At 60.8% G+C, this 55,022-nt stretch carries 57 protein-coding genes and 1 pseudogene (3 of these 58 cut by a window edge); 22 read left to right on the top strand and 36 right to left on the bottom strand.

What is annotated here, in order from left to right; translation table 11 throughout:
• Positions 1–6: the start of a GTPase/DUF3482 domain-containing protein gene (locus tag KGB24_RS16620; RefSeq protein WP_223416525.1), read on the bottom strand. The gene continues 1,371 nt to the left of window position 1, outside the view; only the first 6 of its 1,377 coding nucleotides appear in the window; the start codon lies at positions 4–6; the stop codon falls past the left edge of the window.
• Positions 1–1,369, bottom strand: the 5' portion of a protein-coding gene (locus tag KGB24_RS16625) for a DUF2868 domain-containing protein (RefSeq protein ID WP_223416526.1). It extends 2 nt beyond the left edge of the window; 1,369 of the gene's 1,371 nt are visible here — the first part of the coding sequence; the start codon lies at positions 1,367–1,369; only part of the stop codon is in view: it crosses the left edge, with 1 base visible at position 1. The genes KGB24_RS16620 and KGB24_RS16625 overlap by 8 nt, the downstream gene beginning before the upstream one ends.
• A 99-nt stretch (positions 1,370–1,468) precedes the next feature.
• Between KGB24_RS16625 and KGB24_RS16630 the strand changes: the two genes are divergently transcribed.
• Positions 1,469–1,981, top strand: coding sequence for a dihydrofolate reductase (locus KGB24_RS16630; protein ID WP_223416527.1), 513 nt, complete (start codon positions 1,469–1,471; stop codon positions 1,979–1,981).
• Between the two features lie 122 nt (positions 1,982–2,103).
• On the opposite strand, the gene KGB24_RS16635 is transcribed toward KGB24_RS16630, so the two are convergent.
• A complete protein-coding gene (locus tag KGB24_RS16635) occupies positions 2,104–3,495 on the bottom strand; it encodes an L-cystine transporter (RefSeq protein WP_008026103.1) in 1,392 nt (463 codons plus the stop codon).
• A gap of 240 nt (positions 3,496–3,735) precedes the next feature.
• Between KGB24_RS16635 and KGB24_RS16640 the strand changes: the two genes are divergently transcribed.
• Positions 3,736–4,791: a hypothetical protein gene (locus KGB24_RS16640; RefSeq protein ID WP_008026105.1), complete on the top strand. Its 1,056-nt coding sequence runs from the start codon at positions 3,736–3,738 to the stop codon at positions 4,789–4,791.
• 191 nt (positions 4,792–4,982) lie between these two features.
• Here KGB24_RS16640 and ilvD read toward each other — a convergent pair whose 3' ends face one another.
• The 4 genes and pseudogenes from ilvD to KGB24_RS16665 all read right to left on the bottom strand — a co-directional run bounded on the left by ilvD (position 4,983) and on the right by KGB24_RS16665 (position 10,408).
• Positions 4,983–6,824 carry a dihydroxy-acid dehydratase gene (gene ilvD, locus KGB24_RS16645; RefSeq protein ID WP_008040782.1) on the bottom strand — a complete coding sequence of 614 codons (1,842 nt, stop codon included), beginning with the start codon at positions 6,822–6,824 and terminating at the stop codon, positions 4,983–4,985.
• Between the two features lie 355 nt (positions 6,825–7,179).
• Positions 7,180–7,633: pseudogene (locus tag KGB24_RS16650) on the bottom strand (REP-associated tyrosine transposase).
• Positions 7,634–7,785: 152 nt separating this feature from the next.
• Positions 7,786–9,006 carry an MFS transporter gene (locus KGB24_RS16660; RefSeq protein ID WP_223416529.1) on the bottom strand — a complete coding sequence of 407 codons (1,221 nt, stop codon included), beginning with the start codon at positions 9,004–9,006 and terminating at the stop codon, positions 7,786–7,788.
• Between the two features lie 205 nt (positions 9,007–9,211).
• Positions 9,212–10,408 carry a class I SAM-dependent rRNA methyltransferase gene (locus tag KGB24_RS16665; protein WP_008026111.1) on the bottom strand — a complete coding sequence of 399 codons (1,197 nt, stop codon included), beginning with the start codon at positions 10,406–10,408 and terminating at the stop codon, positions 9,212–9,214.
• Positions 10,409–10,724: 316 nt separating this feature from the next.
• Between KGB24_RS16665 and KGB24_RS16670 the strand changes: the two genes are divergently transcribed.
• The 3 genes from KGB24_RS16670 to KGB24_RS16680 are packed head-to-tail and all read left to right on the top strand — an operon-like array spanning position 10,725 to position 12,759.
• On the top strand, positions 10,725–11,540 hold the full coding sequence (locus KGB24_RS16670; protein WP_223416530.1) for an HDOD domain-containing protein: 816 nt from the start codon (positions 10,725–10,727) through the stop codon (positions 11,538–11,540).
• Between the two features lie 29 nt (positions 11,541–11,569).
• The gene (mutM, locus tag KGB24_RS16675; protein ID WP_008026119.1) at positions 11,570–12,382 is read left to right on the top strand and encodes a bifunctional DNA-formamidopyrimidine glycosylase/DNA-(apurinic or apyrimidinic site) lyase; all 813 of its coding nucleotides are present in this window, start codon (positions 11,570–11,572) and stop codon (positions 12,380–12,382) included.
• Positions 12,383–12,435: 53 nt separating this feature from the next.
• Complete coding sequence (locus tag KGB24_RS16680; RefSeq protein ID WP_008026125.1) at positions 12,436–12,759, top strand: hypothetical protein; 324 nt, start codon at positions 12,436–12,438, stop codon at positions 12,757–12,759.
• 102 nt (positions 12,760–12,861) lie between these two features.
• On the opposite strand, the gene KGB24_RS16685 is transcribed toward KGB24_RS16680, so the two are convergent.
• From KGB24_RS16685 to KGB24_RS16705, 5 genes are all read right to left on the bottom strand, one after another.
• Positions 12,862–13,113: a YfhL family 4Fe-4S dicluster ferredoxin gene (locus KGB24_RS16685; RefSeq protein ID WP_003195146.1), complete on the bottom strand. Its 252-nt coding sequence runs from the start codon at positions 13,111–13,113 to the stop codon at positions 12,862–12,864.
• A gap of 175 nt (positions 13,114–13,288) precedes the next feature.
• Positions 13,289–13,768, bottom strand: coding sequence for a pantetheine-phosphate adenylyltransferase (gene coaD, locus KGB24_RS16690; protein ID WP_003177462.1), 480 nt, complete (start codon positions 13,766–13,768; stop codon positions 13,289–13,291).
• 115 nt (positions 13,769–13,883) lie between these two features.
• Positions 13,884–15,479 carry a GMC family oxidoreductase gene (locus KGB24_RS16695; protein WP_223416528.1) on the bottom strand — a complete coding sequence of 532 codons (1,596 nt, stop codon included), beginning with the start codon at positions 15,477–15,479 and terminating at the stop codon, positions 13,884–13,886.
• 131 nt (positions 15,480–15,610) lie between these two features.
• Positions 15,611–16,156: a twin-arginine translocation pathway signal protein gene (locus KGB24_RS16700; RefSeq protein ID WP_192227538.1), complete on the bottom strand. Its 546-nt coding sequence runs from the start codon at positions 16,154–16,156 to the stop codon at positions 15,611–15,613.
• A gap of 28 nt (positions 16,157–16,184) precedes the next feature.
• Positions 16,185–17,615, bottom strand: coding sequence for a coniferyl aldehyde dehydrogenase (locus tag KGB24_RS16705; RefSeq protein ID WP_008040788.1), 1,431 nt, complete (start codon positions 17,613–17,615; stop codon positions 16,185–16,187).
• Between the two features lie 146 nt (positions 17,616–17,761).
• Here KGB24_RS16705 and KGB24_RS16710 point away from each other — a divergent pair, with 146 nt between their 5' ends.
• Both KGB24_RS16710 and KGB24_RS16715 read left to right on the top strand, forming a co-directional pair.
• The gene (locus KGB24_RS16710) at positions 17,762–18,433 is read left to right on the top strand and encodes a TetR/AcrR family transcriptional regulator (RefSeq protein WP_008026133.1); all 672 of its coding nucleotides are present in this window, start codon (positions 17,762–17,764) and stop codon (positions 18,431–18,433) included.
• 33 nt (positions 18,434–18,466) lie between these two features.
• The gene (locus KGB24_RS16715) at positions 18,467–19,321 is read left to right on the top strand and encodes a sulfurtransferase (RefSeq protein WP_008026135.1); all 855 of its coding nucleotides are present in this window, start codon (positions 18,467–18,469) and stop codon (positions 19,319–19,321) included.
• 94 nt (positions 19,322–19,415) lie between these two features.
• Here the strand turns inward: KGB24_RS16715 and KGB24_RS16720 are convergent, their stop codons facing one another.
• The 5 genes from KGB24_RS16720 to KGB24_RS16740 are packed head-to-tail and all read right to left on the bottom strand — an operon-like array spanning position 19,416 to position 24,754.
• A complete protein-coding gene (locus KGB24_RS16720) occupies positions 19,416–20,243 on the bottom strand; it encodes an AraC family transcriptional regulator (RefSeq protein ID WP_192416707.1) in 828 nt (275 codons plus the stop codon).
• 4 nt (positions 20,244–20,247) lie between these two features.
• Entirely contained in the window at positions 20,248–21,246 is a 999-nt protein-coding gene (locus KGB24_RS16725) for a hydrolase (RefSeq protein WP_008026140.1), read from the bottom strand.
• Positions 21,247–21,301: 55 nt separating this feature from the next.
• The gene (rsmD, locus tag KGB24_RS16730; RefSeq protein ID WP_008026142.1) at positions 21,302–21,916 is read right to left on the bottom strand and encodes a 16S rRNA (guanine(966)-N(2))-methyltransferase RsmD; all 615 of its coding nucleotides are present in this window, start codon (positions 21,914–21,916) and stop codon (positions 21,302–21,304) included.
• Complete coding sequence (locus KGB24_RS16735) at positions 21,916–23,406, bottom strand: M16 family metallopeptidase (protein ID WP_192416709.1); 1,491 nt, start codon at positions 23,404–23,406, stop codon at positions 21,916–21,918. The genes rsmD and KGB24_RS16735 overlap by 1 nt, the downstream gene beginning before the upstream one ends.
• A complete protein-coding gene (locus KGB24_RS16740) occupies positions 23,399–24,754 on the bottom strand; it encodes a M16 family metallopeptidase (protein WP_008026145.1) in 1,356 nt (451 codons plus the stop codon). The genes KGB24_RS16735 and KGB24_RS16740 overlap by 8 nt, the downstream gene beginning before the upstream one ends.
• Positions 24,755–25,097: 343 nt before the next feature.
• Between KGB24_RS16740 and ftsY the strand changes: the two genes are divergently transcribed.
• The 4 genes from ftsY to rpoH all read left to right on the top strand — a co-directional run bounded on the left by ftsY (position 25,098) and on the right by rpoH (position 29,245).
• Positions 25,098–26,591, top strand: a complete 1,494-nt coding sequence (gene ftsY, locus KGB24_RS16745; RefSeq protein ID WP_223414013.1) for a signal recognition particle-docking protein FtsY — start codon at positions 25,098–25,100, stop codon at positions 26,589–26,591.
• Positions 26,588–27,259, top strand: coding sequence for a cell division ATP-binding protein FtsE (gene ftsE, locus KGB24_RS16750; RefSeq protein ID WP_008026149.1), 672 nt, complete (start codon positions 26,588–26,590; stop codon positions 27,257–27,259). The genes ftsY and ftsE overlap by 4 nt, the downstream gene beginning before the upstream one ends.
• Positions 27,256–28,278, top strand: coding sequence for a permease-like cell division protein FtsX (ftsX, locus tag KGB24_RS16755; protein WP_008026150.1), 1,023 nt, complete (start codon positions 27,256–27,258; stop codon positions 28,276–28,278). The genes ftsE and ftsX overlap by 4 nt, the downstream gene beginning before the upstream one ends.
• A 112-nt stretch (positions 28,279–28,390) precedes the next feature.
• Positions 28,391–29,245: an RNA polymerase sigma factor RpoH gene (gene rpoH, locus KGB24_RS16760; protein ID WP_007897890.1), complete on the top strand. Its 855-nt coding sequence runs from the start codon at positions 28,391–28,393 to the stop codon at positions 29,243–29,245.
• A gap of 200 nt (positions 29,246–29,445) precedes the next feature.
• On the opposite strand, the gene mtgA is transcribed toward rpoH, so the two are convergent.
• The gene (mtgA, locus tag KGB24_RS16765) at positions 29,446–30,168 is read right to left on the bottom strand and encodes a monofunctional biosynthetic peptidoglycan transglycosylase (RefSeq protein WP_223414014.1); all 723 of its coding nucleotides are present in this window, start codon (positions 30,166–30,168) and stop codon (positions 29,446–29,448) included.
• A gap of 74 nt (positions 30,169–30,242) precedes the next feature.
• Here mtgA and KGB24_RS16770 point away from each other — a divergent pair, with 74 nt between their 5' ends.
• The 4 genes from KGB24_RS16770 to trmB all read left to right on the top strand — a co-directional run bounded on the left by KGB24_RS16770 (position 30,243) and on the right by trmB (position 32,495).
• A complete protein-coding gene (locus KGB24_RS16770; RefSeq protein WP_223414015.1) occupies positions 30,243–30,614 on the top strand; it encodes a DUF423 domain-containing protein in 372 nt (123 codons plus the stop codon).
• 90 nt (positions 30,615–30,704) lie between these two features.
• The gene (thiS, locus tag KGB24_RS16775; RefSeq protein ID WP_008026157.1) at positions 30,705–30,905 is read left to right on the top strand and encodes a sulfur carrier protein ThiS; all 201 of its coding nucleotides are present in this window, start codon (positions 30,705–30,707) and stop codon (positions 30,903–30,905) included.
• A 60-nt stretch (positions 30,906–30,965) separates the two neighbouring features.
• Positions 30,966–31,760, top strand: coding sequence for a thiazole synthase (locus KGB24_RS16780; protein WP_008036703.1), 795 nt, complete (start codon positions 30,966–30,968; stop codon positions 31,758–31,760).
• Positions 31,761–31,769: 9 nt separating this feature from the next.
• Entirely contained in the window at positions 31,770–32,495 is a 726-nt protein-coding gene (gene trmB, locus KGB24_RS16785) for a tRNA (guanosine(46)-N7)-methyltransferase TrmB (protein ID WP_223414016.1), read from the top strand.
• A 120-nt stretch (positions 32,496–32,615) separates the two neighbouring features.
• On the opposite strand, the gene KGB24_RS16790 is transcribed toward trmB, so the two are convergent.
• The 9 genes from KGB24_RS16790 to KGB24_RS16830 form a co-directional block, all read right to left on the bottom strand.
• Complete coding sequence (locus KGB24_RS16790) at positions 32,616–32,939, bottom strand: DUF3392 domain-containing protein (protein WP_008026163.1); 324 nt, start codon at positions 32,937–32,939, stop codon at positions 32,616–32,618.
• Between the two features lie 22 nt (positions 32,940–32,961).
• On the bottom strand, positions 32,962–34,167 hold the full coding sequence (gene hemW, locus KGB24_RS16795; RefSeq protein ID WP_223414017.1) for a radical SAM family heme chaperone HemW: 1,206 nt from the start codon (positions 34,165–34,167) through the stop codon (positions 32,962–32,964).
• The gene (gene rdgB, locus KGB24_RS16800; RefSeq protein ID WP_008026166.1) at positions 34,164–34,760 is read right to left on the bottom strand and encodes an RdgB/HAM1 family non-canonical purine NTP pyrophosphatase; all 597 of its coding nucleotides are present in this window, start codon (positions 34,758–34,760) and stop codon (positions 34,164–34,166) included. Before rdgB ends, hemW begins: the two co-directional genes overlap by 4 nt.
• Positions 34,757–35,191 carry a DUF4426 domain-containing protein gene (locus tag KGB24_RS16805; protein ID WP_008026167.1) on the bottom strand — a complete coding sequence of 145 codons (435 nt, stop codon included), beginning with the start codon at positions 35,189–35,191 and terminating at the stop codon, positions 34,757–34,759. The genes rdgB and KGB24_RS16805 overlap by 4 nt, the downstream gene beginning before the upstream one ends.
• A gap of 26 nt (positions 35,192–35,217) precedes the next feature.
• The gene (metW, locus tag KGB24_RS16810; protein ID WP_008026169.1) at positions 35,218–35,838 is read right to left on the bottom strand and encodes a methionine biosynthesis protein MetW; all 621 of its coding nucleotides are present in this window, start codon (positions 35,836–35,838) and stop codon (positions 35,218–35,220) included.
• Between the two features lie 7 nt (positions 35,839–35,845).
• Positions 35,846–36,985: a homoserine O-succinyltransferase MetX gene (gene metX / locus KGB24_RS16815; protein WP_008036684.1), complete on the bottom strand. Its 1,140-nt coding sequence runs from the start codon at positions 36,983–36,985 to the stop codon at positions 35,846–35,848.
• A 217-nt stretch (positions 36,986–37,202) separates the two neighbouring features.
• Positions 37,203–37,790: a YggT family protein gene (locus tag KGB24_RS16820; protein ID WP_223414018.1), complete on the bottom strand. Its 588-nt coding sequence runs from the start codon at positions 37,788–37,790 to the stop codon at positions 37,203–37,205.
• A 24-nt stretch (positions 37,791–37,814) separates the two neighbouring features.
• A complete protein-coding gene (proC, locus tag KGB24_RS16825; RefSeq protein WP_192416714.1) occupies positions 37,815–38,633 on the bottom strand; it encodes a pyrroline-5-carboxylate reductase in 819 nt (272 codons plus the stop codon).
• A gap of 33 nt (positions 38,634–38,666) precedes the next feature.
• Entirely contained in the window at positions 38,667–39,353 is a 687-nt protein-coding gene (locus KGB24_RS16830; RefSeq protein WP_008026178.1) for a YggS family pyridoxal phosphate-dependent enzyme, read from the bottom strand.
• 57 nt (positions 39,354–39,410) lie between these two features.
• Here KGB24_RS16830 and KGB24_RS16835 point away from each other — a divergent pair, with 57 nt between their 5' ends.
• On the top strand, positions 39,411–40,445 hold the full coding sequence (locus KGB24_RS16835) for a type IV pilus twitching motility protein PilT (protein ID WP_223414019.1): 1,035 nt from the start codon (positions 39,411–39,413) through the stop codon (positions 40,443–40,445).
• 130 nt (positions 40,446–40,575) lie between these two features.
• On the opposite strand, the gene KGB24_RS16840 is transcribed toward KGB24_RS16835, so the two are convergent.
• Positions 40,576–41,196, bottom strand: a complete 621-nt coding sequence (locus KGB24_RS16840; protein WP_008026181.1) for a C40 family peptidase — start codon at positions 41,194–41,196, stop codon at positions 40,576–40,578.
• A gap of 250 nt (positions 41,197–41,446) precedes the next feature.
• On the opposite strand from KGB24_RS16840, the gene KGB24_RS16845 reads away from it, so the two are divergent.
• Positions 41,447–41,878, top strand: coding sequence for an NINE protein (locus KGB24_RS16845; RefSeq protein ID WP_008026184.1), 432 nt, complete (start codon positions 41,447–41,449; stop codon positions 41,876–41,878).
• A gap of 101 nt (positions 41,879–41,979) precedes the next feature.
• On the opposite strand, the gene KGB24_RS16850 is transcribed toward KGB24_RS16845, so the two are convergent.
• The 8 genes from KGB24_RS16850 to KGB24_RS16885 all read right to left on the bottom strand — a co-directional run bounded on the left by KGB24_RS16850 (position 41,980) and on the right by KGB24_RS16885 (position 48,361).
• On the bottom strand, positions 41,980–43,251 hold the full coding sequence (locus tag KGB24_RS16850) for a dihydroorotase (RefSeq protein ID WP_223414020.1): 1,272 nt from the start codon (positions 43,249–43,251) through the stop codon (positions 41,980–41,982).
• Positions 43,248–44,252, bottom strand: a complete 1,005-nt coding sequence (locus tag KGB24_RS16855) for an aspartate carbamoyltransferase catalytic subunit (protein ID WP_008026189.1) — start codon at positions 44,250–44,252, stop codon at positions 43,248–43,250. The genes KGB24_RS16850 and KGB24_RS16855 overlap by 4 nt, the downstream gene beginning before the upstream one ends.
• Positions 44,253–44,279: 27 nt before the next feature.
• A complete protein-coding gene (pyrR, locus tag KGB24_RS16860) occupies positions 44,280–44,783 on the bottom strand; it encodes a bifunctional pyr operon transcriptional regulator/uracil phosphoribosyltransferase PyrR (protein WP_008026190.1) in 504 nt (167 codons plus the stop codon).
• An 82-nt stretch (positions 44,784–44,865) separates the two neighbouring features.
• A complete protein-coding gene (gene ruvX, locus KGB24_RS16865; RefSeq protein WP_007945492.1) occupies positions 44,866–45,303 on the bottom strand; it encodes a Holliday junction resolvase RuvX in 438 nt (145 codons plus the stop codon).
• On the bottom strand, positions 45,303–45,875 hold the full coding sequence (locus KGB24_RS16870; protein WP_032832312.1) for a YqgE/AlgH family protein: 573 nt from the start codon (positions 45,873–45,875) through the stop codon (positions 45,303–45,305). Before KGB24_RS16870 ends, ruvX begins: the two co-directional genes overlap by 1 nt.
• Positions 45,876–46,057: 182 nt before the next feature.
• On the bottom strand, positions 46,058–46,957 hold the full coding sequence (locus KGB24_RS16875) for an energy transducer TonB (protein ID WP_008026197.1): 900 nt from the start codon (positions 46,955–46,957) through the stop codon (positions 46,058–46,060).
• Between the two features lie 77 nt (positions 46,958–47,034).
• Positions 47,035–47,988, bottom strand: coding sequence for a glutathione synthase (gshB, locus tag KGB24_RS16880; protein ID WP_008026199.1), 954 nt, complete (start codon positions 47,986–47,988; stop codon positions 47,035–47,037).
• 202 nt (positions 47,989–48,190) lie between these two features.
• Entirely contained in the window at positions 48,191–48,361 is a 171-nt protein-coding gene (locus KGB24_RS16885) for a hypothetical protein (protein ID WP_157214348.1), read from the bottom strand.
• Between KGB24_RS16885 and pilG the strand changes: the two genes are divergently transcribed.
• From pilG to KGB24_RS16910, 5 genes are all read left to right on the top strand, one after another.
• The gene (pilG, locus tag KGB24_RS16890; RefSeq protein ID WP_008026200.1) at positions 48,350–48,754 is read left to right on the top strand and encodes a twitching motility response regulator PilG; all 405 of its coding nucleotides are present in this window, start codon (positions 48,350–48,352) and stop codon (positions 48,752–48,754) included. The two genes, KGB24_RS16885 and pilG, sit on opposite strands and share 12 nt — an antisense overlap.
• A gap of 57 nt (positions 48,755–48,811) precedes the next feature.
• Positions 48,812–49,177 (top strand): twitching motility response regulator PilH, encoded by a 366-nt coding sequence (gene pilH / locus KGB24_RS16895; protein WP_008068134.1) that lies wholly within the window; start codon positions 48,812–48,814, stop codon positions 49,175–49,177.
• Positions 49,178–49,187: 10 nt separating this feature from the next.
• Positions 49,188–49,721, top strand: a complete 534-nt coding sequence (locus KGB24_RS16900) for a chemotaxis protein CheW (RefSeq protein WP_008026202.1) — start codon at positions 49,188–49,190, stop codon at positions 49,719–49,721.
• Positions 49,722–49,866: 145 nt separating this feature from the next.
• On the top strand, positions 49,867–51,924 hold the full coding sequence (locus KGB24_RS16905) for a methyl-accepting chemotaxis protein (RefSeq protein ID WP_223414023.1): 2,058 nt from the start codon (positions 49,867–49,869) through the stop codon (positions 51,922–51,924).
• 37 nt (positions 51,925–51,961) lie between these two features.
• Positions 51,962–55,022: the 5' portion of an Hpt domain-containing protein gene (locus KGB24_RS16910; RefSeq protein WP_223414024.1), read on the top strand. It continues 2,945 nt past the right edge of the window; 3,061 of the gene's 6,006 nt are visible here — the first part of the coding sequence; its start codon is at positions 51,962–51,964; the stop codon falls past the right edge of the window.

The raw sequence follows: 55,022 nt of genomic DNA on the forward strand, positions 1-55,022 counted from the left end.
AGTCATGACCGGTCTCCAGCCAGTTCAGCGGCGCGCAATCGGCGAAGGGCAGCTCCAACTGTTGCAGCGCCACGTGCCAGTCGCCGAGGCGTTCGGCATCCAGCGCTTCGCCGGGCGGCGCTTGCAGCAACCAGACGCGGGTGGCGCTGGCGTTGCGGGCCAGTTCGGCGATCAGCGCGAGGCTGCCGCGGTCCGGCGAACGCCGCGGATCGCAGGCGATGAGCAGGCGGGCCGGGGGGAAACGGCTGAGTTGTTCCAAGAGTTTGTGGCGCGATTCGCGACTGTCGAGGATGCCCGCGTCGTTCACGGTTTTCGGCAGCGGTGGTGGCCATGGCCGTTGATCGTCCAGCTCGATGGCCACCAGCAACGCGCCGTCGCTTTGCAGTTCGCTGACGCCGCTTTCCACGTGATGAAGTTGCGCAGGTGCCGCATCGCTGATGCCCAGGCGTTCGCTGGTCGGCATCAGGCGTTCGCGCAGTTGCGCGTAACCGGGCAGGTTCAGGTCCAGGCGCAACCTGGCGCGACCACTTTTCCAGCGCCACAGGCACAACAGCGCCAACAACAACCTCGGCAAAACCCCGTAGACCAGCAACACGCCCACCAGCCACGCGGCCCAGGCCTGACGAGCGCTTTCAATGTTCAGTGCGGCATCGCCACTGGCGCGGATCATTTCCACGGTGGGCACACTGAAACCCAACAGAGCCGGCAGGGCGCCCAGAGCCTGGGTCATGACGACGAACGTGTCGCCGCCAAGGATGGTGGTTTCCCAGACGAAGCCATAGCGCCGGGTCGCCATCAGCATCAGCACAATCACCAACGCACTGAGCATCACCAGCAACCACAAGCCATTGACCAGCACACCGAGTGCCCAGCGATTGAGTTTCTGTCGTTGCAGCAGCAACAGCAGGGCGGGCGCCAGTTGCGCGGCTTTGGCGTCGCGGGCGAGTTTTTCGCTGAGCCACAACCACAAGCGTCCCAGCGTCGCGCCGTGCTCACCGGCAAACACCAGGCCCAGCGCCCAGCTCAGCAGCAGAATCAGGTTCAGCCCGAGCAAGCTGCCCAAGGCCCAAAACACATTGACCGGCGTTTGCCCGTCGCCCAGCGCGGCAAACGCCAGGCCGGCGCCGCTGACCACGGCCAGCACGGCCAACACCAACAGCGCCAGTCGCGCACCTTGCAGCCAATGCCTGAGGGCTTCGGTCAGCCCATCACGCTCGGCCAGCCATAAGGCGCGGCGCGAAATCCGTGTCGGCAGATCGCCGCCCGCCGTGCGAGCCAGTCGGTTGGCTTCCAGATCATCCAGAGGGCCGGCGTGTTCTTCGCGCAGGCGAATGGTTTCCGTCAGCCAGAGGGTATTCAGTTCAGTCACGCGGCATCCCGTCGCTCAATTGAGTTGTGAGCATAACCGCTGTGGCGCTTGTCGGGGGGCTACGTTGCGAGAAGCCGAGCCTCTGGTATCCTCGCCGGCATGACTAAATCACTCCCCCTCAGCCTGATCGCAGCCCTCGGTGAAAACCGCGTGATCGGCGTCGACAACAGCATGCCCTGGCACTTGCCGGGGGACTTCAAATACTTCAAGGCCACCACCTTGGGCAAGCCGATCATCATGGGTCGCAAGACCTGGGATTCCCTCGGTCGCCCGCTGCCGGGCCGGTTGAACATCGTGGTCAGCCGTCAGGCGGATCTGGTGCTGGAAGGCGCGGAGGTTTATCCGTCGCTGGAGGCTGCCGTGGTTCGCGCGGAAGAATGGGCGAAAGAGCAGGGCGTCGATGAGTTGATGTTGATTGGTGGCGCGCAGTTGTATGCGCAGGGGTTGGCGCAGGCTGATCGGTTGTATTTGACGCGCGTGGCGTTGAGCCCGGAAGGGGATGCGTGGTTTCCGGAGTTTGATTTGAAGCAGTGGAAGCTGGTGTCGAATGTGCCGAATCCGGTGGAAGGGGATAAGCCAGCGTACAGCTTCGAAGTCTGGGAAAAAGTCTAAAAGCATCGCCAGCAGGCTGGCTCCCACAGTGGGTTTGAGGTGAAACACAGATTGTGTGAACACCCAAAATCCCTGTGGGAGCCAGCCTGCTGGCGATGAGGCCAGATCAGGCGCTAAAGAACTTATGCGTGAGCCAACTCCGCATGCTCATCCGCATCCAGCAAATCTTTATCCGTCTGCTGCATGATCTGGCTGGTAATCGCCCCGGCCGTGATCGAACCACTCACGTTCAACGCCGTACGCCCCATATCAATCAGCGGCTCAACCGAAATCAGCAACGCCACCAGTGAAACCGGCAAGCCCATCGCCGGCAGCACGATCAGCGCCGCGAACGTCGCACCACCGCCCACGCCGGCCACACCGGCCGAACTCAAGGTCACAATCGCCACCAGCGTCGCGATCCACAACGGGTCCAGCGGGTTGATGCCTACGGTCGGCGCCACCATCACTGCCAACATCGCCGGATACAAACCCGCACAGCCGTTTTGGCCAATGGTCGCGCCGAACGAAGCGGCGAAACTGGCGATGGATTGCGGAATGCCCAGACGGCTGGTCTGCGCTTCGATGCTCAGCGGAATCGTCGCCGCGCTGGAGCGGCTGGTGAAAGCAAACGTCAGCACCGGCCAGATCTTGCGGAAGAACCGCAGCGGGTTGATCCCGGCCACCGACACCAGCACACCATGGACTACAAACATCAGGCCCAGGCCGATGTAGGACACCACGACAAAACTGCCGAGCTTGATGATGTCTTGCAGGTTGGAACCGGCGACCACTTTGGTCATCAGCGCCAGTACGCCGTACGGAGTCAGCTTCATCACCAGACGCACCAGACGCATCACCCAGGCTTGCAGGGTGTCGATGGCGTTGATTACTTTCTGACCTTTTTCGACGTCATCCTTCAGCAGTTGCAGCGCGGCGACCCCGAGGAACGCGGCGAAAATCACCACGCTGATGATCGATGTCGGCTTGGCGCGCGCCAGATCAGCGAACGGGTTTTGCGGGATGAACGACAGCAGCAGCTGCGGCACATTCAGGTCCGCGACCTTGCCTGCGTAGTCGGTCTGAATGGTTTGCAAGCGGGCCATTTCCTGTGTGCCGGCGACCAGGCCTTCAGCGGTCAGGCCGAACAGGTTGGTCAAACCGATACCGATCAGCGCCGCAATGGCGGTGGTGAACAGCAGCGTGCCGATGGTCAGGAAACTGATTTTGCCCAGCGATGAAGCGTTGTGCAGACGGGCCACGGCGCTGAGGATCGAGGCGAACACCAGCGGGATCACGATCATTTGCAGCAACTGCACGTAACCGTTGCCCACCAGATCGAACCAGCCGATCGAGGCTTTCAGCACCGGGTTGCCGGCACCGTAAACGGTGTGCAAGGCGACACCGAACACCACGCCCAACACCAGGGCGAGCAGGACTTTTTTCGCCAGGCTCCACGTCGTGTGACGGGTTTGCGCCAGTGCGACGAGCAGGGCGAGGAACACCAGCAGATTGAGAATCAGCGGCAGATTCATTGGAACTCCCATTAGACATGTGCCAACTGCCTTCCGGGGCAGCTGCGAACCGGCAAGCCTAACAGCTTGATTTTCAATGAATTAATATCAAAAAAGTCTGATGACTGTCGTTTTTGGAATAAGCGGGTGTCGCTTACAGGAATGCAGCTGGCGCGATAGGTGCGTTGGCCGTCGCTGACAGACGGGGACTGTCACACTTATTTGTTAGCGTCGATGTCTTTAATTCAGGGAGATCTATCGATGAAGTTCGCACCGAAATTTCTGCTCGCTGCACTGTGCATTGGCCTCGCCGGCCAGGCCTTCGCTACGGATTTGAAACACTGGCCAGCCGATCAGGCCAAGGCACTGGATGCGATGATCGCGGCCAACGCCAACAAAGGTAACTACGCGGTGTTCGACATGGACAACACCAGTTACCGCTACGACCTCGAAGAATCGCTGCTGCCGTTCATGGAAAACAAGGGCCTGATCACCCGCGAGAAACTCGATCCCTCCCTGAAACTGATTCCGTTCAAGGACACCGCCGACCATAAGGAAAGCCTGTTCAGCTACTACTACCGCCTCTGCGAACTCGACGACATGGTTTGCTACCCATGGGTCGCCCAGGTGTTCTCCGGTTTCACCCTGCAAGAGCTCAAAGGTTATGTCGACGAGTTGATGGCGTCCGGCAAGCCGGTGCCGGCTACCTATTACGAAGGCGACGTGGTCAAGAAGCTCGACGTCAACCCGCCGAAAGTCTTCACCGGTCAAACCGAGCTGTACAACAAGCTGATGGAGAACGGCATCGAGGTCTACGTGATGACCGCTGCTTCTGAAGAGCTGGTGCGCATGGTCGCCTCCGATCCGAAGTACGGCTACAACGTCAAACCGCAAAACGTGATCGGCGTGAGCCTGCTGCTCAAGGATCAAAAGTCCGGCGAGTTGACCACGGCCCGCAAGCAGATCACCGCTGGCAAGTATGACGAGAAGGCCAACCTCGGCCTGGAACTGACCCCGTACCTGTGGACCCCGGCGACCTGGATGGCCGGTAAACACGCGGCGATCCTGACCTACATCGATGAATGGAAAAAACCGGTACTGGTCGGCGGCGACACCCCGAGCAGCGACGGTTACATGCTGTTCCACGATGTTGACGTGGCCAAGGGCGGCATCCACTTGTGGGTCAACCGCAAGGACAAATACATGACCCAGATTAACGGCATGATGGCCAAGCACGCTGCGGCCCAAGCCAAGGAAGGGTTGCCGGTGACGGCGGACAAGAACTGGGTGATCGTCACACCAGCAGAAATTCAGTAACCGCAACACCGATCAACTGTAGGAGCCGGCTTGCCGGCGATAGCGGACTTTCAGACGAAGAATTTGCTGACTGACACACCGCCTTCGCCGGCAAGCCGGCTCCTACAGGGATTTGCGTATAACGCAGATCAAACGACCGGCAAAAAAATGCCCCGCACTTGGCGGGGCATTTTTATTTCTGCGACTGACGCTTACAGCCCGTCAAGCATCGCCTTGTTACGCACGGCACCCTTGTCGGCGCTGGTCGCCAGCAGGGCGTAGGCTTTCAGTGCGGTGGTCACTTTACGTGGACGTTTCTCCACCGGCTTCCAGCCTTTCTGATCCTGCTCGGCACGGCGGCCGGCCAATTCTTCATCGCTGACCAACAGGTTGATCGAGCGGTTCGGAATGTCGATCAGCACTTTGTCGCCGTCCTGCACCAGACCAATCGCGCCACCGGCAGCGGCTTCCGGCGAAGCGTGGCCGATGGACAGGCCCGAAGTGCCGCCGGAGAAACGGCCGTCGGTGAGCAGGGCGCAGGCTTTGCCCAGGCCTTTGGATTTCAGGTACGACGTCGGGTACAGCATTTCCTGCATGCCCGGGCCGCCTTTCGGGCCTTCGTAACGGATGATCACGATGTCGCCGGCCTTCACTTCGTCCGCGAGGATGCCGCGTACGGCGCTGTCCTGGCTTTCGAAGATTTTTGCGTTGCCTTCGAACACGTGGATCGACTCGTCGACGCCCGCGGTTTTCACTACGCAGCCGTCCAGCGCGATGTTGCCGTAGAGAACGGCCAGGCCGCCTTCTTTCGAGTAGGCGTGTTCGACACTGCGGATGCAGCCGTTTTCACGGTCGTCGTCCAGGGTTTCCCAACGGGTCGACTGGCTGAATGCGGTTTGCGTTGGGATGCCCGCCGGGCCGGCCTTGAAGAAGTGATGCACGGCTTCGTCGTCGGTCTGGGTGATGTCCCACTTGGCGATGCCTTCGGCCAGGGTCTTGCTGTGCACGGTCGGCAGGTCAGTGTGCAGCAAGCCGCCACGGGCCAGCGAACCGAGGATGCTGAAGATCCCGCCGGCGCGGTGCACGTCTTCCATGTGGTACTTCTGGATGTTCGGCGCGACTTTGCACAGTTGCGGCACGTGACGGGAAAGACGGTCGATGTCGCGCAGGTCGAAATCGATCTCGGCTTCCTGGGCGGCGGCCAGCAAGTGCAGGATGGTGTTGGTGGAACCGCCCATGGCGATGTCCAGGGTCATGGCGTTTTCGAACGCCTTGAAGTTGGCGATGTTGCGCGGCAATACCGACTCGTCGTTCTCGCCGTAGTAACGCTTGCACAGCTCGACGATGGTGCGCCCGGCCTGCAGGAACAGCTGCTCGCGGTCGCTGTGGGTGGCGAGGGTCGAACCGTTGCCCGGCAAGGCCAGGCCCAACGCTTCAACCAGGCAGTTCATCGAGTTGGCGGTGAACATGCCGGAGCACGAACCGCAAGTCGGGCAGGCACTGCGCTCGTACTCGGCAACCTTCTCGTCAGAAGCGCTGGAGTCGGCGGCGATCACCATGGCGTCGACGAGGTCGAGACCGTGGCTGGCCAGTTTGGTCTTGCCGGCTTCCATCGGGCCGCCGGAGACGAAGATCACCGGGATGTTCAGGCGCAGGGCGGCCATCAACATGCCTGGGGTGATCTTGTCGCAGTTCGAGATGCAGACGATGGCGTCGGCGCAGTGGGCGTTGACCATGTACTCGACGGAGTCGGCGATGATCTCGCGGCTCGGCAGCGAATACAGCATGCCGTCGTGGCCCATGGCGATGCCGTCATCCACGGCGATGGTGTTGAATTCTTTCGCTACACCGCCGGCGCGTTCGATTTCGCGGGCGACCAGTTGGCCCAGGTCCTTGAGGTGGACGTGGCCCGGTACGAACTGGGTGAACGAGTTGGCAATGGCGATGATCGGCTTTTTGAAGTCGTCATCTTTCATCCCCGTGGCGCGCCACAGTGCGCGGGCACCGGCCATGTTGCGGCCGTGGGTGGATGTTTTCGAGCGGTAATCAGGCATGAAGCACTCCGGGCGGCTAATCAGGTATCAAAAGGGAAGTGAGCTTCTATTGACGTCTGGAACACTCAGAAATGGCCGTGTGTCCGGAAGTTGCCGATAACTTTGCGGGATCGCCGCGCGCTTCAGCTTGAGCTCATAAACCCGCCGGGGGATGACTGGCGATGAATGTCGCGATTCTACACGGCTGGCGGCTGGAGGGAATGCCGAGCTGTGTGGAGACAACGCTTACGAGACGTGCGGACGTGTTGTAGGAGCGAGCTCGCTCGCGAAAAACCTTATAGGTCGTCGCGGGGTGTCAGGCTGCCAGCGTTATCGTTGACGACCATCGCGAGCAGGCTCGCTCCTACAGGGGGTATCAGATCCAGATTGCGTCCCACAGCGGATAGTCACCGATACGTGCGACTAGCCCCGAATGGATTGGCAACAATGTAGCGAGCCATCGCTTTCAGGTCATCTTCGCGACGCAACGCACGGTCGAAGTAGCCCTTTTGCCATACGGGAGCTGAAAAGCCTCGATGCTGATTGATGAGTCGTGCACAGCGCGATTTGGTGACTTGCATGAGTTTCGGCAAATCACCGTTATGTAATTCAACCAGCCAGAGAATGTGATCTGGCATGACCACCCACGCTAAAGCAGTAGCATTGCCTGTTTCCTGAGTTCGCCTGAATTCATGCACGACCATGCGACCCATGCGCCAATCCTTGAAGATCGGTTGCCGTTCATGGGTGACTGCGGTCAGCAGATAGATGCGACCGGTTTCCGAAAGGCGGCCCGTACGTAAACGATGGGCTTGCGGCGTGTTGGACATTCCGTTGTCCTCTTCTGCGATGTGAAGAGAAACGGTAGGTGCGGGTCAGGCAGTTGTCATTGCAACAGTAGTTCCGAATATGTCACGGACCTGTAGGAGCGAGCTCGCTCGCGAAAAACCTGAGGGCGCCGTGGGGTGTCAGGCTGCCAGCGTTATCGTTGACGACCATCGCGAGCAAGCTCGCTCCTACAAGTGGGGCGGCGCATGATCAATGCGTTCAGGCCAAGACCTGTGACACTCAGAGTCAGGAAACACAAGGCGAGCGCCGTGGTGAGGTCTTCGGACGCGAGATTGATCATCACGCTGATCACGCCGCCGCACATGAAGATCATCACGCCGCCGACCGAGGAGGACGTACCGGCATCCTGTGGATAGAGGGTCATGGCTTTGGAATTGGCGATAGGCCGGGCAATGGTGGTGCCGGCCGTGCAGATGAGCATGGGGATCAGCACCGCAGCGGCCGTCAGCCCGAATTGATTCGCCAGCCACAGCATGACCAGTCCCGACAATGCGATCAGGCCGAGGCCGATCACTATCTGTGAATTGGCCGGCAGACGCCGATGCAATGCGCTGGCGACTATCCCGCCGAACACATAAGCCACGCCATACAGCAACAATGTCCAGGCGAATTCGTAGGGCGTGAGTGCCAGGCGCTCCATGAAAATGATCGGTGACATGACGATGAATGAAAAATGGCAGGCGAAGGCCAGGGCCGAAATCAGCCAGTAACTCATGAAGCGAAAATCCGAGCATAGCCGCCAGTAGGCACTGAAAAAGTGACCGGGTGCGGCATTGCGACTGCGCGGGGTTTCCTTGAGGATCACGCCAGCCCTTATCCAGACGAAGACCGCCAGTGCGATAAAGACATAGAAGCTGCCCTGCCAGTCCAGATGCATCTGCAACCAGGTGCCAAGCAGCGGCGATATGGAAATGAACACGCCGGCGGCGGTGGTCATCCAGATCCTCATCCGTTCCTGTTCCTTGCCGACGAACAGATCCTGAATCAGTGCCTGCGACAGTACGAAAGCGCCACAACCCACAGCCTGAATGACGCGAAACACCAGGAACCAGCCGTATTCGCTGGAAACCAGGCAACCCGTTGCACCGACGATCGAGATGGCGATGCCAGCCAGCAAAAGGGTTTTGCGCCCCCACAAGTCCGACAGCGGTCCGACCAGCACCACGGATAGCCCAAGGCCAATGGCGAACAGGCTGACGGATAACGCTATGTCGGACGCTGAGGTCAGGAAGTAATCAGAGAGCGCGGGAAAGGACGGGAGCACCACGTCCAGCGGGAAAACACCCAGTAGCGTCATCGTCATCAAAAGCAGGATGAGCGACGATTTTTTCGCGGTATGCGGGGAAGGGGTCATCAACAATGCTCTCGATCCGTGAGGGGTAGCCGAGAGTCGACTTGATGAATAGGGAAGTCAATGCAGGAGGTGTGGGACTGTTCTCAGACCGTTGTAGGAGCGAGCCTGCTCGCGAAAAACGAGCAGGCTGCGGGGGGTGTCGGCAGCCAGCGTTATCGTTGACGACCATCGCGAGCGAGCTCGCTCCTACAGTAGTTCCGAGTGGTTAGCTGTTTGGCAGCAACCGGCAGGTGATGCTCTTGATGTAGCGGGTTTCAGCAATCGCCGGGTGTACCGGATGATCCGGACCCTGACCGCCACGTTCCAGCATCTGGATGTTGCGATCCAGGTGGCGGGCGCTGGTCAGCAGGATGTTCTGCAGGTCATCTTCCGGCAGGTGCATCGAGCACGAAGCGCTGACCAGGATGCCGTCCTTGCTGAGCAGGCGCATGGCTTGCTCGTTCAGGCGACGGTAAGCGCCTTCACCGTTTTTCATGTCTTTCTTGCGTTTGATGAACGCCGGCGGGTCGGCCACGATCACGTCGAAGCGTTCTTCGCTGGCTTTCAGTTCTTTCAGCGCTTCGAAGACGTCACCTTCGAGGCAGGTAATTTTTTCAGCGAAACCGTTCAGCGCGGCGTTGCGCTCGACGCCGTCGAGGGCGAAGGCCGAGGCATCGACGCAGAACACTTCACTGGCGCCGAACGCAGCGGCTTGCACGCCCCAGCCGCCGATGTAGCTGTACAGGTCGAGGACGCGTTTGCCTTTGGCGTACGGGGCCAGGCGTGCGCGGTTCATGCGGTGGTCGTAGAACCAGCCGGTTTTCTGGCCCTGGATGACCGGCGCTTCGAACTTCACGCCGTTCTCTTCCAGCGCAACCCACTCCGGCACCAGGCCGAACACGGTTTCGACGTAGCGGTTGAGGCCTTCGGCGTCGCGGGCGGCGGAGTCGTTCTTGAACAGAATGCCGCTAGGCTTGAGCACTTGGGTCAGCGCCGCGATCACGTCGTCTTTATGCGCTTCCATGGTCGCCGAAGCGATCTGCACCACGAGGATGTCACCGAAACGGTCGACCACCAAGCCTGGCAGCAGATCGGAATCGCCGTAGACCAGGCGATAGAACGGCTTGTCGAACAGGCGATCACGCAGGGACAGGGCGACGTTCAAGCGATGCACCAGCAGCGATTTGTCCAGCGGCAACTTGACGTCGCGCGACAGCAGACGGGCGCAGATCAGGTTGTTCGGGCTCATGGCGACGATGCCCAGCAGCTTGCCGCCGGCAGCTTCGAGGATCGCCTGGTCGCCGGCCTTGAAGCCGTGCAACGGGGTGGCGGCCACGTCGATTTCGTTGCTGTAGACCCACAAGTGGCCGTTTCGCAGGCGACGGTCGGCGTTGGCTTTGAGGCGCAGGCTAGGCAGGGACATGACGTCGCTCCGGAAAAAAGAGCGGGAGTATAGCGTGTTGAGGGTCGTGACGGGCCGGGTGGGCGATGAAACGCTGATGACGCCTTCGCGGGCAAGCCTCGCTCCTACAGGGGGACGCATTCCAAATGTAGGAGCGAGGCTTGCCCGCGAAGGCAATTTCAAATGCTCCACGGAAATGAAACTTTGGCCGATGTTGCCCGCCGGTGTGTCGGATCCAACTTTATAAAGGTTAGAATCGGCGCCTGTCCCAGAGTGTGTACTTATGTCCCAAGAGCTGACCACCGAACAGATCCAACAGTCCCTGCAAGGCATCAGCGTGCCGGCCCAGCCGCAGATCATGGTGGATCTGCAGATGGAGCAGTACATGCCCGATCCGGATCTGGAGGTGATCGCCAAGCTGATCTCCCAAGACCCGGGCCTCTCTGGTTCCCTGCTGAAAATCGTCAACTCGCCGTATTACGGCTTGAGCAACAAGATCGCCTCGATCCAGCGTGCGGTGAATCTGCTGGGCAGCCGTTCGATCATCAACCTGATCAACGCGCAGTCGATCAAGGGTGAAATGAACGATGACACCATCGTCACCCTGAACCGTTTCTGGGACACCGCTCAAGACGTGGCGATGACCTGCCTGACCCTGGCCAAGCGCATCGGCGTCCAGGCCGGCGATGAAGCGTACGCCCTGGGCCTGTTCCACGACTGCGGCGTGCCGCTGATGCTGCAACGCTTCCCGGACTACATGACCACGCTGGAAGAAGCCTACGCCAGCGCCAGTGCCGAATGCCGCGTGGTGGACACAGAAAATCGGGTGTTCAATACCAACCATGCGGTGGTGGGTTATTACACGGCCAAATCCTGGCGCCTGCCGGAGCATGTGAGCACGGCGATCGCCAATCACCACAATGCGCTGGCGATTTTCAGCAATGAGTCCTCACGCAATAGCCAGCTGAAAAACCTGTTGGCGATCCTGAAAATGGCCGAGCATATTTGTGCGTCCTACCGGGTACTGGGCAACCAGAGCGAGGACCGTGAATGGAACACCATCGCGCCGCTGGTGCTCGACTACGTGGGCCTCTCGGACTACGACTTCGAAACCCTCAAACAAACGATTCGCGACCTCGGCACTCACCGCTGAGTGCCGTCAGCGCCTGACTCGAGAGCACCATGCCTGAACTGCCGGAAGTCGAAACCACCCGCCGCGGTATTGCGCCGTACCTGGAAGGCCAGCGCGTCAGCCGGGTGATCGTGCGTGACCGTCGCCTGCGCTGGCCGATCCCTGAAGACCTGGATGTGCGGCTCTCCGGCCAGCGTATCGTGTTGGTTGAGCGGCGCGCCAAGTACCTGCTGATCAACGCCGAAGTCGGCACGCTGATCAGCCACCTGGGCATGTCGGGCAATCTGCGCCTGGTGGAAGTCGGCCTGCCGGCCGCCAAGCATGAGCATGTGGATATCGAGCTGGAATCGGGCCTGGCCCTGCGTTACACCGACCCGCGACGGTTCGGCGCGATGCTCTGGAGCCTCGATCCGCTCAACCATGAATTGCTGATTCGCCTGGGGCCGGAACCGTTGACCGACCTGTTCGACGGCGAGCGCTTGTTCCAGCAGTCTCGCGGGCGTTCGATGGCGGTCAAACCGTTCATCATGGACAACGCCGTGGTGGTCGGCGTGGGCAATATCTATGCGACCGAAGCGCTGTTTGCGGCCGGTATCGATCCGCGCCGTGAGGCCAAGAGCATTTCCCGGGCGCGCTATTTGAAATTGGCGATCGAGATCAAACGCATCCTGGCCGCTGCCATCGAGCGCGGTGGTACGACGTTGCGCGATTTTATCGGCGGCGACGGTCAGCCCGGTTATTTCCAGCAGGAATTGTTCGTGTACGGCCGTGGCAGTCAGCCGTGCAAGGTCTGCGGAACAGAGTTGCGGGAAGTCAAACTCGGGCAGCGCGCCAGCGTCTTTTGCCCGCGCTGCCAGAGCTGATATTCCTGCGGTCTATAGTCAGTGTTCTCACTGCCTAGTCGAAGGACCGTGCCATGAACCTGTTCCGAACCCTTGCCGTCGTATGGCTGCTGAGTGCCGGTGCGCCAGCGCTGGCAGCCAATACCGGCAGCGGCGACCCGCGCTACACCATCCAGAATCCCCCGGCGTACGCCATGCTCGGCGACTTGCTGATTGCCCGACCCTTGCTGGTCGTGGCAACGGTGATTGGCGCGGGGGCGTTTGTGGTGTCGTTGCCGTTTACCGCGCTGGGCGGCAATGTCGGCGACGCGGGACAGGCGTTGGTGGTCGACCCGGCGAAAGCGGCGTTCGTGAGGTGTCTGGGATGTATCGGGGAGGGGTTTGAGCAGCGGGAGTGAAGTCTAAAAGCTTCGCGGGCAAGCCTCGCTCCTACAGGATCTACACGACCCCTGTAGGAGCGAGGCTTGCCCGCGAAGGCGCCCTCACAGGCGCCGAATGAATCAAGCCTTACCGGTAATCTTCCGGTACTTCTCCATCAACTGCTCTTCAGTCTCCGGATGCGCTTCGTCCAGTGGAATGCAATCCACCGGGCACACCTGCTGGCACTGAGGTTCGTCGTAGTGGCCGACACACTGGGTGCACAGGTTCGGGTCGATCACGTAGATCTCTTCGCCCTGGGAAATGGCGGCGTTCGGGCACTCGGGTTCGCAGACGTCGCAGTTGATGCAATCGTCGGTGATGATCAGGGACATGCTAACTCCAGCCGGGGCGGCAGGCCCGGGCGCTAAAAACCAATGCGCAATTGTGCCGCATTGGCGCTGTAGGAGCCAGCTTGCTGGCGATGGGCGGGAGAGCGCCGCGTTCATTCAGGCAGCACTCGTCTCGTTAACATCCATCGCCAGCAAGCTGGCTCCTACAGGTCTGGCGTTATTTTTTAAATCGAAGTGTCAGGGCATCCGCCACCGCAGGGTGGACGAACTTGGTGATATCGCCGCCCAACGCCGCGATTTCACGGACCAGCGTCGAGGAAATGAACGAATAGCGCTCGGACGGTGTAAGAAACAGGCTTTCCACATCCGGTGCCAACTGACGGTTCATGTTGGCCAGCTGAAATTCGTATTCGAAGTCCGAGACCGCGCGCAAACCACGCAGGAACACGTTGGCATTCTTCTCTTTGGCGAAATGCGCCAACAGCGTCGAAAAGCCGACGACTTCTACGTTCGGCAGATGTTTAGTGACCTCGCGGGCCAGCTCCACACGCTGTTCCAGGGGAAACAACGGGTTTTTTTTCGGGCTGGCGGCGACGGCGATGATCACATGATCGAACAGGCGCGCGGCGCGTTCGACCAGATCGCCATGGCCCTTGGTAATAGGGTCGAAGGTACCTGGGTACAACACTCGGTTCATCGCGTCGTCCTGGCGGGAGTCCGTTGGGGAGTCGGATGGTATCGCAGCCTTCCCGGTCGGCCAAGTCGCCTGTTGGGTAAGAAAGCACTATAGACGATAGGAATATTCGCTCTTTTCATGGGTTTTTCAAACGTTCGGCCAATGAAGTCGCCAGTTGCGCCGTCAGCCCGTAGACCGACAATTGCGGGTTTGCGCCAATGCTGGTGGGGAACAGCGAGCCGTCATGGATCGACAGGTTGCTGAGCTGATGATGCCGGCCGAGGCTGTCGGTCACGGCGTTTTTCGGGTCTTCGCCCATGGCGCAACCGCCCATCACATGGGCACTGCCCAAGCGTGTGCGATACAACTCAAGGCTCAGGCCGTCGATCAGCGTGCGCGCCTCGGCCAGGGTTTTCACATAGCGCGCATCGGCGTGCATCGGCATCACGGCGTTGGCGCCGCCGGCGAACTGGATCTCGGCCATGCTGTGGAAGGCGCGGCGCAAACCGTCCCAGGCGTAGGGTGAAACCTGATAATCGAGCACGGGCGTGTTGTCGCCGCGCAATTCGACGCTGCCACCGGGGCTGTCCGGGTGAAAGCCATCGCGCAGCAACGCCAGCATGGCGTGGGTATGCGGCAGGTTTTCCATGTGTCGGGCGCTTTCCTGGCCAAAACCGCCGAGCAATGTGGCCGCCAGCGCAGGGTGCAGGGGCGGCACTTCGAGTTTGTAGGCCATCGGGCCGGTGGTGCCGTCCTTCCATTGGAAATGGTCGGAATAGATCGACTGCGGCGCCCCGTAGAACGGGTTGATCACCTCGTCGAACAGCCCGGCGGACATGTTCACTAAATGCAGGAAGGTGCGCTTACCCAGACGTTTGTGCGGATCGGGTGCGTCGGAACGCAATAGCAACGCGGGGCTGTTGATGCCGCCGCCGGCCAGCACGTAATGCCGCGCCTTGACCGTGATTGTCTTGCCCGTGGGGGCGACGCAGCGGTCATCCATCGCCACGCATTGCAGGCCGGCGACCTTGCCGTCCTTGATCATCAGTTTCTCGGCGCGGGCCAGGTAAAGCAGCTCGCCACCCTTTTCCAGGGTTGCCGGGATCGTCGTGACCATCATCGATTGCTTGGCGTTGGTCGGGCAGCCCATGCCGCAGTAGCCAAGGTTCCAGCAGCCGCGCACGTTGCGCGGGATCACGTGCCAGCTGTAGCCGAGCTGCTCGCAGCCTTTGCGAATCACGTCGTTGTTGGCGTTCGGCGGGACCCTCCAGGGTGCGACGCCCAGACGTTGCTCCATTTTCTCGAACCATGGCGCCATCTCGGCCGGGCTGTGGCCTTTGACGTTGTGCTCGCTGGCCCAGTGTTCGAGCGTCGGCTCCGGCGTGCGGAAACTCGAGGTCCAGTTGATCAGCGTGGTGCCGCCCACTGCGCGGCCTTGAAGGATGGTGATCGCGCCGTCCTTGCTCATGCGGCCGATGCCTTCCTGATAGAGGCTGGTGTAGGCCTGGTCTTCAAGCATCTTGAAGTCGCTGCTGGTCTTGAGCGGACCTTCTTCGATCAACAGCACCTTGTAGCCGGCGGCGCTGAGGATTTCAGCGGTGGTGCCGCCGCCCGCGCCGCTGCCGATGATCGCCACGTCCGCTTCGAGGGTCAGGTCCTGGGTCAGTTGCGAGCCGTTGTGGGTTTTCCAGCCACGGGCCATGCCTTCGCGGAACGGATCGGGTACGGGCATATTCGGGTTCTCTTGTTTTTATATTGAGAAATGTGTCGTTCATCAGGCCGCCTTCGCGGGCAAGCCTCGCTCCTACAGGGGGCGCGATCCCTGTAGGAGCGAGGCTTGCCCGCGAAGGGGTCAACTCGGTCTTAAACGGTTGGCGGCCCGGGATACCCGCAATGCGCCCACGACTCAGCCCGGCTGTACCACGCCATCATCACCAGTTGCAGCAACGAGCTATGCCCCATGCGCAACAGACTCAACGAGCTGTTTTCCCAGCGATCAAGAAAGTGCCGGATCTCATCGGCGCTGGCGTTTTCCCAACTGCCCCAGATCCCGGTCAACGGCCCGCGAGTCACGGCCATCCCCAGCACATCGAACAACTGCTGAGTGAGCTTGAGCATTTCCGGCGACAGGTGATTGAGGCCGTTATCCAGGCAGTGCAAGGTCTGGTCGAGTGCCATCGGCATTTTCCCGGCGACCACGGCGCCATCGAGCATCACCGGAATCAGCGCCCGCAAAAACAACAGATCGCCGCTGCGCAGGATCGCGAAACCGCTGGCCGGGATGCTCGACGAGCACCCGCTGAGGCTCGCGCCGAGTCCGGCCGTGGCCAGGAACGCGCTCGCGCCAAGGCTGAATTTAAGCAGGCCGCGCCGTGACAGCGCGGGTGTATCGGACAGGCTTGGGCTCATTATTGTTATTACCCGGCGGTGAAGGTCGTTAGCGGATAAACAGCTTCTGGATCAGTTTCTGAATGGTTTTTCCGTACGGCGGGTAGATCAGTTTCGCCGCGTTGAAACGCTGTTTGATCAGCACACCTTTGGCCTTACTGAAGGTCAGGAAGCCTTCGTGGCCGTGGTAATGGCCCATGCCCGAGGGGCCGATGCCGCCGAAGGGCATGTCGTCCTGCGCGACGTGCAGCAACGTGTCGTTCAGGCACACGCCTCCGGAATGGGTCTCGTGCAGGACGCGGTTTTGTTCGCGCTTGTCGTAGCCGAAGTAATACAGCGCCAGCGGACGAGGTCGCTGGTTAATGTAGGCAAACGCTTCATCCAGATCCTTGTACGGAACGATCGGCAGCAGCGGACCGAAGATTTCGTCCTGCATCACCATCATCTCGTCGGTGACGTTCAGCAGCAGGCTGTGGCTCATGCGTCGGCCCTGGCCCTGGTCGAACAGCGGAATCAGCAGCGCGCCCTTGCTGGTGGCGTCGCTGATGTAGCCGTTGAGTCGGGCCAGTTGTCGGTCATTGATGATCGCGGTGTAGTCCGGGTTGTCAGCCAGTGTCGGATAAAACCCGCGAACCGCCTGACGGTAGGCTTCGACGAAAGAACCCACGCGGTCTTCCGGGACCATTACGTAGTCCGGGGCGACGCAGGTTTGCCCGGCGTTGAGCGTCTTGCCGAACGCAATACGTTCGGCGGCGTCCTTCAACGGCACATCACGAGAGACGATGGCCGGGGACTTGCCGCCCAGTTCCAGCGTTACCGGCGTCAGGTTCTCGGCCGCCGCGCGCATCACGTGTTTGCCGATGCTGGTGGCACCGGTGAACAGCAGGTGATCGAAACGCAGGCGGGAGAACGCCACGCCGATATCGGCCTCGCCGAGCACCACGCAAACCAGGTCTTCGGGGAAGATCCGGCCCAGCAATTCCTTGAGCAACAGGCCGGTGGCAGGGGTCGATTCGCTGAGTTTGAGCATCACCCGATTGCCCGCCGACAACGCGCCAACCAAAGGGCCGATGGCCAGAAACAGCGGGTAGTTCCACGGCACGATCACCCCGACCACGCCCAGCGGCTGGTAAACGACTTTCGCCGAGGCCGGCTGAAAGGCCACGCCGACCTTGCGTCGCGAGGGTTTCATCCAGCCTTTGAGGTGCTGACTGGCATAGTGAATGCCGTGCAGGCTGGGCATCAGTTCGGCGAGCAGGGTTTCATCGGCGCTGCGGTGGCTGAAGTCCTGGCTGATCGCATCGATCAGGGCCTGACGTTCATTGCTCAACAAATCGCGCAGGGCTTTGAGCCATTGAAGTCGCTGGGCGGCGGGCGGCATCGGGTTGGCGGCATAGGCTGCGCGCTGATCGTCGAAGCGGTTTTGAAGTTCCTCCAGGGGCTGCTGCAGCTTCTGCAGGTAGGCGATGTCAGCAGTCATGGTCGGCTCCGGATTTATTGTAGTGAAGAACTTTTTAGAGTCTATGCTCTATAAAGTCAAATGAGATCCTGACATCGCGTTGTTTTATCCGCTCGCGGTTAGGTCGTAAGATGCCCCTCAACGCACTCTGAATTAAAGCTCAAGCCATGGCCCCTCGGATCAAAACCAGCGAGCGCATCGTGCAGAACAGCCTGGAGCTGTTCAACCAGCAGGGTGAGCGCAGCATCAGCACTAACCACATTGCTGCCCACATGGACATTTCTCCGGGCAACCTCTACTACCACTTCCCCAACAAGCAGGCGATCATCGCCGTGCTGTTCAGTGAGTACGAAAGCCTGGTGGACAGCTTCCTGCGCCCGCCCCAGGGGCGCGCCGCGACGGTTGAAGACAAGCGCTTCTACCTTCAGGAGTTGCTGGCGGCGATGTGGCGCTACCGGTTTTTGCATCGAGATCTCGAGCACTTGCTCGACAGCGATCCGGAACTCGCCGCCCGTTATCGGCGCTTTTCCCAGCGTTGCCTGATCTATGGCACGCACATCTACGCGGGATTCGTCGAGGCCGGCATCCTGTCCATGGATAAGGTGCAGATTGAATCCCTGACGCTCAATGCGTGGATCATCCTCACGTCCTGGGTGCGTTTTCTGTGCACCACGCGGGAAAATTCCAACCACCTGAGCGAGCAGGCGATCAAACGCGGCGTGTATCAGGTGCTGGTGCTGGAGGCCGGTTTTGTCACCGATCAGTCGCGCGATGCGGTGAACGCGCTGTACGAGGAGTTTTACGTGCCGCTGGCCCAGGCGCTGGAAGAAGTGCAGTAGGATTCAAAATCGACCATCTCACAGGAGCCCGTTATGCCCATTGCGCAACTGATCAGCCCGCAAGCACTGGACCTGAAAAAGGACCAGCCGGGGTTGGTGATTCTTGATTGTCGTTTTGCCCTCGAAGACCCGGACTACGGCCAGCGCAGCTATGCCGAAGGGCACATCGCCGGGTCGAGCTTTGCTGATCTTGAGCGTGATTTGAGCGGGGCGGTGGTCAAGGGCGTGACCGGGCGTCATCCGTTGCCGCAACCTGCGGACTTGATCGAACGCCTGCAAGCCTGGGGCATCAATGCCGACAGCGATGTGGTTTTGTACGACGACGGCCCCGGTGCCTACGCGGCGCGGGCGTGGTGGTTACTGGCCTGGCTGGGCAAGCGTGATGGCGTGTTTATCCTCGATGGCGGGCTCAAGGCCTGGCACGCGGCAGGTTTGCCCTTGAGCCTTGATGCGCCCGGTATTGAACGTGGCACCTTCGCGGGAACGCCGGACAATACGCTGCTGTTGAACGCCGAACAGCTACAGCACCGTCTCGGCCAGCCCGATTTGACCTTGCTCGATGCCCGCGCCTTGCCGCGCTTCAAGGGTGAAGTGGAGCCGATCGACCCGATTGCCGGGCACATTCCCGGCGCGCAATGTGCGGCGTTCACCGACAACCTGGGCAGCGACGGGCGTTTTCTGCCGGCCGATCAGCTCAAGCAGCGCTTTGCCGCGAAACTCGGTCAACGTTCGCCGACCGATCTGGTGGCGTATTGCGGTTCTGGCGTGACAGCGTGCCATAACCTGTTCGCCTTGTGCCTCGCGGGATATCCCTTGGGTTCGTTGTATGCCGGCTCGTGGAGCGAATGGATCAACGACCCCGCGCGTGGCATCGCCACCGGCGAATAAACACAAATCCCTGTAGGAGCCGGCTTGCTGGCGATGAACGATGACGCGGTCTGCCTGAAATACCGCGGCGCTTCTATCGCCAGCAAGCTGGCTCCTACAGAAGCGCTCTGCGATACGCCCCCGGCCCCACCCCGTAAACCTGCTTGAACTGTCGACTCAGATGACTCTGGTCGGCAAACCCCAGTTGTGTCGCCACTTCCAACGGCAAACAGCCGCCCTGCAACAACGCCCGCGCCCGAGCGATGCGCTGCTGCATCAACCAGGTGTGCGGTGGCATGCCGGTGGCGCTGCGGAATACCCGGGCGAAATGAAAGGGCGACAGATTGACCGCTGCCGCGAGTTCTTCCAACGACGGCGGTGCTGCCAATTGCGCTTGCAGCAGTTCCTTGGCCTGCGTCACCGCCCGGTGTTCCTTGCCGGGTTTGCCGGCGTCCGGAACGGCGGCGTGACGTTGCAGCAGCGACAACATCATCTCTCGCCAGGCGGTCTGCTGTTGCAGGGCGGTGGAGGGCGTTTCGAGCAGGCGATGCAGTTGGCAGAAGCCCTTCACCAGGTCCGGATCGCGATACAGCGTGGCGCCAAATGCCGGCAAGTTGTGGGTCGGCAGTTCCAGCTCATCGAGCAACGACAGAATCTGTCCGCTGTCGGGATAAAACGCCCGGTATAACCAACCGTCTTCCGTCCCTTTATGGCCGGTGTGCAACTCGTCAGGGTTGATCAAAACAAGCGTGCCGCTGCCCGCCAGGTGTTCGGCGCCGCGATAGCGGTAACGCTGGGCGCCGGCCATGATCATGCCGATCACGTAACCGTCATGCACGTGCGGGGCAAAACGGTGTTCGATGTAGCGTGCGGACAACAACTCGACCCCGGCCAAAGGCGCCGTTTGCCAGAAACGGATCGACTCGCCCTGATCGATGTCCATCGGTTTACCCGCGACCTGCAGCGGCCAGCCACTGCGGGATGCGCCGTTCCAGGTAGTAACCCGGCTGCCGGAACGAGCCATCGACGAAGCCGACATGCCCACCCTTGGCTTGCAGTTCGAATTGAGTGCTGGCGGACAGTTCCTCGGCCTGCGGCAGGCTGTGAGGAAATACAAACGGGTCGTCGGCGGCCTGAATGATCAGCGTCGGCGTGCGGATTTCGCCCAGAAAGTAGCGGCTTGAGGCGCGGCGATAGTAATCCTGCGCATCGGTGAAACCGTGCAGTGGCGCGGTCACCCGGCCATCGAAGTCCCAAAACGTGCGCATGTTTTCCAGCGAGCCCAGCGCGGCCAATTCCGCCAGGCCATCCTCGCGCCCGTCATGCTGGAACTGCCGCTGCTTGTTCTTGATGTAGGCGACCATCTCGCGCATGAAGTGCGCCTGATACACCTTCGAGAAACCCTGGCCGATGCGGTCGGCGCACTGATCGAGCCGAAACGGCACCGACACCGCCACGGCGCCCAGCACGCCACTGTCGCTGCCGGTCTCGCCCAAGTGTTTGAGCAAAACGTTGCCGCCGAGGGAATAACCGACCGCATACAGCGGCGCGAGTGGCCGCTTGGCCCGCAGGTGCTTGATGGTTTCGGCCAAATCTTCACTGGCGCCGGAATGGTAGCTGCGCGGCAACAGATTCGGTTCACCCGAGCAGCCGCGCCAGTTCAGCGCGACGCTGGCCCAGCCTTGGTCGCCCAAGGCTTTTTGCACGCCGGCCACGTAAGGCGAATTGGAAGAGCCGGTCAGGCCATGCAACACCAGCACCAGCGGTGCATCGGCGCTGTGCGGGCCGTGCCAGTCCAGGTCAAGAAAGTCGCCATCTTCGAGCCACAAGCGTTCGCGTTCGCGCTCGATGTGCGTGGTTTTGCGCCAAAGCGGTCCCCACAAGGTCTGCAAGTGCGGGTTGCCGAGGCCAAAGGCAGGGGTGAAGCGTTCTGACGGAAAAGACACGATTGCTCTCGATGCAGCGGTGCGCAACCTGTGCGCACCTTTTCAGGCCGGTCGGTTAACCGGCGATCTCTGCCATACGTTGCCACAACGAATAGTAGACGCGCCCGGATTTCTGCTCGCGGTGCAGGCGCCAGTTGGCCGGCAGGCCGAGCGTCGAGGGGGCGGTTTCGCTTTCGGTGTACACCCATGCGTCGTCCGCCAGCCATTGACGCTCTTCGAGCAGGGTGCATACGGTCGGCAACAAGTTCTGGTTGAACGGCGGGTCGAGGAACACCAGGTCATAAGCCACTGCTGGCTGGGTTTCCAGATAGCGCAAGGCGTCGGCAGTCTGAACCTGGCCGGTGGTGCAACGCAGCGTGCCCAGATGTTCCTTCAGGCTGGACACCGCGATATTGCTCGCGTCCAGCGCCTGGCCCATGGCCGCGCCACGGGACAAGGCTTCAAGGAACAGCGCGCCGCTGCCGGCGAACGGGTCGAGTACCTTGGCTCCGGCCACGTACGGCGCGAGCCAGTTGAACAGGGTTTCACGCACCCGGTCCGGGGTCGGGCGCAGGCCCGGCGCGTCAGGGAAGCTCAGCTTCCGGCTGCGCCATTCGCCGCCGATGATGCGTAGTTGGTTCACGCCGTTGTGCACGTTATGAACAGGTTTTTTTGGACGGGAAGTGGCCATTAATGCTCCGGAACCCCGAGCGGCTGCTCGGCAGGTTTATCAGTAGGGGCCGGTAACGGCTTTTGCGGCACGGTCGGGCCAGCGCTGACGATGACCATTTTGTCCGTGCTCAAGTGTTTGTTCAGTGCGGTTTTGACTTGTTCTACAGTCAGGCTCTGGGACTGCTGCATGAAGTCCTCCAGATAGCTCAACGGCAGATTGTAGAAACCCATCGCGCCGAGCTGGCCGACGATGTCGGCGTTGCTGGCGGTGGACAGCGGGAAGCTGCCGGCCAGTTCACGCTTGGCGTCGTCGAGTTCTTTTTCGGTCGGGCCGGTTTTAAGGTAGTCGGCGAGCACGTCCTGCACCAGTTTCAGCGTGCCTTCGCTCATCTCGGCGCGGGTTTGCAGGTTGATCATGAACGGGCCGCGCGCCTGCATCGGGGTGAAGCCCGAATACACGCCGTACGTCAGGCCACGCTTCTCGCGCACTTCACTCATCAAGCGGGTGCCGAAGCCACCGCCGCCGAGGATCTGGTTGCCCATGGACAGCGCGGCGTAATCCGGATCGTCACGGTCGATGCCCAGTTGCGCGAGCATCAGGTTGGTCTGCTTGGACGGGAACTCGATGTGGCCGATGCTGGCTTTCGGTTCTTCAGGTTGCGGCAGTTTCGCCAGCGCCGGGCCTTTTGGCAGCGCACTGGAGACTTGCGCAGCAATCGCCTCGGCTTCGGCGCGGGACAGGTCCCCCACCAGCGCTATCACCACGTTGCCGGCGGCGTAGGCTTTTTCATGGAACGTCTTCAACTGAGCCAGGGTGATGGCTGGTACGGTTTTCGCCGTGCCATCGCTGGAATGCGCGTACGGGTGATCGCCGTACAAGCGGTTCATCAGCTCGATACTGGCCAGTTTGCCGGGGTTCTGTTTCTGGTATTCGAAGCCGGCGAGCATCTGGTTCTTGATGCGCGCAAACGAATCGGCGGGGAAGGTCGGTTTGCCGACAACTTCGGAGAACAGCTTCAACGCAGGCTCGCGTTTGTCGGCGGCACTGAGGCTGCGCAGCGACGCCAGTGCCATGTCCTTGAACGCACCGTTGCCAAAGTCGGCGCCCAGGCCTTCGAAGCCCTGGGCGATAGCGCCGACATCTTTGCCGGCCACACCTTCGTTGAGCATCGCATTGGTCAGCACCGCCAGGCCCGGCGCATCGCCGTCCTGGCTGCTGCCGGCGGCGAAGATCAGGCGCATGTCGAACATCGGCAACTCGCGGGCTTCAACGAACAGCACCTTGGCGCCTTCGGCGGTGTTCCAGGTTTGCACGTTGAGCGAGCGGCGGCTCGGTGCCTTGCCGTCGAGTTCGGCCAGCGATTGCAGTTTCTGGCTGGACTTGGCCTTGTCGAGGGCTTCGCTGGCGCTGGAATGGTCGGTCTTCAGGAAATAGAAGGCCGCGGAGCCAATCAATGCGACAGCGACCAGGCCGATCAAGGCCAGACGTGGTTTTTTACGCTCACTCATGAGTCGTCTCCAGTGGCAGGACATGGGCGACGCTGAGACGTTCGCGGGTGAAATACAGCTTGGCGGCTTTCTGGATGTCCTCCGGCGTGACGCTTTCCAGTTCAGCCAGCTCGGTGTCCATCAGCTTCCAGGACAAGCCGACGGTTTCCAGTTGGCCGATAGCAGTGGCCTGGCTGGTGATCGAATCGCGCTCGTAAACCAGGCCGGCGATTACTTGAGCCCGCACGCGCTCCAGCTCTTCGGCGGACGGCGCGGTGGTTTTCAGCTGTTCGAGCAGCTTCCACAAACCGGCTTCGGCCTGGGCCATGGTTTTGTTTTTCTGGGTGTTCGGCGATGCCGACAGGGTGAACAGGCTGTCGCCGCGGGTGTAGGCGTCGTAGCTCGACGAACCGCCGGACACCAGCTCTTCGCCGCGCTCCAGTTGCGTCGGGATGCGTCCGCTGTAGCCGCCGTCGAGCAGGGCCGAGATCAGGCGCAAGGCGTTGACCGAACGTTTGTCTTCGGCGGTGGCGATGCTTGGCACGTTGAAGCCCAGCATCAGGCTCGGCAGTTGGGTCTGCACGTGCAGCGTAATCTGCCGTTCGCCGGGCTCGGCCAGTTCCATCGGTTTCTTCGCCGGCGGCACATCACGCTTGGCGATTGGACCGAAGTAGCGCTGGGCCAGGGTTTTCACTTCGTCCGGCGTCACGTCGCCGACCACCACCAGCGTGGCGTTGTTCGGCACGTACCAGGATTGGTACCAGTGGCGCAGCTCTTCGACTTTCATGCGGTCCAGGTCAGCCATCCAGCCGATGGTCGGCGTGTGGTAACCGCTGGCCGGGTAGGCCATGGCCTTGAAGCGTTCGTAGGCCTTGGACATCGGCTTGTCGTCGGTGCGCAGACGACGTTCTTCTTTAATGACCTCAATCTCGCGGGCGAACTCGTCGGCCGGCAGGCGCAAGCTGGCCATGCGGTCGGCTTCGAGTTCGAAGGCCACGCCCAGGCGGTCGCGGGCCAGCACCTGGTAATAAGCGGTGAAGTCGTCGCTGGTGAACGCATTCTCTTCGGCGCCGAGGTCACGCAGGATCAGCGAGGCTTCGCCGGGACCGACTTTCTCGCTGCCCTTGAACATCATGTGTTCCAGGGCGTGGGACAAACCGGTCTGCCCCGGCGTCTCGTAGCTGGAGCCGACCTTGTACCAGACCTGGGAAACCACCACTGGCGCGCGATGGTCTTCGCGCACGATGACCTTCAGGCCATTGTCGAGGGTGAATTCGTGGGTGGGTTGCGGATCGGCAGCAAAGACTGAAAGTGGCAGACAAACTGTGCTGAGCAGCAGGCCTGCAGCGCGGCGGGCTAGAGCATTCATTCGTTTTTAAACCTGTTGAGCTGCCCGCTTGGTCTTAGCGTCGGCGGGCGAGAGGGTGCTAGGATACTGATCCGTTTTACTGGCGGCCACGCCTATCAGGCCTTTGCGTTTGATCAGGTTGTATGGGTTTGCGGCAGAAGGTTGGAATTTATCAACTAAACTCTGCTTTTTCGCCGATTTTGCCGCGTTAGTCCTTCGTGAAATCGTTTCCGTGAGGTGCCACTTGCACCTCTACAAAATGTTGCGCGTGAACAAGCTGGGTCAATCGCAGTCTGTTCTGCATCGAATATTTATTTGCCGAGGCGCCCTTTGGCGCGTCGCTACCGTGAGATAGCCGTCCTCCATGTTTGGTTCCAACGACGACAAGAAAGCCCCAGCTGCGGCTGGCGAGAAGAAAAGCCTGTTCGGATGGCTGCGCAAAAAGCCGCAGGAAACCGTCGTCGAACAGCCACAGCCCATTCCTGAGCCAGTACCTGCGCCGGTAATAGATGAAGCGCCGGCGCCGGTTGTCCTGCCGATCTCCGAGCCGGTGCTGCAACCGGTGGCTGAGGCCGCGCCTGACGTCGTGGCTGCACAGCCGTCTTCCGCTGCTGAGCCGTGGCTGACCTTGCCGGTAGCGGAAGAGCCGGTATCGTTGGTCGAAGACGAACTGGCGCCGCACATTACGCCGCCGATTCCTGCGCCGAGTGCGTTTTCTCCTGCGCCCGTTCAGGTGCCAGTGATTGAGCCAGTTGTTGTGGCTGAACCTGCGCCGGTTATTCCTGAGCCTGTGATTCCAGCCTTTGTTGCGCCGGCTGCTCCAGTTGTTCAAGCACCAGAGCCTGCGCCAGTCGCCGCCCCCGTTGCCGCCGCGCCCGTCGTGCCGGTCGAAACACCCGCCGAGCCTGTGCGCACCGAAGAAACCAAAGCCGGTTTCTTCGCCCGCCTCAAGCAAGGCCTGTCCAAGACCAGCGCCAGCATCGGCGAAGGCATGGCGAGCCTGTTCCTTGGCAAGAAGATCATCGATGACGAGCTGCTTGAAGACATCGAAACCCGTCTGCTGACCGCCGACGTGGGCGTTGAAGCGACTTCGGTGATCATCCAACGCCTGACCCAAAAGGTTGCCCGCAAAGAGCTGGCCGACGCCGACGCGTTGTACAAGTCCCTGCAGGCGGAACTGGCGGCGATGCTCAAGCCGGTCGAGCAACCCCTGAAAATCACCTCGCAGAACAAGCCGTTCGTGATCCTGGTTGTTGGCGTCAACGGCGCCGGCAAGACCACCACCATCGGCAAACTGGCGAAGAAGCTGCAACTCGAAGGCAAGAAAGTCATGCTGGCGGCGGGCGACACCTTCCGCGCCGCCGCAGTCGAGCAATTGCAGGTCTGGGGCGAGCGCAACAAGATTCCGGTGATCGCCCAGCACACTGGCGCCGACTCGGCTTCGGTGATCTTCGACGCCGTGCAGGCCGCCAAGGCCCGTGGCATTGACGTGTTGATCGCTGACACCGCCGGTCGCCTGCACACCAAAGACAATTTGATGGAAGAGTTGAAGAAGGTTCGCCGGGTTATCGGCAAGCTAGACGCCGACGCGCCGCACGAAGTGCTGCTGGTGCTCGACGCCGGCACCGGGCAGAACGCCATCAACCAGGCCAAGCAATTCAACCAGACCGTCGAACTGACCGGCTTGGCGCTGACCAAGCTCGACGGCACCGCCAAGGGCGGGGTGATTTTCGCCCTGGCCAAGCAGTTCGGCCTGCCGATTCGTTACATCGGCGTCGGTGAAGGCATCGATGACTTGCGTACCTTTGAAGCAGAACCCTTTGTCCAGGCACTGTTTGCCGAGCGGGAGCGTTCATGATTCGTTTCGAACAGGTCGGTAAACGCTACCCGAACGGTCACGTCGGCTTGCATGAGCTGAGCTTTCGAGTCCGTCGGGGCGAATTCTTGTTTGTAACCGGCCATTCCGGCGCCGGTAAAAGCACCTTGTTGCGCCTGCTGCTGGCCATGGAGCGTCCGACCACCGGCAAATTGCTGCTGGCCGGTCAGGACCTCGGCACCATCAGCAACGCACAGATTCCTTACCTGCGTCGGCAAATCGGCGTGGTGTTCCAGAATCACCAGTTGCTGTTCGATCGCACGGTGTTCAACAACGTGGCCCTGCCGTTGCAGATTCTTGGTTTGTCCAAGGCCGAAATCGCCAAGCGCGTGGATTCGGCACTGGAGCGCGTGGCGCTGTCGGACAAGACCGATCTGTACCCCGGCGACCTGTCCACCGGCCAGCAACAGCGCGTCGGTATCGCCCGCGCCATCGTTCACCGCCCGGCCTTGCTGCTGGCGGATGAGCCGACCGGTAACCTCGACCCGCGCCTGGCGGCCGAGATCATGGGCGTGTTCGAAGACATCAACCGTCTGGGCACCAGCGTGCTGATCGCCAGTCACGACCTGGCGCTGATCGCCCGCATGCGTCACCGCATGCTGACTCTGCAACGCGGCCGACTGATCGGTGACGGGGAGGCTGGGGAATGAGTGCGACACGCAGCCCTAAAGTCTCCGAACGCGTGGCGCCGAAAGCCGCCGATCCGCAACCGCAGAAGAAAAAACACGACGATGACGACGGTCCGGACTTCGCCACGCTGTTCCGCGCCTGGATAGAAAGCCATCGCGCCAGTCTGCTGGACAGTCTGCGGCGCCTGGGCAAGCATCCCATCGGCAGTTTCTTCACCTGCATGGTGATGGCGGTTGCCCTGAGTTTGCCGATGGGCCTGTCACTTCTGCTAAGTAACGTCGAACGTCTCGGCGGTTCCTGGCAGCGCGCGGCGCAGATTTCCCTGTACCTGCAACTTGAGGTCAGCCCGGCTGAAGGCGAATCGTTGCGCGATCAGATCAAAGGCATTCGGGGCGTAGCTGATGCCGAATATGTCGGTCGTGATCAGGCGCTGGAAGAGTTTCAGCAGCAGTCCGGCCTGGGCGAAGCGTTGAAGGAACTGCCGGAAAACCCGCTGCCAGGCGTGGTGCTGGTGACCCCGAACGAAGTCGACAAGCCCGCGCTTGAAGCATTACGACAAAAACTTTCCGAACTGCCGAAGGTACAACAGGCGCAACTTGATCTAGTCTGGGTCGAGCGTCTGGCAGCCATCCTCAAGCTGGGTGACCGTTTTGTCTTCGGTCTGACCGTGCTTCTGATTTCTGCATTACTTTTGGTGATAGGCAATACCATTCGTCTTCATATTGAAAACCGCCGCACAGAGATAGAAGTGATTAAACTCGTCGGCGGCACTGACAGCTATGTGCGCAGGCCCTTTCTATATATGGGCGCGTTGTATGGCTTCGGTGCGGGGATACTTTCCTGGGGCGTATTGGCGTTTGGTCTGAACTGGCTGAACGAGGCAGTGGTTGGACTGGCCGGTTTGTATGGCAGTAATTTTGCGCTGGCCGGAGTGCCAGTTGCCGACGGTCTGTCTCTCTTGCTTGGCGCGGTGCTGTTAGGGTATATCGGTGCATGGATTGCAGTCGCACGCCACCTGAGGGAGCTTGCGCCTAAGTAGTATCATTTTGCTCGTATTGACCTTTCAGCGTTTATGGGAACTTGTCTTTTGGTTTCCGGTCAATTTTCGCAGTGCTGAACTGCACGAGTTTGTAAGACGGAGGTTTTTTCGTATGACCAATTCTTTGCAACCTGCATATGCTCTGGTCCCGGGTGCGAACCTGGAGGCCTACGTGCACACCGTCAACAGCATTCCATTGCTGACGCCGGAGCAGGAGCGTGAACTGGCCGAGAGTCTCTACTATGAGCAGGATTTGGGGGCGGCTCGGCAGATGGTGCTCGCCCACCTGCGTTTTGTCGTACATATCGCCCGTAGCTATTCCGGCTACGGTCTGGCTCAGGCTGACCTGATCCAGGAAGGTAACGTCGGTCTGATGAAGGCCGTGAAGCGCTTCAACCCGGAAATGGGTGTGCGTCTGGTTTCGTTCGCTGTGCACTGGATCAAGGCGGAAATTCACGAGTTCATCCTGCGCAACTGGCGCATTGTGAAAGTCGCGACCACCAAGGCTCAGCGCAAGCTGTTCTTCAACCTGCGCAGCCAGAAGAAACGTCTGGCGTGGCTGAACAACGAGGAAGTCCATCGTGTGGCGGAAAGCCTCGGCGTAGAGCCGCGGGAAGTGCGCGAGATGGAAAGTCGACTGACCGGCCATGACATGGCCTTCGACCCGGCCGCAGAAGCGGACGACGACAGCGCTTTCCAGTCGCCGGCCAACTATCTGGAAGACCACCGGTACGACCCGGCCCGTCAACTGGAAGACGCCGACTGGAGCGACAACTCCAATCACAACCTGCACGAAGCGCTGGAAGTGCTGGACGATCGCAGCCGTGACATCCTTTATCAGCGCTGGTTGGCTGAAGAGAAAGCCACGCTGCACGACCTGGCGCAGAAGTACAACGTGTCGGCCGAGCGTATTCGTCAGCTCGAGAAGAGCGCGATGAACAAGCTCAAGTTGTCGATCGCCGCCTAAGCTGCGCGAAGGCAATAAAAAACGCCCCGATCATTGATCGGGGCGTTTTTGTTTGTATCGGCTATTTCTGATTCACATCCCAACCCCTGTAGGAGCGAGCCTGCTCGCGATGGACGTCAACGATTACGCGTAATTGCTGGAAGAACGCGTTGTCTGCGCGTTTTTCGCGAGCAGGCTCGCTCCTACAGGGATAGCGTCAATCACTGGGCCCAAGGCGCCCGGCGTGAATCGTTGAGCCCCAGCAGATAACTGTCGCCACCCAACTGGCTCATCTGCTGCCGAATCCACCCGGCGCGACGTGCGACGTAATTCGTCGGGTGACTCGCGCTCCACACCCGTGGGTTAGGCAATACAGCCGCCAGATAACTGGCCTGCTGCCGGGACAGCGACTTGGCGCTCACGCCAAAGTGATGCCGAGCCGCCGCTTCTGCGCCAAACACCCCGTCATCCCACTCGACGCTGTTCAGGTACACTTCAAGAATCCGCTGCTTGGGCCAGAACACTTCGATCAGCCCGGTAAACCAGGCTTCCAGACCTTTGCGCAGCCAGCTGCGGCCGGACCATAAAAACAGGTTTTTCGACACTTGCTGGCTCAAGGTGCTGGCGCCGCGAACCGAACCACCCAGCTCGTTGTGCGCCAGGGCTGCGCGGATCGCGCCGAGGTCAAAACCCCAGTGCTCCGGGAATTTCTGATCCTCACCGGCAATCACTGCGACTTTAAGGTCGTCGGAGATTTCATCCCAGGGTTTCCAGGTGCGTTGCAGGTCGATGGGCTCGCCGTCGAACCAGGATTCGATCTTGCGCTCGACTATCAGTGTCGTGCCCGGTGGCGGTACCACGCGGAAAATCAGCACCAGCAATACGCTGCCGCCCGCGAACCAGAGCACGGCCTTTGTAAATCGTCGTAAAAATAAACGCAGCATAGAGATGGCTTGGCCGAACCCATTGAGCGGGCCATTATACAGACCCTGTTGATCGAGTCTGACTGGAGTTCTTCATGCTGCGTGGCTTTCTGATGCTGGCCGCTTTCTTCGGCTTCACCGGCGTTGCCCTTGGCGCATTCGCCGCCCATGGCCTGAAAAGCCGCCTGACGCCTGAATACCTGACGATTTTCCACACCGGCGTCACCTACCAATTGGTGCACACCTTGGCATTGCTGGGTGTCGCACTGCTTGCCACGCAGATTCCGGGTCGTTTGATCACGTGGGCCGGCGCCTCCTTTGCCATTGGCATCCTGCTGTTTTCCGGCAGTCTGTACCTGTTGACCCTGACCGGTATCAGTAAGCTCGGAATCATCACGCCCTTCGGCGGCCTGGCATTCCTGATCGGTTGGCTCTGTCTGGGCCTTGCCGCCTGGCGGTTGAGCTGACCGGGTGGTCCATTTCATGACGAATGGCTTGGGTCGCCAAGACTGATCGGGCTAGAATGCCAGCCCCTAAAAATGATGGCGGCATCCGGCATGCGCATTCAGTTGAACGGCGAATCCCTTGAACTGCCCGACGGTGAAACCGTTGCGGCCCTGCTGACCCGTCTGGAACTGACCGGACGCCGGGTAGCGGTCGAACTCAATCTGGATATCGTCCCGCGCAGCCAGCATGCGGACACCACATTGAACGACGGCGATTCCGTCGAAGTGGTACACGCCATCGGCGGCGGCTAGTCGCCCGGCCCGCAAGGGCACAGAATTCTGCAAGAACCTCACCCCTACAGAGGATTTCCCATGAGCATCGTTCGTAGCGACAAGCCCTTCGTCCTGGCCGGTCGTACTTACCAGTCGCGTTTGCTGGTAGGCACCGGCAAGTACCGCGACATGGAAGAAACCCGCCTGGCCATCGAGGCCTCGGGTGCCGAGATCGTCACCTTCGCCGTGCGCCGCACCAACCTCGGCCAGACCCCGGGCGAACCGAACCTGCTCGAAGTCCTGTCGCCGGATCGCTACACCTTCCTGCCTAACACCGCCGGTTGCTTCGACGCTACCGAGGCCGTGCGCACCTGCCGCCTGGCCCGTGAGCTGCTCGGTGGCCACAACCTGGTGAAGCTGGAAGTGCTGGCGGACCAGAAAACCCTGTTCCCCAACGTGATCGAAACCCTCAAGGCCGCCGAAGTGCTGGTCAAGGAAGGCTTCGACGTGATGGTCTACACCAGCGATGACCCGATCATCGCCCGTCAACTGGCGGAAATCGGCTGCATCGCGGTCATGCCGCTGGCCGGTCTGATCGGCACGGGCCTGGGGATCTGCAACCCGTACAACCTGCAGATCATCCTCGAAGAGGCCAAGATTCCCGTGCTGGTGGATGCCGGTGTCGGTACCGCTTCCGACGCCACCATCGCCATGGAACTGGGTTGCGAGGCGGTGCTGATGAACTCGGCCATCGCCCATGCCCAGCAGCCGATCATGATGGCTGAAGCCATGAAACACGCCATCGTTGCAGGCCGCCTGGCCTACCTCGCCGGCCGCATGCCGAAAAAACTCTATGCCAGCGCCTCTTCGCCGCTGGATGGTCTGATCAAGTAAGAGCCATTGATGACTGAATCAAACGACACGCCAATCCAGACGGAAGAAGGCGACGAGCGCCAACACCGCCGCATCAAGAGTTTCGTGATGCGCGCCGGGCGCATGACCGAAGGCCAGCAAAAAGGTCTGGAGCAGGGCACGCCGCTGTTCGTGCTGCCATTGGCCGACTCGCCGGTGGACTTCGACCAGGTGTTCGGTCGCTCGGCACTGCGTTCGCTGGAAATCGGTTTCGGCATGGGCCATTCGCTGCTGGAAATGGCCGCCGCTTCGCCGGAACAGGATTTCATTGGCGTGGAAGTGCACCGTCCGGGTGTGGGCGCGCTGCTCAATGGCGTGCTGACTCAGGGCCTGACCAACCTGCGGGTCTACGATTGCGACGCGATCGAAGTGCTCAACCGTTGCGTGGCCGACAACAGCCTCGATCGCCTGATGCTGTTTTTCCCGGACCCTTGGCACAAGAGCCGCCACCACAAACGTCGTATCGTTCAGGCGTCGTTCGCTGAACTGGTGCGCAGCAAGTTGAAGGTCGGCGGTGTGCTGCACATGGCCACTGACTGGGAACCGTACGCCGAGTACATGCTGGAAGTGATGAACGTTGCGCCGGGTTACCGCAACCTGGCCGAAGACGGCAAGTGCGTGCCACGCCCGGCCGAGCGCCCGATCACCAAGTTCGAACGCCGTGGCGAACGTCTGGGGCATGGCGTGTGGGACCTGAAGTTCGAAAAGCAGTCCTGAGCCCTACGCAATAAACCTGTAGGAGCCGGCTTGCTGGCGATGGTGTGTCAGTCAACATCAATGTGTCTGACACACCATCGCCAGCAAGCTGGCTCCTACAGGTTTTTTTGTGTTCGGAAATCAGCGGCGGTCGGCGACTACGCCGATGAGCACCAGGACCACCAACAATACCGGCGCCAGGCTGTAGTTGTTGAACTGGCTCAAACCACGAACGATCCACGGTGTGGCGTAGATCAGCGCGGCGCCGCTGCCGATCATGCACACCAGCGCGAGCAACGGGACGCGCAAAGCGCCGGCGATGCTGCCCAGGCGTTGATCGATCCAGGCTTTGATGTCCGCGCCGAACAGCACCAGCAAACAGCCCACCAGCGCCAGAGAGATTTCCGACAGATTGCTGCGGCTCCAGCGGGAGACGGTGGCGAGCAGGTCGAGTATCAAATCCATTCGTTTTCCCTTAAGGCTGAAATCAGCTCAGAAATGTTTGCAGCAAGTCATTGAGGAACAATTGCCCGCGCTCGGTGGCCGCCAGACGTGACGGTTCGACCTGCAACAAACCGCTTTGTTCGGCTTCGCGGCGGCCTTCGGCGAGGCTTTCCAGGCTCAGCCCGGTGCGTTCCGGATACAGCCGCGATTCCACGCCGTCAGTCAGGCGCAAAGCGTTCATCAGGAAATCGAACGGCAGTTCATCGTTGGTCAGCGCTTTCTCGCCAGCCTTGAAGCTTTTCGCCGGGTTCAGGTAATCCTTCGGCAGGCGCGTCTTCCAGGTGCGCACGATGCGCCCGTCCGGGTGACTGAGCTTGCCGTGGGCGCCAGCGCCGATGCCGATGAAGTCGCCAAAGCTCCAGTAATTGAGGTTATGCCGCGCCGGGCGACCGGGCTGGGCGTACGCCGAGACTTCGTATTGCGCGTAACCGTGTTCGGCGAGCAGCGCCTGGCCGGCTTCCTGAATATCCCAAAGCGTGTCGTCTTCCGGCAGCACAGGCGGCTGGTTCCAGAACACCGTGTTCGGCTCCAGCGTCAGCTGATACCAGGACAAGTGGGTCGGCTTCAGGGCGATGGCCTGGCGCAGATCACTCAGGGCGTCGTCCAGCGACTGATCGGGCAAACCGTGCATCAAGTCCAGGTTGAAGTTATCGAACCCTGCCTGGCGCGCCATGCCGGCGGCACGCACCGCTTCATCGCCGTTGTGAATCCGCCCCAGAGCCTTGAGTTTCTCTTCCTGAAAGCTCTGGATGCCGATCGATAGCCGATTGATGCCCAGCGCGCGGTAGGCCACGAACTTCTCTTGCTCGAACGTGCCCGGATTGGCCTCCAGGGTGATTTCAATGTCGCTGGCAAACGGAATCCGTTGCTCGACGCCTTTGAGCAAGCGGCCCAAGGCTTCGGCGCCGAACAGGCTCGGCGTGCCACCACCAAAGAAGATCGAGCTCAACTCGCGGCCGTAGACCGCGTGCAAATCCTGATCAAGGTCCGCCAGCAAGGCGTCGACGTACTCTTCTTCCGGAAGCACCGGGCTGGCGGTGTGGGAGTTGAAGTCGCAATAAGGGCATTTGCGCACACACCACGGGATGTGGATGTACAGCGCCAGGGGCGGCAGCACGGGAAGCGCGGCCCGAGGCGATTGTGCGCCACCGCCGTAGATCAGCGGTGACGCGGATGATTCACGGGTCATTTCAAGCCCAGACGCTGGCGCAGCAGATCCATTGCACGGGCGCGGTGGCTGATGAGGTTCTTGTCGCTCGGGCTCAGCTCGGCGCTGGAGCAATCGCGCTCGGGCACCCAGAACAGCGGATCGTAACCGAAACCGTGCTCGCCACTGGCTTGGGTCAGGATGCGCCCATGCCACAGCCCTTCGCAGAGGATCGGCAGCGGATCATCAGCGTGACGCACCAGCGCCAGCACGCAAACAAACTGCGCGCCGCGCTCGGCTTGCGGCACGTCTTTCAAGGCGTCGAGCAGTTTGGCGTTGTTCGCCGCATCGCCCTTGCCGTCAGCGTAACGAGCCGAATAGATGCCCGGCGCGCCACCGAGGAAATCCACCGCCAGCCCGGAGTCGTCGGCCAACGCCGGCAGGCCGGAAATGCGCGCGGCATTGCGGGCCTTGAGAATGGCGTTCTCGACGAACGACAGACCGGTTTCTTCAGGCTCGACGCTGCTGAACTCGCCGATCGAGCGCAGATGCACCGAGTCGCCGAGCATGGCCTGGAGTTCCTTGAGTTTGCCGGCGTTGTGGCTGGCCAGTACGAGTTGCGTGAAATTGATCATTCGCCGGGGAAAAGCTCTTGGTTGAAATTGATGGTGTTGATTTTGTCGCCGGTCTGCACCTTGATTTCGAAGGTGCGGATTTCCTGCTGATCGACCGGGTATTGCGCGATGTAGTAGACCGCGCCTTGTTCGGTGATCTGCTTGAACTTCAACGGCACACTTTGGCTAGTGAGGTCTTTGACCGTGCCGCTGACGTTAGAGACCAGCGGTTTGCCATCCTTGATCACCGACACGTTGATCACGCCCTGGTTCTTGCTGCGGATCAGTTCGGCCGATTTGGCGATCTCCGGTGTCAGGAACGTGGAGTTGAAGGTGTTGTAGTGCACCGTCACATCACCGAATTTTTCCTGACGCTCACCTTTGATGGCATCGGCGGCCATGGCGGTGACGCTCAGGCAGGCAGTGAGTAAAAACAGCGCTAGACGACCCATGATCGTTCTCCTTGGAATGTCGTGGTTCAGACCGCGACCTTGTGATCCTGCAGTCCTGGACTGCTGACGCGGTAAATACCGATCTCACCTAACAGATTAGGCCATAGCTTACTGGCCCACCCGTGCCGATGCTGTTGATCCACGGCAAGCCGATCAATGACCTTGGCTTCACGTTCGCGGCAAAGTGCTTCAAAGTCTTCGAAAGTGCAAAAGTGGATGTTCGGCGTGTTGTACCAGGTGTACGGCAGAAACTCGGACACCGGCATCCGGCCCTTGCTCGCCAGGTACCAGCGGCAGCGCCAGTGACCGAAGTTGGGGAAGGTGATGATGCATTGGCGACCGACCCGCAGCATTTCGTCGAGGATCTTGTCCGGGTAGTGCACGGCTTGCAGCGCCTGGGTCATGACCACGACGTCGAAACTGTTGCTGGCAAAGTTGCCCAGGCCCTTGTCCAGGTCCTGCTCAATCACGTTGATGCCCTTGGCCACGCACTCGGCGATGTTGTCCGGGTCGTTTTCCAGGCCGTAGCCGGTGACTTGCTTGTTGTCGCGCAGCCACGTCAGCAGCTCGCCGTCACCGCAACCGAGGTCGAGCACGCGGCTGCCGGCGGGGATCCATTCCTGGATGATTTCCAGATCAGCTCTCATGGCTTTCTCACAACGTAATGCGGTTCATGTAATTGCCGAATGCCTGCAAGTAACGCGGGATCGGAATCAGGAAGGCGTCGTGGCCTTGCGGAGCGTCGATCTCGAGGTAGCAGACGTCTTTCTTGGCCGCCATCAGCGCGTCCACCAGTTCCCGCGAGCGGGCCGGGGAGAAGCGCCAGTCGGTGGTGAAGGACATCACGCAGAACTTGGCCGAAGCGCCGGCGAAGGTTTTCGCCAGGTCATCGTCGAAGTTTGCCGCCGGGTCGAAGTAGTCCAGCGCCTTGGTCATCAGCAGGTAGGTGTTGGCATCGAAACGCCCGGAGAACTCTTCGCCCTGATAACGCAGGTAGCTTTCAACCTGGAACTCGACGCTGTGGAAGTCGTAGTTGAGCTTTTCGCTCTTCAGGCCGCGGCCGAATTTTTCGCCCATCGAGTCATCGGACAGATAAGTGATGTGCCCGACCATCCGCGCCAGCATCAAGCCGCGCTTGGGGATCACGCCCGCTTCCTGGAACGAACCGCCGTGGAATTCGGGGTCGGTGAGGATTGCCTGGCGCGCTACTTCGTTGAAGGCGATGTTCTGTGCCGACAGTTTCGGTGCCGAGGCAATGGCCAGGCAGTGACGAATGCGATCCGGGTAGGTGATGCTCCATTGCATCGCCTGCATGCCGCCGAGGCTGCCACCAATTACCGCGGCCCATTGGCTGATGCCGATCCGGTCGGCCAGGCGCGCCTGGCTGTGTACCCAGTCTTCCACGGTCAGCACCGGGAAATCGGCGCCGAACGGCTTTCCGGTTTCCGGGTTGACGCTGCTCGGGCCCGTGGAGCCGTTGCAACCGCCGAGGTTGTTCAGGCTGACCACGAAGAACTTGTTGGTGTCGATCGGCTTGCCGGGGCCGATGCAGCTGTCCCACCAACCGGGTTTGCGGTCGTCGGGGCTGTGGAAGCCGGCGGCGTGATGGTGACCGGACAAGGCGTGACAGATCAGCACGGCGTTGCTCGCCGTGGCGTTCAGCGTGCCGTAGGTTTCGTAAATCAGATCATACGCTGGGAGCGAACGGCCACAGGCCAGGGCCAGGGGTTCACTGAAGTGCGCCACTTGCGGCGTCACCAGACCAACAGAATCGGCGGGAAAGGCAGTTGGCATCGACCCTGCTCTCGTTGAAATGAGGCGTAAGTCTAAAGACCGGTGGGGTTAGCGGCAAGCAAAGGCCCGAGGTGATTTCATTCAGTTGAACCGAGGCGCTACATTCGCGGGCAAGCCTCGCTCCTACAGGTAATGTGTCGTTCGCCAATATCGCGATCGACTCTAAATCTGTAGGAGCGAGGCTTGCCCGCGAAGAACGATGATGCGGTCTTCCTGATCAGATCAGACCAAGCAGCCCCTGCGGCATCAGGGCAAAGTACGCCAGCCGCGGAATCAGCCAGCTTTGCAGCAACTGGATCACGATAAACGCAAAGATCGGCGAGATATCGAGGCCGCCCAGGTTCGGAATGATCCGGCGGAACGGGGCCAGTACCGGTTCAGTAATCTGCGCGACCAGTTCGGCGCCCGGATTGTGGCTGCCCGGCGCGACCCAGGACAGAATCACGCTGATGATCATCGCGTAGAACAGGATGTTCAAAAACAGCGAGAACAGCGCAATCAGCGCCCACGGCACCAGCAGCACCCAATCGACCATGAAGCCTTTGAGCGACACGATGACCGCGATCAGCAGTATCTGCACGATCAGCGCCAGCACCAGTGACGACATGTCCAGCCCGAACATGCTCGGGATGACCCGGCGCAGCGGCTTGAGCAGCGGCTGGGTAGCCTTGACGATGAACTGGCAGAGCGGGTTGTAGAAGTTCGCCCGGACCAGTTGCAGGATGAAACGCAACAGCACAATCAGCAGGTACAGGCTGCCCAGGGTCTTGATGATGAAAATGGCAGCGTCGTTGAGTCCTAGCATCATTTATTCCTTTGTAAGGGCTGATTAGCGACCGAGCTGCTCAGCCATCTCGGCCGAGCGGTGCGCAGCGGCGCCGAGTGCTTTTTCTACCAGCGCTTCGAAGCCGCCAGCCTGGAACGATTTGATTGCAGCTTCTGTGGTGCCCGCCGGCGATGTCACACGGCGACGCAATTCAGCCGCGTCGACATCGCTGGCAACCGCCATGTGTGCGGCGCCCAAGGCAGTTTGCAGGGTCAGTTGGGCGGCGATGTCCGCCGGCAGGCCGAGCTTCACGCCGGCGGCGGTCATGGCTTCGATCAACAGGAAGAAATACGCCGGGCCCGAGCCGGAGACAGCGGTGACGGCATCCAGTTGCTGCTCTTCATCCAGCCACAAGGCGATGCCCACGGCCGACAGCAGTTCTTGCGCCTGTTGGCGCTGTTCTGCGGTGACTTCGGCGGTGGCGAACAAACCGCTCACGCCCTGACGCAGCAGCGCCGGGGTGTTGGGCATGCAGCGCACGATCGGTTGTGCGCCGAGCCAGTTGTTCATGCTGGCGCAGGTGATGCCGGCGGCGATGGACACCACCAGTTGATCCGGTTTCAAGCTCGGGCGAATCGCTTCGCACACGGCTTTCATCGCTTGCGGTTTGACCGCCAGAACGACCACGTCGGCGCCTTGAATGGCCTCGGCGTTGTCAGCGAATACTTCGATGCCGTGTTCGGCGTTCACTTTGGCACGGGTTTCTGCGCCCGGATCGCTGGCGCGGATCTGCGCGGCGTCCAGACCTTTGGCGCGCAGGCCGCCGATCAGGCTGGCGGCCATGTTGCCGGCACCGATAAAGGCAATACGAGTTTTGCTCATGTCAGGTCCTTATAGAGAAGTAGGTCAGCCATTTCACGGTTGACCGTAATCACGGGCGCCAAACAGGGCCGTACCGATGCGGACCCAGGTGGCGCCTTGGGCGATGGCCGACTCGAGGTCGTGGCTCATGCCCATGGAAAGTGTGTCGAGCGGCAGGTTCAGGCTGGCTTGCAGGCTTTGCACGGCAGCAAAAGCGGCGTCCTGGGCGGCGCGATCTTCCGTCGGCTCGGGAATCGCCATCAGCCCGCGCAGCTTGATGCGCGGCAGTTCGCTGATGGCGTTGGCCAGGGCCGGCAGGTCGGCCGGGGTGCAGCCGGATTTGCTGGCCTCACCGCTGACGTTAACCTGGATGCAGATGTTCAGTGGCGGCAGATCGGCAGGGCGTTGTTCGGACAGGCGTTGTGCGATTTTCAAGCGATCCACGGAATGCACCCAAGCGAAGTGCTCGGCGATAGCGCGAGTCTTGTTCGATTGAATGGGGCCGATGAAGTGCCAGATCAAGGGCAGGTCGGCCAATTCGAGCTGTTTGCCCAGGGCTTCCTGCAGGTAGTTCTCGCCAAAGTCGCGCAGGCCGGCGGCATGTGCTTCGCGCAGGGCCTCGGCGGGCTTGGTCTTGCTCACGGCCAGGAGCTGAACGCTGTGTTCGTCACGGTGGGCGGCGAGGGCGGCAGCCCGGATGCGTGAACTAACCAGTGCAATGTTGTCTGCTATCGTGGACATTCAAGAGGCGCCAGCGGGTCTGAGGTTGGCGGCATTCTACTGGAATTGAGGAGTGCTATGGATATCACTGAGCTGCTGGCGTTCAGCGCCAAACAAGGAGCGTCCGACTTGCACCTGTCGGCAGGCCTGCCACCGATGATTCGCGTCGACGGCGATGTGCGGCGCATCAATCTGCCAGCCCTGGATCACAAGGAAGTTCAGGAGCTGGTCTACGACATCATGAACGACACCCAGCGTGTGGATTTCGAGAAACACCTGGAAACCGACTTTTCCTTTGAGGTGCCCGGCGTTGCGCGTTTCCGGGTCAATGCGTTCAACCAGAACCGTGGCGCCGGCGCGGTGTTCCGGACCATTCCGTCGAAGGTCCTGAGCATGGAGGACCTCGGGATGGGGGAAGTGTTTCGCAAGATTACCGACTCCCCCCGTGGCCTGGTATTAGTCACCGGCCCGACCGGTTCCGGCAAGTCCACCACCCTGGCGGCGATGATCGACTACCTGAACAACCATCGTCATCACCACATCCTGACCATTGAAGACCCGATCGAATTCGTCCACGAATCGCGTAAATGCCTGATCAATCAGCGTGAAGTCCATCGCGATACCCGCAGCTTCGCCACGGCCCTGCGTTCGGCGTTGCGGGAAGACCCGGATGTGATTCTGGTGGGCGAGATGCGTGATCTGGAGACTATTCGCCTGGCGCTGACGGCTGCCGAGACTGGCCATCTGGTGTTCGGCACGTTGCACACCACGTCGGCGGCGAAAACCATCGACCGGATCGTGGATGTGTTTCCGGGAGACGAGAAGTCGATGGTGCGTTCGATGTTGTCCGAGTCGCTGCTGGCGGTGGTGTCGCAGACGCTGGTGAAGAAAATCGGCGGCGGGCGGATCGCGGCGCACGAAATCATGCTGGGAACGTCGGCGATTCGTAACCTGATCCGCGAGGACAAGGTGGCGCAGATGTACTCGTCGATTCAGACCGGCGGGAATCTGGGAATGCAGACGCTGGATATGTGCTTGAAGGAGCTGGTGACCAAGGGCTTGATCAGTCGCGAGCATGCGCGGGATAAGGCGCGGTCACCGGATAACTTTTGACCAATCCGGAAACGCCATCGCGAGCAGGCTCGCTCCCACAGGTGATTGCATTCCAATGTGGGAGCGAGCCTGCTCGCGATGGGGGCATCAGGTTCAAAGCAAAATCCCGGGTTGGGCCCGGGATTTGGAATCAGCGCTGAACAACCTGCAAGCTGTTCTTCTCTTTAGGCAGAACCCGCTTGGCAACCACGTAGTGGCTTTCCCAATACGGTTTCTTCAAGGTGTCGATGGTCACCGACTTGCCACGACGTGGTGCGTGGATGAAGCGGTCGTTGCCCAGGTAGATGGCAACGTGATTGACCCGGCGGCTCTTGATGTTGAAGAAAATCAGGTCACCCGGCTTCAGGTCGCCGCGTTCGACTTTCTCGCCATGACCGCTGGCCATGGCGTTCGAGGTGCGCGGCAGGTCAAATGTGGCGTCGTTGAACGCGTATTTCACCAGGCCGCTGCAATCGAACCCTTTACTTGGGCTGCTGCCGCCCCAACGGTAAGGTGTACCGAGGACGTTGACGGCACGGCTCAGCACATTGCTGCTTTCCTTGGTCGCCATCGGCGGGACAAGCTTGCTGTTGGCTTTGCTCAGCGAAGTCGGTTGCTTGGCAGTTTGTTTGTTTTTGCTCGAAGGAGCAGAAACATGGGATTTTGGGGTGTAACCATTAACGTTAGGAAGACGTTGCTCACGATTGGTGGCGTGGGCGGCCAGTGGCATCAAAAGGCAAATGGTTAGCCATGTCTTGAAAAATGGACGCATTAGGCAAGGCTCGTGTTGGTTAGCGCGAAACTTTATAACAGCTTTTTTTGTCATTCCGAGGCCGTTGGTCGATTCAACCTGGCGGTCAACGGAGCCCAATACGCGGCAAATAGACGCAATTGTCGGACAGAAGTCAGGTGCTATAAGGGTTTGACGGGAGACACGGTAGCATTTGCCATACGTCGGCCACCTGTAAAAAAGTCACAAAGAATTCAAGAATATTTATCTATCGTGTGATTCGAGGCCATTCATGAACACCTATCGACACCCCGTTCCACATCAAGATACCCACAGCAAAGTGATCGGTTACCTGCTGTGGATTTTCGGTTTTACCGGCGCTCACCGCTTTTATTACGGCAAACCGGTGACCGGGACGATCTGGTTTTTCACCTTGGGTTTGCTGGGGATCGGCTGGCTGATCGACGTGTTCCTGATCCCGGCCATGGACCGTGAAGCTGACCTGCGTTTCACCGCCGGGCCTATCGAATACAACGTTGCGTGGATTCTGCTGACATTTCTGGGAGTGTTCGGCGTGCACCGGATGTATCAGGGGAAGTGGATCAGCGGATTGCTGTACCTGGTGACGGGCGGGTTGTTCTTTCTGGGGGTTTTGTATGACTTCTGGACGTTGAATGACCAGGTTTCCGTGCGTAACGCGCAGAATCGCGGCACCTTTCAGTAAGCCTTCGCGAGCAAGCCCGCTCCCACAGTTGACCGAGTTTCCCCAGAGGAATGCGGTCGAATGTGGGAGCGGGCTTGCTCGCGAATGCAGGCGACGCGGTCTTACGCCTGGTGGCTAATCCGCCCATCCACCAGCGTGTAACGCACCACGCCCGGCAAGCTATGCCCAATGAACGGGCAGTTCTCACCCTTGGACAGCCAGGTTTCACCGGCCACGGTCGAAGCCGCCGGATCGAACAGCACGATATCCGCCGCACCACCCACCGCCAGTTTCCCCGCCGGTAAGCGCAAGGCTTGCGCAGGCCCGGCACTCAGGCGTGCCAGCAACGTCGGCAGATCGAGCAACCCGTCTTCCACCAGCGTCATCGCCAGCGGCAGCAACAGTTCAACGCTGCTGATCCCCGGCTCAGTTGCACCAAACGGCGCCAGTTTGGCGTCCCGTTCATGGGGCTGGTGATGACTGGAAATCGCCGAAACCACGCCGGATTTCACCGCCTCACGCAAACCATCGCGGTCGGCGCGGGTGCGCAGCGGCGGCTGGACGTGATAGAGGCTGTTGAAGTCGATCAGCGCTTCATCGGTCAGGATCAGCTGGTACAGGGCGACATCCGCCGTCACCGGCAATCCACGCGCCTGGGCCTGAGCAATCAGGGTCACGCCGCGAGCGCTGGTCAACTGGCTGAAGTGCGCGCGCACGCCACTTTGCTCGACCAGCAACAGATCACGGGCCAGCGCCACGGTTTCTGCGGTTTCCGGAATACCCGGCAAGCCGAGAAAACTGGCGGTCGGACCTTCATGCGCCAAGCCGCCTTCGGCCAGATCATGGTCCTGCGAGTTGAAAATCACCGTCAGGTCAAAAGTCGCCGCGTATTCCAGCGCCCGGCACAGGGTGCGGGTGTTGCGGAAGCTTTCCAGACCGTTGCCGAAGGCCACGCAACCAGCATCGCGCAACGCCACGAGCTCGGCCAGTTGCTCGCCGTCCAGGCCTTTGCTCAGGGCGCCAATCGGGAACACCTTGGTGTTGCCGGCCTCGCGGGCGCGGTCGAGGATCAGTTCGGCCACGGCCGAGGTGTCCAGCACCGGTTTGGTCTTTGGCGGGCAGCACAGGCTGGTCACGCCACCGGCAGCGGCGGCGCGGGTTTCGCTGACGATCGAGCCTTTGCGGCTGTAGCCCGGCTCGCGCAGGGCAACGTTCAGGTCAACCAGCCCCGGTGCAGCCACCAGGCCTTGGGCGTCGATGGTATCGACGGCAACAAAACCGGCGGGTGCGGCGCCAAGGGCGACGATCTTGCAGGCTTCGATGTGGATATCAGTCACTTGATCCAGCCCGCTGACTGGATCGATCACGCGGGCGCCGAGAATGCTGAGCTTCACTGAACGTTCTCCTGCTCGAATTGGCGCTGGGCAGTCTGCCCGCTCATGGCCATGGACAGCACGGCCATACGAATCGCGATGCCGTAGGTTACCTGGTTGAGAATCACCGAATGCGGACCGTCGGCCACCGCCGACTCAATCTCAACGCCCCGGTTGATTGGCCCCGGGTGCATGACGATGCAATCCGGTTTGGCCCCGGCCAGGCGCGCGGTGGTCAGGCCGAACAGGCGATAGAACTCGCCCTCGCTCGGCAGCAGGCCGCCGGTCATGCGTTCGCGTTGCAGGCGCAACATGATCACCACATCGACGTCTTTCAGGCCTTCGGTCATGTCGGTGTAGACCTTCACGCCGTATTGCTCGATGCCGATCGGCAGCAGGGTTTTCGGCGCGATCACGCGGATGTCCGGGCAGCCGAGGGTTTTCAGCGCCAGCATGTTCGAGCGCGCCACCCGCGAGTGCAGGATGTCGCCGACGATGGCCACGGAAAGGTTTTCGAAGCTGCCTTTGTGCCGGCGGATCGTCAGCATGTCGAGCATGCCTTGGGTCGGGTGCGCGTGACGGCCGTCGCCGCCGTTGATGATCGCCACTTGCGGGCACACGTGTTCGGCGATGAAGTGCGCGGCGCCGGAATCACCGTGGCGCACGACGAACATGTCGGCGGCCATGGCTTCCAGGTTGCGCAGGGTGTCGAGCAGGGTTTCGCCCTTGCTCGCCGACGATGTCGAGACGTTGAGGGTGATCACGTCCGCCGACAAGCGCTGGGCCGCCAGTTCGAAGGTGGTGCGGGTGCGGGTGGAGTTCTCGAAGAACACGTTGCACACGGTCTTGCCGCGCAGCAACGGGACTTTCTTCACCGCCCGGGCGCCGACTTCGAGGAACGAGTCGGCGGTGTCGAGGATTTCCGTCAGCAGCTCGCGGCGCAAACCGTCGAGCGAGAGGAAGTGGCGCAGCTGGCCCTGATCATTGAGCTGCAGCGGGCGCTTGGTTTCTAGAGGCGTCATCGCGAGGGGGACTCTCAATAGGGCGAATTAAAGGGCGAGGTCTTGCAGTTCGAGCTTGAGTTCCGGACCGGACAGCTTCACGCGCTCGTGGGCGGCCAGCGATAACGTCGCGCCGACCACGTTCGGGCGGATCGGCAGTTCGCCGGCGTCCAGGTCCAGCAGGCACACCAGCGTCACGCTGGCCGGGCGGCCGTAGTCGAAGAGTTCGTTCATCGCGGCGCGGATGGTGCGGCCGCTCATGAGTACGTCGTCGATCAGCACCAGGTCCTGGCCTTCGATCTCGAACGGCAGCGCCGAAGGGCGCACCTGCGGGTGCAGGCCGTTCTGGCTGAAATCGTCACGGTAGAAAGACACGTCCAGGGTGCCGAGCGGCGCGTCGCTGCCCAGTTCTTCGAGCAACGCCTGGGCAACCCAGACGCCGCCGGTACGAATACCGATGTAGCGCGGTTCGCTGATGCCACGGTGTTCCAGATGTGCCTTGAGACGGATCGCCATCTGGCTGATCAGTTCGGCGGGATTGGGCAGGCTCATGGTTGCTCCTTCTTGGGCCCGGGCCGGGTGCTGCTGGCGGTGGCTCGGGTTGTCGCTATAGAGAGTCGCTTGTTACGGCTCTTCAGGATTCGAACAGTGCGCTGTTTTCATCGAGCCAGCCTTGCAGCAGCAGGGCGGCGGCGATGGCGTCGACCGGGTTGTCGCGGTAACTGCCCTTTTGCCCGCCACGATCACGTCGTTCGCCCTTGGCTTCAAACGTGGTCAGGCGTTCATCGTGGGTATAGAAGGGCAGGTTGTAGCGGCCATTGAGGCGGCGGGCGAACTTCTCGGCGCGCAGGCACATGTCGCTGGGCGTGCCGTCCATATTCAACGGCAGGCCGACCACCACGGCATCGGGCTTCCACTCTTTGATCAGCGCTTCGACCTGATTCCAGTCGGGCACCCCATTTTGTGCCTTCAAGGTGCACAGCTCGCGGGCCTGGCCGGTAATCACCTGGCCGACCGCCACGCCGATCTGTTTGGTGCCGTAGTCGAAACCCAGAATCAGCCGCAGGGCCATCAGGCGTGTCCTGCCTGGCTGGTGAGCAGGCTGAGGTTGACGCCCAGGTGCTTGGCCGCTGCTTCGAGGCGCAGTTCGCTGCTGGTGTTGAACAGGATGTCGGCATCGAACGGGCAGGTCAGCCAGGCGTTCTGCGCCAGTTCGGCCTCAAGTTGCCCGGCTTCCCAGCCTGCGTAACCGAGGGCGATCAGGCTTTTTGCCGGACCGACGCCATCGGCGATCGCGAACAATACGTCCTGGGAGGTGGACAACGAGAGGTCGCCTTCCAGATCAACGGTCGCCTGAAACTGCTTGCCCGACGGGTGCAGGACAAAACCGCGATCGGTCTGCACCGGGCCGCCGATGAAGATCGGCACATGCTGGCAGAGCAGCGGTGGCTCGATATTGGGGCGCAATTGCTCGAGGATATCGGCCAGATTCAGGTCTTGCGGACGGTTGACCACCAGCCCCATGGCACCATTGGCCGTGTGCTCGACGATGTAGGTCAAGGTGTGGGCAAAGTTCGGGTCGGCCATGTGAGGCATGGCGATCAGGAAGTGATGCTTGAGGTAGCTTGGGCTGACGTTCTTCATGAGCGCTAGTGTGGCGTTGGAGGGGCGAACTGACAAGCTGGGGAATCAATGTTTGCTTGAGATTGATCGCTGTTCGCCGGAGCAAATGGATGTAACACGGTCCTGTAGGAGCCGGCTTGCCGGCGATAGCGATCTCAAGGACGCCATCGCCGGCAAGCCGGCTCCTACAGGTCATATGTGCATCAATTGCTGGAGAGGCGGTCCCCGCGTGCAAATTTCCAGGTGCGGATGATTTCCAGTCGGTCGATGTCCGACAAATCCCCGGTAAACGGCGAAAACGGTGCAGCCAGCCGCACAATTCGCTGCGCTGCCTGATCCAGCAGCGGTTGCCCGGACGACTCCAGTACCAATACTTCAAAAAGCGAGCCGTCGCGGTTGATCGAGACCATCAGCCGCAAATTGCCGTAAATCTGTTTGCGCCGCGCTTCATCCGGATAATTGAGGTTGCCGATGCGCTCGACCTTTTTGCGCCACTCATCCTTATACCAGGCGCCTTTGTCGCGCATGGTCGAGGCCGCGCTCAGGCGGTGGATGCGCGGGCGCTTGGCGTACAGCTGTTGTTCGTTGGCCAGTTCCGCTTCGAGGCTGGCGATGTCGCTGGACAGCTGTTCACTGTCGAACGTCGGCGCGGCGATGGCGGGTTTGGTGGCAGGTTTGGGTTCTTCGGTCTTGGCCGCGGCTTTCTTCGGCTTCGGTGCGACGGTGGTCACGGCAGCCTTGGGCGCTGCTTCCTGGACTTCAGGCTTGGCGGCCGGCGGTGGCGTGACTTTTTGCACCTTGTTGTCCTGGAACGGCGCGACCTCGGTGGTCTTGGGAATCGCCTTTTTATCCAGGGTGCCGCTGCCTTCCTGATTTTCCTGCGCGAGGAAGTCGGCCTTCGCCGGTTTCTTTTCGCTCTTGAAGGTGGCGAGGGTGATTTCCAGGGTTTTACTGATTTGCTTGGGTTCGACCATCGTAAAGCCGACGCCCAACAGCAAGGCCAGGTGAATCAACGCCGCGAGAAACAGGGTAAATCCGAGGCGATCAGCCGGGCGCACGCCACGATGGGCGAGTTCAGCGGGCAGATCGGACGGAAGTGTCATGACAAGAAAACCAACATCGCGTTTTTCAGAGGCCGCGCATGATAGCGCAATGTTGGTTTCATCTTGGGTGTTCTATATCAACGGGCCTTGAGCTTCTGATCGATGGCATCCATCAACAGGCCGCCGATGTCGGTGCCGAACGCGTTATCAATCTCGCGAATGCAGGTCGGGCTGGTGACGTTGATTTCCGTCAGGTGCTCGCCGATCACGTCGAGACCTACGAACAGCAGGCCTTTCTCGCGCAGGGTCGGGCCGACCTGGGCGGCGATCCAGCGATCCTTGTCGCTCAACGGACGGGCTTCGCCACGACCACCGGCGGCGAGGTTGCCGCGGGTTTCGCCGGCCGCCGGAATCCGCGCCAGGCAATAATCCACCGGCTCGCCGTCGATCATCAGGATGCGTTTGTCGCCGTCCTTGATCGCTGGCAGGTACGCCTGGCCCATGATCTGCTGGGTGCCCAGCGCGGTCAGGGTTTCCAGGATCACCGACAGGTTCGGGTCCCCTGCGCGGTGACGGAAAATCGAGGTGCCGCCCATGCCGTCCAGCGGCTTGAGGATCACATCGCCATGTTTGGCCGCGAACTCACGCAGCACGTCGGCGCGGCGGCTGACCACGGTCGGCGGCGTGCACTGCGGGAACAATGTGGCGAACAGTTTTTCATTGCAGTCACGCAGGCTCTGCGGCTTGTTGACCACCAGCACGCCCGCGCGCTCGGCTTGCTCGAGCAGGTAAGTGGAGTAGACGAACTCCATGTCGAACGGCGGATCCTTGCGCATCAGGATCACGTCCAGATCGCTCAGCAGCGCGTCGGTCTCGTCTTCCAGCTCGAACCATTTTTCCGGGTTGGCAAAAACTTTCAGCGGCCGCATCCGCGCCCGGGCTTCACCTTCGCCTTGATACAAGTCGCGCTGTTCCATATAGAACAGTTCCCAGCCGCGCTTCTGTGCGGCCAGCAGCATGGCCAGCGAGCTATCCTTTTTATAGGAGATGCTGGCAATGGGATCCATGACAATCCCGACGCGAACGCTCATGGGGTTTTCCTCTGAAGTGGGTGAGGCCTATGTAAGTCCCCTGTAGGAGCGAGCCTGCTCGCGATGGACTTCAGGACACCGCGCTTATCCTGCTGGCACGCGTCATCGTTGACGACCATCGCGAGCAGGCTCGCTCCCACAAAAGATCAATCCAAAGGACCGTATAAAAGTGGCGTCAGAGTGGCGCTGAGTGTGTTCCCGGTCAAGGAAAAACCACTTCAAAGGACGCCCGATAGATTGCATTTGGAGACTGTGCTAAAAAGGCTGCCATGTCGTGCTGGCCCTTGAGTATCAAGGGTTTCAAGCCGCCGGTAACCGGAAAACGGACAATTTGATTCGCAAAGGCGACGGTAGAGCATTTATGGGCCAGCATTCCAGCGCCTTGAAGGTCATGGTGATCGACGATTCGAAGACGATTCGTCGCACCGCCGAAACGCTGTTGAAGAATGTGGGTTGTGAAGTCATTACGGCCATCGATGGTTTCGATGCGCTGGCGAAGATTGCCGATCATCATCCCGGCATCATCTTTGTCGACATCATGATGCCGCGTCTGGATGGCTATCAGACCTGCGCTTTAATCAAGAACAACAGTGCGTTCAAGTCCACGCCAGTGATCATGCTGTCGTCCAAGGACGGGTTGTTCGACAAGGCCAAGGGGCGCATCGTCGGCTCCGACCAGTTTTTGACCAAGCCTTTCAGCAAGGAAGAACTGCTTAACGCGATCCAGGCCCATGTACCGGGCTTCGCCGCCGTTTTGCCGCAGTAGGACACGCACAGTGACGCTCGGCCAGCGGGCCCGGCGTCGACAAGAATGGGGAAAACCATGGCACGTATTCTGATCGTCGATGATTCGCCGACCGAAATGTACAAACTGACCGGCATGCTGGAAAAGCACGGTCATGAAGTGTTGAAAGCCGAAAACGGCGCCGACGGCGTGGCCCTGGCCCGTCAGGAAAAACCCGACGCCGTGCTGATGGACATCGTCATGCCCGGCCTCAACGGTTTCCAGGCGACCCGTCAGTTGACCAAAGACCCGGAAACCGGGCACATCCCGGTGATCATCATCACCACCAAGGATCAGGAAACCGACAAGGTCTGGGGCACGCGCCAGGGCGCCAAGGATTACCTGACCAAACCGGTCGACGAAGAGACCCTGATCAAAACCCTGAACAACGTGCTGGCCGGTTGATCACCCGACCATGACCGAGTCGTTGACCGCCTTCGAACTGCTGCTGCAGATCGACCAGCGCTGTCGTCTGCTGGCGGCGGATCTGCCGTCGCAGCCAACCCGACAGGACAGTTGGAGCGGTATCGGTTTTCGTTTGGGCGAGGCGTGGTACGTCGCGCCGATGGGTGAAGTCAGCGAAGTCCTGCATGAACCGCGCTTCACCCAGTTGCCGGGGGTCAAGCCTTGGGTCAAGGGCGTGGCCAACCTGCGTGGGCGTTTGCTGCCGATGATGGATTTGAGTGCCTTCTTCGGGCACGAATTGTCGGCAGTGCGCAAGCAGCGGCGAGTGCTGGTGGTCGAGCATAACGAGGTGTTTGCCGGGTTGATGGTCGATGAGGTGTTCGGCCTTCAGCACTTTGCCCAGGACAGCCTGGAGCCGGTGGATAACTTGAGTGGCCCGATTGCACCGTTCATCAAGGGCCGGTTTCAGCGCGAGCAGAATTGGCAGGTGTTCAGCCCGTTTGCGCTGGTGCGGTCGCAAAGCTTCATGCATGTAGCGCTGTAAACGCGGCAACGCCGATCCTGTAGGAGCGAGGCTTGCCCGCGAAGAACGATAACGCGGTATTCCTGCAAGACCGCTTCGCCTGCTTCGCGGGCAAGCCTCGCTCCTACAGGGGCTTGGGTGAATTGGGTAGTACAGGCGAGGACCGATGATAAAAGCTAAAACAGGCAAGCCAGAAGGATCGCGCAGCCGCTCGCAGATCATCGCGCTGTTCATCGCGTTGATTGTCTTCATCATGCTGCTGTTCGCCAACTTCGCTTACCTCAACACCCAGGCCTCGTACGATAAACAGTACATCGGCCACGCCGGTGAGTTGCGCGTGCTGTCCCAGCGCATCGCCAAAAACGCCACGGAAGCCGCCGCCGGCAAGGCCGCGGCGTTCAAGTTGCTCAGCGATGCGCGCAACGATTTTGCCCAGCGCTGGGGCTATCTGAAGAAAGGCGACCCTTCCACCGGGCTGCCGCCGGCACCGTCCGCCGTGCGCCCGGAAATGCGCGCCGTGCAGCTGGATTGGGAGCGCGTGCTGAAAAACACCGACGCGATCCTCTCCAGCGAACAGACGGTTTTGTCGCTGCATCAAGTCGCCGCCACCCTCGCTGAAACCGTGCCGCAGTTGCAGGTCGAGTACGAAAAAGTCGTCGAAATACTCCTGCAACGCGGCGCGCCCGCCGCTCAGGTGGCGATGGCCCAGCGTCAGTCGTTGTTGGCCGAACGTATCCTCGGTGCGGTAAACACTGTGCTGTCCGGCGACGAAAATTCGCAACAGGCCGCCGACGCGTTCGGCCGCGATGCAGCGCGTTTCGGCCTGGTGCTCACGGGCATGCTCCAGGGCAATCCGGCACTGAAAGTCAGTCAGGTCGAAGACCACGATGCCCGTGCCCGCTTGATCGAGATTTCCGAGCTGTTCGAATTTGTCTCGGGTTCGGTGGATGAAATCCTCGAAACCTCGCCGGAACTGTTCAAGGTCCGCGAATCGGCAACCAACATATTCAGCCTGTCGCAAACCCTGCTCGACGAAGCCTCGCACCTGGCCTCCGGGTTCGAAAACCTCGCCAGCGGGCGCAATACAGACACCATTGGCGGCTACGTGCTGGGTCTGGCGGCGCTGATGTCGATCATCCTTATCGGGATGGTGATGGTGCGCGAAACCAATCGTCAGTTGCGCGAAACCGCCGAGAAGAACGAGCGCAACCAGAACGCGATCATGCGCCTGCTCGACGAGATCGAAGACCTGGCCGACGGCGACCTGACCGTGACCGCTTCGGTGACCGAAGACTTCACCGGGACCATCGCCGATTCGATCAACTATTCCGTGGACCAGCTGCGCGATCTGGTGGCAACAATCAACCTCACCGCCGGCCAGGTCGCCGCCGCCGTGCAGGAAACCCAGGCCACTGCCATGCACCTGGCGCAGGCCTCGGAGCATCAGGCGCAACAAATCAGTGAAGCTTCCACCGCGATCAACGAGATGGCGCAGTCCATCGATCAGGTGTCGGCCAACGCCGCCGAATCCTCGGCGGTGGCCGAGCGCTCGGTGGAAATCGCCAACAAGGGCAACGAGGTGGTGCACAACACCATCCACGGCATGGACAACATTCGCGAGCAGATCCAGGACACCGCCAAGCGCATCAAGCGCCTGGGCGAGTCTTCGCAAGAGATCGGCGACATTGTCAGCCTGATCGATGACATTGCCGACCAGACCAACATCCTTGCACTCAACGCCGCGATCCAGGCCTCCATGGCCGGTGATGCCGGGCGCGGTTTTGCGGTGGTGGCTGACGAGGTGCAACGGTTGGCCGAGCGTTCGTCCGCCGCGACGCGGCAGATCGAAACCCTGGTGCGGGCGATCCAGGCCGACACCAATGAAGCGGTGATTTCCATGGAGCAGACCACCACCGAAGTGGTGCGTGGCGCGCGTCTGGCGCAGGATGCCGGTGTGGCTCTGGAAGAAATCGAAGGCGTGTCGAAAACCCTCGCGGCGTTGATCCAGAGTATTTCCAACGCGGCACAACAGCAGACGTCTTCGGCCGGGCAGATTTCCCTGACGATGAACGTGATCCAGCAGATCACCACGCAGACCTCGTCCGGTTCCACCGCTACGGCCGAGAGCATCGGCAACCTGGCGAAAATGGCCAGCCAGCTGCGACGTTCGGTGTCCGGTTTCACCTTGCCGGCCGCCAAGGCGCAGACTGTGGATAAAGTGTGAGGCGCCCGAGGGCGTTCGAACGATGAACGGAGTGGTTATGGGTGATCGGCACGACTATGTGGCCCTCGAGTGGGTCAAAGGCGAGATTGCCGAAACACTGAAAGTGGCTCACCAGGCGATTGAAACGTTGCTTGATGACCCTCAGGCGACGCACGCCCTCAGTGAATGCCTGGCGTGCATCCATCAGGTTCACGGCAGTTTGCAGATGGTCGAGTTCTACGGCGCGGCCCTGCTCGCCGAAGAAATGGAACAACTGACCGCCGCCTTGCAGCAGAACCGCGTCATTCATCGTGACGAAGCGATCCACTTGTTGCTGCAAGCGATCGGTCAGCTGCCGATCTATCTCGACCGCGTACAAGGCGCGCGCCGCGACCTGCCGCTGGTGGTGTTGCCGTTGATCAACGACCTGCGCAGTGCCCGTGGCGAAAGCCTGTTATCGGAAACCAGCCTGTTCACCCCGCAATTACCGGACTTGCCGCCACTGGATGACGAGGCGCTGGCGTTGCTGGAGCCGGCGGACCTGCCGAACGTGCTGCGCAAATTGCGCCAGATGTTGCAGATGGCCCTGGTCGGGTTGCTGCGCGAACAGGATGACGACACCCATCTCGGTTACCTGAGCACCGTATTTTTACGCCTAGAAGGGCTGTGCGGGAATGCGCCGCTGAGCCCGTTGTGGCACGTTGCCTCGGCGCTGGTCGAAGGCATGCGCGGCGGCTCGATCGCCAACAGCCCGGCCCTGCGCAGCCTGTTCAAGGACGCCGACAAAGAACTCAAGCGCCTGCTTGAGCAGGGCATGTCCGCGATCAATCAGCCGGCGCCGCCGGAGTTGCTCAAGAGTTTGCTGTTTTACATCGCCAAAGCCGAACACCCCACCGGGCAGATGCTGACCATGAAAGATCGCTATGGACTGGACGATGCGCTGCCTGACAGCGCGATGGTCGACGAAGAACGGGCGCGGCTGGCCGGCCCGGACCGTGATGCCATGCGCTCGGTGCTGGCCGCGCTGTGCGAAGAACTGGTGCGGGTCAAGGAACGCCTCGACCTGTTCGTGCGCAGCGACCGCCAGCATGCCTCAGACCTCGATAGCTTGCTGGCACCCTTGCGGCAAATCGCCGACACCCTGGCGGTGCTCGGTTTCGGCCAGCCGCGCAAGGTCATCATCGATCAGCTTGCGGTGGTGTTGAGCCTCGCTCAGGGGCAACGCGAACCCAACGACGCGATCCTGATGGATGTCGCCGGCGCCTTGCTCTACGTCGAGGCGACACTCGCCGGGATGGTCGGCACGGTCGAGCCGGAGAGCCAGGAAGACAGCCGCCTGCCGACCACCGACCTGACGCAGATCCACCAGATCGTGATCAAGGAAGCACGCATCTGCCTGCAACAGGCCAAGGACATGATCGTCGACTACATCGACGCCGACTGGGACCGCCAGCATTTGCAACCGTTGCCGGCCTTGCTCACCCAGGTGCGCGGCGCGCTGGCGATGATCCCGCTGAGCCGTGCGGCGAGCCTGATCGACGCCTGCAACCACTTTATCCGCGAACATCTGCTGCTGGACCCGGACCAGCCTGGCTGGCAGGCGCTGGATAGCTTGGCCGACGTCATCACCAGCATCGAGTATTACCTTGAACGCCTGAGCGACGACGCTGAAGCGTCCGGTGAACAATTGCTCGACGTTGCGGAAAAGAGCCTGGCAGCGCTCGGCTTTTTCCCCAGCGAACACAATGTCCCTGTGCTGGATGAAGTGCTAAGCCCGAGTGAGGCGCAGGTGATGCAGGACCAGCAGGAACTGGACGATCCCGACGTCGTCCAGACCCTGGCCGATGTCCTCGCCAACCCGGTGTCGGCGGTCAATCCGCCCGCCCTGAATACGCCGGGCAGCCTGTTGCCACCGCCTCCGGGTGAAGAGCCGGTGGACGATGAACTGCGCGAAGTCTTCCTCGAAGAAACCGACGAGGTCCTGGAAATCCTCCGGGAATACTTGCCGCGCTGGGCGGCCAACCCCGAGAGCGAATCGACCCTGGGCGAACTGCGCCGAGCTTTTCACACCCTCAAAGGCAGTGGCCGGATGGTGCGCGCGTTGGTGCTGGGTGAGCTGGCGTGGGCCGTGGAAAACCTGCTCAATCGCGTGCTGGAGCGCAGCGTTGAACCAGGGCCGGCGGTGCAGCAATTGCTCGGCGATGTGCTGAACCTGCTGCCGGAACTGGTGGCTGAATTTGCCGGCAATGCTCAGCGTCAGCGCAACGACGTCGACCAATTGGCCGCCCGCGCCCACGCACTCGCCAAGGGTGACAAGCCGTTGGCCGATGAGGACGTGCAGGATGTCGCCGCCCTCGATCCGTTATTGCTGGAGATCTTCCGCAACGAAGCCGAAACCCATCTGGCCAGCCTCAACCGCTTCCTCGATCAGGCCGCCGAACATGTGCCGTTGCAGGCCAGCGACGAACTGCAACGTGCCTTGCACACGCTCAAAGGCAGCGCGTCGATGGCCGGCGTGTTGCCGATTGCCGAGCTGGCGACGCCGCTGGACAAACTGGCCCGTGAATACAAGGCGCACCTGATCGCGCTGGACCTCGACGAAGTCGAACTGCTGCTGGAGGCCGAAGGCGTGTTCCGCGTCGGGCTGCGACAGCTCAAGGTCGATCCGTTGGCCGAGATTCCCGGGGCCCGTTCGTTGATCGAAAGAACCCAGGCGCTGCTGGCTGAACGCCTGGAAGCCCTGTTGAGCACGCCGAGCATGGCGCTCAGAACCAAGCGCGATCCGCAGTTGATCAACAATTTCCTGGCCCAGGGCATGGACATCCTGCTGGACGCCGAAAGCCTGTTGCAGCGTTGGCAGCAGCACCCCGGTGAACGTCAGGAGCTCAGCGCGCTGTTGGATGAATTGACCACCCTCGGCGAAGGCGCGCACCTGGCCGATCTGCATCCGGTGGATGAGCTCTGTGAAGCTTTGCTTGATCTCTACGGCGCCGTGGAAGAAAGCAGCCTGGCGGTCAGCGAGGCGTTTTTCCATGAGGCGCAAAGTGCCCACGAAGCGCTGATCAACATGCTCGACGAACTCGCGGCCGGTCAGGAAGTCAGCCCGCAACCGGAGCGCA

The organism is Pseudomonas sp. BF-RE-25, from assembly GCF_019956105.1.
In the GTDB taxonomy this organism is placed as follows: domain Bacteria; phylum Pseudomonadota; class Gammaproteobacteria; order Pseudomonadales; family Pseudomonadaceae; genus Aquipseudomonas; species Aquipseudomonas migulae.

What these genes read in the sequence shown, in the direction of transcription:
- pyrR (WP_008026190.1), bottom strand. Translation starts at nt 44,783, where the DNA reads ATGAGCCTGCCCAATCCCGCCGAACTGATCAGCCAGATGGCGATCCGT.
- KGB24_RS16660 (WP_223416529.1), bottom strand. Translation starts at nt 9,006, where the DNA reads ATGACCCCTTCCCCGCATACCGCGAAAAAATCGTCGCTCATCCTGCTT.
- coaD (WP_003177462.1), bottom strand. Translation starts at nt 13,768, where the DNA reads ATGAACCGAGTGTTGTACCCAGGTACCTTCGACCCTATTACCAAGGGC.
- KGB24_RS16740 (WP_008026145.1), bottom strand. Translation starts at nt 24,754, where the DNA reads ATGAATGCTCTAGCCCGCCGCGCTGCAGGCCTGCTGCTCAGCACAGTT.
- KGB24_RS16680 (WP_008026125.1), top strand. Translation starts at nt 12,436, where the DNA reads ATGAACCTGTTCCGAACCCTTGCCGTCGTATGGCTGCTGAGTGCCGGT.
- metW (WP_008026169.1), bottom strand. Translation starts at nt 35,838, where the DNA reads ATGAGAGCTGATCTGGAAATCATCCAGGAATGGATCCCCGCCGGCAGC.
- KGB24_RS16700 (WP_192227538.1), bottom strand. Translation starts at nt 16,156, where the DNA reads ATGAGCCCAAGCCTGTCCGATACACCCGCGCTGTCACGGCGCGGCCTG.
- ftsY (WP_223414013.1), top strand. Translation starts at nt 25,098, where the DNA reads ATGTTTGGTTCCAACGACGACAAGAAAGCCCCAGCTGCGGCTGGCGAG.
- KGB24_RS16735 (WP_192416709.1), bottom strand. Translation starts at nt 23,406, where the DNA reads ATGAGTGAGCGTAAAAAACCACGTCTGGCCTTGATCGGCCTGGTCGCT.
- mtgA (WP_223414014.1), bottom strand. Translation starts at nt 30,168, where the DNA reads ATGCTGCGTTTATTTTTACGACGATTTACAAAGGCCGTGCTCTGGTTC.
- mutM (WP_008026119.1), top strand. Translation starts at nt 11,570, where the DNA reads ATGCCTGAACTGCCGGAAGTCGAAACCACCCGCCGCGGTATTGCGCCG.
- KGB24_RS16715 (WP_008026135.1), top strand. Translation starts at nt 18,467, where the DNA reads ATGCCCATTGCGCAACTGATCAGCCCGCAAGCACTGGACCTGAAAAAG.
- hemW (WP_223414017.1), bottom strand. Translation starts at nt 34,167, where the DNA reads ATGACCCGTGAATCATCCGCGTCACCGCTGATCTACGGCGGTGGCGCA.
- KGB24_RS16835 (WP_223414019.1), top strand. Translation starts at nt 39,411, where the DNA reads ATGGATATCACTGAGCTGCTGGCGTTCAGCGCCAAACAAGGAGCGTCC.
- KGB24_RS16820 (WP_223414018.1), bottom strand. Translation starts at nt 37,790, where the DNA reads ATGCTAGGACTCAACGACGCTGCCATTTTCATCATCAAGACCCTGGGC.
- KGB24_RS16905 (WP_223414023.1), top strand. Translation starts at nt 49,867, where the DNA reads ATGATAAAAGCTAAAACAGGCAAGCCAGAAGGATCGCGCAGCCGCTCG.
- KGB24_RS16770 (WP_223414015.1), top strand. Translation starts at nt 30,243, where the DNA reads ATGCTGCGTGGCTTTCTGATGCTGGCCGCTTTCTTCGGCTTCACCGGC.
- KGB24_RS16720 (WP_192416707.1), bottom strand. Translation starts at nt 20,243, where the DNA reads ATGGACATCGATCAGGGCGAGTCGATCCGTTTCTGGCAAACGGCGCCT.
- KGB24_RS16710 (WP_008026133.1), top strand. Translation starts at nt 17,762, where the DNA reads ATGGCCCCTCGGATCAAAACCAGCGAGCGCATCGTGCAGAACAGCCTG.
- KGB24_RS16695 (WP_223416528.1), bottom strand. Translation starts at nt 15,479, where the DNA reads ATGCCCGTACCCGATCCGTTCCGCGAAGGCATGGCCCGTGGCTGGAAA.
- thiS (WP_008026157.1), top strand. Translation starts at nt 30,705, where the DNA reads ATGCGCATTCAGTTGAACGGCGAATCCCTTGAACTGCCCGACGGTGAA.
- rpoH (WP_007897890.1), top strand. Translation starts at nt 28,391, where the DNA reads ATGACCAATTCTTTGCAACCTGCATATGCTCTGGTCCCGGGTGCGAAC.
- KGB24_RS16640 (WP_008026105.1), top strand. Translation starts at nt 3,736, where the DNA reads ATGAAGTTCGCACCGAAATTTCTGCTCGCTGCACTGTGCATTGGCCTC.
- KGB24_RS16885 (WP_157214348.1), bottom strand. Translation starts at nt 48,361, where the DNA reads ATGCTGGCCCATAAATGCTCTACCGTCGCCTTTGCGAATCAAATTGTC.
- KGB24_RS16790 (WP_008026163.1), bottom strand. Translation starts at nt 32,939, where the DNA reads ATGGATTTGATACTCGACCTGCTCGCCACCGTCTCCCGCTGGAGCCGC.
- KGB24_RS16635 (WP_008026103.1), bottom strand. Translation starts at nt 3,495, where the DNA reads ATGAATCTGCCGCTGATTCTCAATCTGCTGGTGTTCCTCGCCCTGCTC.
- rdgB (WP_008026166.1), bottom strand. Translation starts at nt 34,760, where the DNA reads ATGATCAATTTCACGCAACTCGTACTGGCCAGCCACAACGCCGGCAAA.
- KGB24_RS16875 (WP_008026197.1), bottom strand. Translation starts at nt 46,957, where the DNA reads ATGACACTTCCGTCCGATCTGCCCGCTGAACTCGCCCATCGTGGCGTG.
- KGB24_RS16855 (WP_008026189.1), bottom strand. Translation starts at nt 44,252, where the DNA reads ATGACGCCTCTAGAAACCAAGCGCCCGCTGCAGCTCAATGATCAGGGC.
- KGB24_RS16900 (WP_008026202.1), top strand. Translation starts at nt 49,188, where the DNA reads ATGACCGAGTCGTTGACCGCCTTCGAACTGCTGCTGCAGATCGACCAG.
- KGB24_RS16665 (WP_008026111.1), bottom strand. Translation starts at nt 10,408, where the DNA reads ATGTCCCTGCCTAGCCTGCGCCTCAAAGCCAACGCCGACCGTCGCCTG.
- KGB24_RS16630 (WP_223416527.1), top strand. Translation starts at nt 1,469, where the DNA reads ATGACTAAATCACTCCCCCTCAGCCTGATCGCAGCCCTCGGTGAAAAC.
- KGB24_RS16705 (WP_008040788.1), bottom strand. Translation starts at nt 17,615, where the DNA reads ATGACTGCTGACATCGCCTACCTGCAGAAGCTGCAGCAGCCCCTGGAG.
- trmB (WP_223414016.1), top strand. Translation starts at nt 31,770, where the DNA reads ATGACTGAATCAAACGACACGCCAATCCAGACGGAAGAAGGCGACGAG.
- ftsE (WP_008026149.1), top strand. Translation starts at nt 26,588, where the DNA reads ATGATTCGTTTCGAACAGGTCGGTAAACGCTACCCGAACGGTCACGTC.
- KGB24_RS16685 (WP_003195146.1), bottom strand. Translation starts at nt 13,113, where the DNA reads ATGTCCCTGATCATCACCGACGATTGCATCAACTGCGACGTCTGCGAA.
- ilvD (WP_008040782.1), bottom strand. Translation starts at nt 6,824, where the DNA reads ATGCCTGATTACCGCTCGAAAACATCCACCCACGGCCGCAACATGGCC.
- KGB24_RS16830 (WP_008026178.1), bottom strand. Translation starts at nt 39,353, where the DNA reads ATGTCCACGATAGCAGACAACATTGCACTGGTTAGTTCACGCATCCGG.
- KGB24_RS16805 (WP_008026167.1), bottom strand. Translation starts at nt 35,191, where the DNA reads ATGGGTCGTCTAGCGCTGTTTTTACTCACTGCCTGCCTGAGCGTCACC.
- rsmD (WP_008026142.1), bottom strand. Translation starts at nt 21,916, where the DNA reads ATGGCCACTTCCCGTCCAAAAAAACCTGTTCATAACGTGCACAACGGC.
- pilG (WP_008026200.1), top strand. Translation starts at nt 48,350, where the DNA reads ATGGGCCAGCATTCCAGCGCCTTGAAGGTCATGGTGATCGACGATTCG.
- ftsX (WP_008026150.1), top strand. Translation starts at nt 27,256, where the DNA reads ATGAGTGCGACACGCAGCCCTAAAGTCTCCGAACGCGTGGCGCCGAAA.
- proC (WP_192416714.1), bottom strand. Translation starts at nt 38,633, where the DNA reads ATGAGCAAAACTCGTATTGCCTTTATCGGTGCCGGCAACATGGCCGCC.
- KGB24_RS16780 (WP_008036703.1), top strand. Translation starts at nt 30,966, where the DNA reads ATGAGCATCGTTCGTAGCGACAAGCCCTTCGTCCTGGCCGGTCGTACT.
- metX (WP_008036684.1), bottom strand. Translation starts at nt 36,985, where the DNA reads ATGCCAACTGCCTTTCCCGCCGATTCTGTTGGTCTGGTGACGCCGCAA.
- KGB24_RS16840 (WP_008026181.1), bottom strand. Translation starts at nt 41,196, where the DNA reads ATGCGTCCATTTTTCAAGACATGGCTAACCATTTGCCTTTTGATGCCA.
- ruvX (WP_007945492.1), bottom strand. Translation starts at nt 45,303, where the DNA reads ATGGCCCTGCGGCTGATTCTGGGTTTCGACTACGGCACCAAACAGATC.
- KGB24_RS16870 (WP_032832312.1), bottom strand. Translation starts at nt 45,875, where the DNA reads ATGAAGAACGTCAGCCCAAGCTACCTCAAGCATCACTTCCTGATCGCC.
- gshB (WP_008026199.1), bottom strand. Translation starts at nt 47,988, where the DNA reads ATGAGCGTTCGCGTCGGGATTGTCATGGATCCCATTGCCAGCATCTCC.
- pilH (WP_008068134.1), top strand. Translation starts at nt 48,812, where the DNA reads ATGGCACGTATTCTGATCGTCGATGATTCGCCGACCGAAATGTACAAA.
- KGB24_RS16845 (WP_008026184.1), top strand. Translation starts at nt 41,447, where the DNA reads ATGAACACCTATCGACACCCCGTTCCACATCAAGATACCCACAGCAAA.